At 58.1% G+C, this 52,574-nt stretch carries 51 protein-coding genes and 3 tRNA genes; 28 read left to right on the top strand and 26 right to left on the bottom strand.

All coding sequences use genetic code 11. The features are described 5' to 3' along the window. Nucleotides 1-628: 628 nt before the first annotated feature. The 6 genes from rsmG to rpmH are packed head-to-tail and all read right to left on the bottom strand — an operon-like array spanning nt 629 to nt 4,047. Nucleotides 629-1,255, bottom strand: coding sequence for a 16S rRNA (guanine(527)-N(7))-methyltransferase RsmG (gene rsmG / locus ACTHUY_RS04125; RefSeq protein ID WP_441654040.1), 627 nt, complete (start codon nt 1,253-1,255; stop codon nt 629-631). Between the two features lie 2 nt (nt 1,256-1,257). Beyond that, on the bottom strand, nt 1,258-1,809 hold the full coding sequence (locus ACTHUY_RS04120) for a Jag family protein (RefSeq protein ID WP_441654041.1): 552 nt from the start codon (nt 1,807-1,809) through the stop codon (nt 1,258-1,260). Between the two features lie 50 nt (nt 1,810-1,859). Continuing rightward, nucleotides 1,860-3,122 carry a membrane protein insertase YidC gene (gene yidC, locus ACTHUY_RS04115; RefSeq protein ID WP_441677751.1) on the bottom strand — a complete coding sequence of 421 codons (1,263 nt, stop codon included), beginning with the start codon at nt 3,120-3,122 and terminating at the stop codon, nt 1,860-1,862. A gap of 3 nt (nt 3,123-3,125) precedes the next feature. Then, complete coding sequence (gene yidD / locus ACTHUY_RS04110; RefSeq protein ID WP_441677824.1) at nt 3,126-3,509, bottom strand: membrane protein insertion efficiency factor YidD; 384 nt, start codon at nt 3,507-3,509, stop codon at nt 3,126-3,128. 26 nt (nt 3,510-3,535) lie between these two features. After that, nucleotides 3,536-3,874, bottom strand: coding sequence for a ribonuclease P protein component (gene rnpA, locus ACTHUY_RS04105; RefSeq protein WP_441677749.1), 339 nt, complete (start codon nt 3,872-3,874; stop codon nt 3,536-3,538). 35 nt (nt 3,875-3,909) lie between these two features. Next, a complete protein-coding gene (gene rpmH, locus ACTHUY_RS04100; RefSeq protein ID WP_126704341.1) occupies nt 3,910-4,047 on the bottom strand; it encodes a 50S ribosomal protein L34 in 138 nt (45 codons plus the stop codon). Between the two features lie 387 nt (nt 4,048-4,434). Between rpmH and dnaA the strand changes: the two genes are divergently transcribed. The 10 genes from dnaA (at nt 4,435) to ACTHUY_RS04050 (ending at nt 15,153) form a co-directional block, all read left to right on the top strand. After that, nucleotides 4,435-5,958: a chromosomal replication initiator protein DnaA gene (gene dnaA, locus ACTHUY_RS04095; RefSeq protein ID WP_441654044.1), complete on the top strand. Its 1,524-nt coding sequence runs from the start codon at nt 4,435-4,437 to the stop codon at nt 5,956-5,958. Between the two features lie 382 nt (nt 5,959-6,340). Continuing rightward, complete coding sequence (gene dnaN / locus ACTHUY_RS04090; protein ID WP_126704343.1) at nt 6,341-7,480, top strand: DNA polymerase III subunit beta; 1,140 nt, start codon at nt 6,341-6,343, stop codon at nt 7,478-7,480. A gap of 68 nt (nt 7,481-7,548) precedes the next feature. After that, complete coding sequence (gene recF, locus ACTHUY_RS04085; RefSeq protein WP_441677747.1) at nt 7,549-8,742, top strand: DNA replication/repair protein RecF; 1,194 nt, start codon at nt 7,549-7,551, stop codon at nt 8,740-8,742. Then, nucleotides 8,732-9,325: a DUF721 domain-containing protein gene (locus ACTHUY_RS04080; RefSeq protein WP_441654046.1), complete on the top strand. Its 594-nt coding sequence runs from the start codon at nt 8,732-8,734 to the stop codon at nt 9,323-9,325. The genes recF and ACTHUY_RS04080 overlap by 11 nt, the downstream gene beginning before the upstream one ends. A 161-nt stretch (nt 9,326-9,486) precedes the next feature. Continuing rightward, nucleotides 9,487-11,547: a DNA topoisomerase (ATP-hydrolyzing) subunit B gene (gene gyrB / locus ACTHUY_RS04075; protein WP_441677745.1), complete on the top strand. Its 2,061-nt coding sequence runs from the start codon at nt 9,487-9,489 to the stop codon at nt 11,545-11,547. Between the two features lie 15 nt (nt 11,548-11,562). Then, complete coding sequence (gene gyrA / locus ACTHUY_RS04070) at nt 11,563-14,202, top strand: DNA gyrase subunit A (RefSeq protein WP_441677743.1); 2,640 nt, start codon at nt 11,563-11,565, stop codon at nt 14,200-14,202. Beyond that, on the top strand, nt 14,199-14,666 hold the full coding sequence (locus ACTHUY_RS04065) for a DUF3566 domain-containing protein (protein ID WP_441677741.1): 468 nt from the start codon (nt 14,199-14,201) through the stop codon (nt 14,664-14,666). The genes gyrA and ACTHUY_RS04065 overlap by 4 nt, the downstream gene beginning before the upstream one ends. A gap of 194 nt (nt 14,667-14,860) precedes the next feature. Next, a tRNA-Ile gene (locus tag ACTHUY_RS04060) sits at nt 14,861-14,934 on the top strand. Nucleotides 14,935-14,954: 20 nt separating this feature from the next. Further along, the gene (locus ACTHUY_RS04055) at nt 14,955-15,080 is read left to right on the top strand and encodes a DLW-39 family protein (protein ID WP_441654050.1); all 126 of its coding nucleotides are present in this window, start codon (nt 14,955-14,957) and stop codon (nt 15,078-15,080) included. Continuing rightward, nucleotides 15,081-15,153, top strand: a tRNA-Ala gene (locus ACTHUY_RS04050). Nucleotides 15,154-15,802: 649 nt separating this feature from the next. On the opposite strand, the gene ACTHUY_RS04045 is transcribed toward ACTHUY_RS04050, so the two are convergent. Beyond that, complete coding sequence (locus ACTHUY_RS04045) at nt 15,803-16,744, bottom strand: aldo/keto reductase (RefSeq protein WP_441677739.1); 942 nt, start codon at nt 16,742-16,744, stop codon at nt 15,803-15,805. A gap of 141 nt (nt 16,745-16,885) precedes the next feature. On the opposite strand from ACTHUY_RS04045, the gene ACTHUY_RS04040 reads away from it, so the two are divergent. The 5 genes from ACTHUY_RS04040 to ACTHUY_RS04020 all read left to right on the top strand — a co-directional run bounded on the left by ACTHUY_RS04040 (nt 16,886) and on the right by ACTHUY_RS04020 (nt 20,755). Continuing rightward, nucleotides 16,886-17,374, top strand: coding sequence for a MarR family winged helix-turn-helix transcriptional regulator (locus tag ACTHUY_RS04040; RefSeq protein ID WP_441654051.1), 489 nt, complete (start codon nt 16,886-16,888; stop codon nt 17,372-17,374). A 327-nt stretch (nt 17,375-17,701) separates the two neighbouring features. Next, complete coding sequence (locus tag ACTHUY_RS04035; protein ID WP_441654052.1) at nt 17,702-18,514, top strand: ABC transporter ATP-binding protein; 813 nt, start codon at nt 17,702-17,704, stop codon at nt 18,512-18,514. Then, the gene (locus tag ACTHUY_RS04030; protein WP_441654053.1) at nt 18,511-19,167 is read left to right on the top strand and encodes an ABC transporter permease; all 657 of its coding nucleotides are present in this window, start codon (nt 18,511-18,513) and stop codon (nt 19,165-19,167) included. The genes ACTHUY_RS04035 and ACTHUY_RS04030 overlap by 4 nt, the downstream gene beginning before the upstream one ends. After that, nucleotides 19,164-19,853: an ABC transporter permease gene (locus ACTHUY_RS04025; protein WP_441654054.1), complete on the top strand. Its 690-nt coding sequence runs from the start codon at nt 19,164-19,166 to the stop codon at nt 19,851-19,853. The genes ACTHUY_RS04030 and ACTHUY_RS04025 overlap by 4 nt, the downstream gene beginning before the upstream one ends. Next, nucleotides 19,850-20,755, top strand: a complete 906-nt coding sequence (locus tag ACTHUY_RS04020) for a glycine betaine ABC transporter substrate-binding protein (protein ID WP_441677738.1) — start codon at nt 19,850-19,852, stop codon at nt 20,753-20,755. The genes ACTHUY_RS04025 and ACTHUY_RS04020 overlap by 4 nt, the downstream gene beginning before the upstream one ends. A gap of 201 nt (nt 20,756-20,956) precedes the next feature. Here ACTHUY_RS04020 and ACTHUY_RS04015 read toward each other — a convergent pair whose 3' ends face one another. Further along, complete coding sequence (locus tag ACTHUY_RS04015; RefSeq protein WP_126704353.1) at nt 20,957-21,730, bottom strand: hypothetical protein; 774 nt, start codon at nt 21,728-21,730, stop codon at nt 20,957-20,959. A gap of 169 nt (nt 21,731-21,899) precedes the next feature. Here ACTHUY_RS04015 and ACTHUY_RS04010 point away from each other — a divergent pair, with 169 nt between their 5' ends. After that, complete coding sequence (locus ACTHUY_RS04010) at nt 21,900-22,421, top strand: peptidylprolyl isomerase (RefSeq protein ID WP_126704354.1); 522 nt, start codon at nt 21,900-21,902, stop codon at nt 22,419-22,421. Beyond that, nucleotides 22,418-23,104 carry a rhomboid family intramembrane serine protease gene (locus ACTHUY_RS04005; RefSeq protein ID WP_441654057.1) on the top strand — a complete coding sequence of 229 codons (687 nt, stop codon included), beginning with the start codon at nt 22,418-22,420 and terminating at the stop codon, nt 23,102-23,104. The genes ACTHUY_RS04010 and ACTHUY_RS04005 overlap by 4 nt, the downstream gene beginning before the upstream one ends. A 309-nt stretch (nt 23,105-23,413) precedes the next feature. Here ACTHUY_RS04005 and ACTHUY_RS04000 read toward each other — a convergent pair whose 3' ends face one another. Further along, entirely contained in the window at nt 23,414-24,739 is a 1,326-nt protein-coding gene (locus ACTHUY_RS04000) for an MATE family efflux transporter (protein ID WP_441677735.1), read from the bottom strand. Nucleotides 24,740-25,055: 316 nt separating this feature from the next. On the opposite strand from ACTHUY_RS04000, the gene dnaB reads away from it, so the two are divergent. Beyond that, the gene (gene dnaB / locus ACTHUY_RS03995; RefSeq protein WP_441677734.1) at nt 25,056-26,402 is read left to right on the top strand and encodes a replicative DNA helicase; all 1,347 of its coding nucleotides are present in this window, start codon (nt 25,056-25,058) and stop codon (nt 26,400-26,402) included. A 131-nt stretch (nt 26,403-26,533) separates the two neighbouring features. On the opposite strand, the gene ACTHUY_RS03990 is transcribed toward dnaB, so the two are convergent. From ACTHUY_RS03990 to ACTHUY_RS03980, 3 genes are read right to left on the bottom strand one after another with little or no spacing between them, the layout of a single operon-like run. Continuing rightward, nucleotides 26,534-27,121: a YdcF family protein gene (locus ACTHUY_RS03990; protein WP_441677732.1), complete on the bottom strand. Its 588-nt coding sequence runs from the start codon at nt 27,119-27,121 to the stop codon at nt 26,534-26,536. After that, a complete protein-coding gene (gene thiD, locus ACTHUY_RS03985) occupies nt 27,105-27,902 on the bottom strand; it encodes a bifunctional hydroxymethylpyrimidine kinase/phosphomethylpyrimidine kinase (RefSeq protein ID WP_441654061.1) in 798 nt (265 codons plus the stop codon). Before thiD ends, ACTHUY_RS03990 begins: the two co-directional genes overlap by 17 nt. A gap of 14 nt (nt 27,903-27,916) precedes the next feature. Then, nucleotides 27,917-28,753, bottom strand: a complete 837-nt coding sequence (locus ACTHUY_RS03980) for an aldo/keto reductase (protein ID WP_441654062.1) — start codon at nt 28,751-28,753, stop codon at nt 27,917-27,919. A 172-nt stretch (nt 28,754-28,925) separates the two neighbouring features. Between ACTHUY_RS03980 and ACTHUY_RS03975 the strand changes: the two genes are divergently transcribed. Continuing rightward, a complete protein-coding gene (locus ACTHUY_RS03975) occupies nt 28,926-29,276 on the top strand; it encodes a VOC family protein (RefSeq protein ID WP_441677730.1) in 351 nt (116 codons plus the stop codon). After that, a complete protein-coding gene (locus tag ACTHUY_RS03970; protein ID WP_126704360.1) occupies nt 29,246-29,794 on the top strand; it encodes a methylated-DNA--[protein]-cysteine S-methyltransferase in 549 nt (182 codons plus the stop codon). Before ACTHUY_RS03975 ends, ACTHUY_RS03970 begins: the two co-directional genes overlap by 31 nt. A 141-nt stretch (nt 29,795-29,935) precedes the next feature. On the opposite strand, the gene ACTHUY_RS03965 is transcribed toward ACTHUY_RS03970, so the two are convergent. After that, nucleotides 29,936-30,775 (bottom strand): aldo/keto reductase, encoded by an 840-nt coding sequence (locus tag ACTHUY_RS03965; protein WP_441654064.1) that lies wholly within the window; start codon nt 30,773-30,775, stop codon nt 29,936-29,938. 129 nt (nt 30,776-30,904) lie between these two features. Between ACTHUY_RS03965 and ACTHUY_RS03960 the strand changes: the two genes are divergently transcribed. From ACTHUY_RS03960 to ACTHUY_RS03950, 3 genes are all read left to right on the top strand, one after another. Continuing rightward, nucleotides 30,905-32,254, top strand: coding sequence for an alpha/beta fold hydrolase (locus tag ACTHUY_RS03960; RefSeq protein WP_441677728.1), 1,350 nt, complete (start codon nt 30,905-30,907; stop codon nt 32,252-32,254). 156 nt (nt 32,255-32,410) lie between these two features. Next, nucleotides 32,411-33,286 (top strand): phosphotransferase, encoded by an 876-nt coding sequence (locus ACTHUY_RS03955; RefSeq protein WP_441677726.1) that lies wholly within the window; start codon nt 32,411-32,413, stop codon nt 33,284-33,286. 95 nt (nt 33,287-33,381) lie between these two features. Then, complete coding sequence (locus ACTHUY_RS03950) at nt 33,382-36,411, top strand: DEAD/DEAH box helicase (protein ID WP_441677724.1); 3,030 nt, start codon at nt 33,382-33,384, stop codon at nt 36,409-36,411. Between the two features lie 148 nt (nt 36,412-36,559). On the opposite strand, the gene ACTHUY_RS03945 is transcribed toward ACTHUY_RS03950, so the two are convergent. The 5 genes from ACTHUY_RS03945 to ilvA all read right to left on the bottom strand — a co-directional run bounded on the left by ACTHUY_RS03945 (nt 36,560) and on the right by ilvA (nt 40,798). After that, the gene (locus tag ACTHUY_RS03945) at nt 36,560-37,204 is read right to left on the bottom strand and encodes a 1-acyl-sn-glycerol-3-phosphate acyltransferase (RefSeq protein ID WP_441677722.1); all 645 of its coding nucleotides are present in this window, start codon (nt 37,202-37,204) and stop codon (nt 36,560-36,562) included. Continuing rightward, on the bottom strand, nt 37,194-37,502 hold the full coding sequence (locus tag ACTHUY_RS03940; protein WP_441677720.1) for an antibiotic biosynthesis monooxygenase family protein: 309 nt from the start codon (nt 37,500-37,502) through the stop codon (nt 37,194-37,196). The genes ACTHUY_RS03945 and ACTHUY_RS03940 overlap by 11 nt, the downstream gene beginning before the upstream one ends. A 122-nt stretch (nt 37,503-37,624) precedes the next feature. Further along, nucleotides 37,625-38,524, bottom strand: a complete 900-nt coding sequence (locus ACTHUY_RS03935; RefSeq protein ID WP_441677718.1) for a DsbA family protein — start codon at nt 38,522-38,524, stop codon at nt 37,625-37,627. Next, nucleotides 38,521-39,540: a pyridoxal-phosphate dependent enzyme gene (locus ACTHUY_RS03930; RefSeq protein WP_441654070.1), complete on the bottom strand. Its 1,020-nt coding sequence runs from the start codon at nt 39,538-39,540 to the stop codon at nt 38,521-38,523. Before ACTHUY_RS03930 ends, ACTHUY_RS03935 begins: the two co-directional genes overlap by 4 nt. A 10-nt stretch (nt 39,541-39,550) precedes the next feature. Further along, nucleotides 39,551-40,798, bottom strand: coding sequence for a threonine ammonia-lyase IlvA (ilvA, locus tag ACTHUY_RS03925; protein ID WP_441654071.1), 1,248 nt, complete (start codon nt 40,796-40,798; stop codon nt 39,551-39,553). An 85-nt stretch (nt 40,799-40,883) separates the two neighbouring features. Here ilvA and ACTHUY_RS03920 point away from each other — a divergent pair, with 85 nt between their 5' ends. Beyond that, the gene (locus ACTHUY_RS03920) at nt 40,884-41,522 is read left to right on the top strand and encodes an adenylate cyclase (RefSeq protein ID WP_441677716.1); all 639 of its coding nucleotides are present in this window, start codon (nt 40,884-40,886) and stop codon (nt 41,520-41,522) included. 463 nt (nt 41,523-41,985) lie between these two features. On the opposite strand, the gene ACTHUY_RS03915 is transcribed toward ACTHUY_RS03920, so the two are convergent. After that, complete coding sequence (locus ACTHUY_RS03915; protein WP_441674938.1) at nt 41,986-42,774, bottom strand: hypothetical protein; 789 nt, start codon at nt 42,772-42,774, stop codon at nt 41,986-41,988. Between the two features lie 3 nt (nt 42,775-42,777). Beyond that, the gene (locus ACTHUY_RS03910) at nt 42,778-43,047 is read right to left on the bottom strand and encodes a cell division protein CrgA (RefSeq protein WP_126704371.1); all 270 of its coding nucleotides are present in this window, start codon (nt 43,045-43,047) and stop codon (nt 42,778-42,780) included. A 65-nt stretch (nt 43,048-43,112) separates the two neighbouring features. Between ACTHUY_RS03910 and ACTHUY_RS03905 the strand changes: the two genes are divergently transcribed. Genes ACTHUY_RS03905 through ACTHUY_RS03895 form a run of 3 tightly spaced genes read left to right on the top strand, consistent with a single transcriptional unit; the run spans nt 43,113 to nt 44,640 of the window. Next, nucleotides 43,113-43,850 (top strand): class E sortase, encoded by a 738-nt coding sequence (locus ACTHUY_RS03905; RefSeq protein ID WP_126704372.1) that lies wholly within the window; start codon nt 43,113-43,115, stop codon nt 43,848-43,850. Next, nucleotides 43,850-44,005 (top strand): hypothetical protein, encoded by a 156-nt coding sequence (locus ACTHUY_RS03900; protein ID WP_164719929.1) that lies wholly within the window; start codon nt 43,850-43,852, stop codon nt 44,003-44,005. The genes ACTHUY_RS03905 and ACTHUY_RS03900 overlap by 1 nt, the downstream gene beginning before the upstream one ends. Then, nucleotides 44,005-44,640 carry an anthranilate synthase component II gene (locus ACTHUY_RS03895; protein ID WP_126704373.1) on the top strand — a complete coding sequence of 212 codons (636 nt, stop codon included), beginning with the start codon at nt 44,005-44,007 and terminating at the stop codon, nt 44,638-44,640. The genes ACTHUY_RS03900 and ACTHUY_RS03895 overlap by 1 nt, the downstream gene beginning before the upstream one ends. Before the next feature lie 94 nt (nt 44,641-44,734). On the opposite strand, the gene pknB is transcribed toward ACTHUY_RS03895, so the two are convergent. Genes pknB through ACTHUY_RS03865 form a run of 6 tightly spaced genes read right to left on the bottom strand, consistent with a single transcriptional unit; the run spans nt 44,735 to nt 52,141 of the window. Beyond that, nucleotides 44,735-46,630: a Stk1 family PASTA domain-containing Ser/Thr kinase gene (gene pknB / locus ACTHUY_RS03890; RefSeq protein WP_441677713.1), complete on the bottom strand. Its 1,896-nt coding sequence runs from the start codon at nt 46,628-46,630 to the stop codon at nt 44,735-44,737. A 20-nt stretch (nt 46,631-46,650) separates the two neighbouring features. Next, complete coding sequence (locus ACTHUY_RS03885) at nt 46,651-48,108, bottom strand: peptidoglycan D,D-transpeptidase FtsI family protein (RefSeq protein WP_441654076.1); 1,458 nt, start codon at nt 48,106-48,108, stop codon at nt 46,651-46,653. Then, nucleotides 48,105-49,574 (bottom strand): FtsW/RodA/SpoVE family cell cycle protein, encoded by a 1,470-nt coding sequence (locus ACTHUY_RS03880; protein WP_441677712.1) that lies wholly within the window; start codon nt 49,572-49,574, stop codon nt 48,105-48,107. Before ACTHUY_RS03880 ends, ACTHUY_RS03885 begins: the two co-directional genes overlap by 4 nt. Continuing rightward, entirely contained in the window at nt 49,574-50,947 is a 1,374-nt protein-coding gene (locus ACTHUY_RS03875; RefSeq protein WP_441654078.1) for a Stp1/IreP family PP2C-type Ser/Thr phosphatase, read from the bottom strand. The genes ACTHUY_RS03880 and ACTHUY_RS03875 overlap by 1 nt, the downstream gene beginning before the upstream one ends. 7 nt (nt 50,948-50,954) lie before the next feature. After that, complete coding sequence (locus ACTHUY_RS03870; protein ID WP_126704377.1) at nt 50,955-51,443, bottom strand: FHA domain-containing protein FhaB/FipA; 489 nt, start codon at nt 51,441-51,443, stop codon at nt 50,955-50,957. After that, complete coding sequence (locus tag ACTHUY_RS03865; RefSeq protein ID WP_126704378.1) at nt 51,440-52,141, bottom strand: FhaA domain-containing protein; 702 nt, start codon at nt 52,139-52,141, stop codon at nt 51,440-51,442. The genes ACTHUY_RS03870 and ACTHUY_RS03865 overlap by 4 nt, the downstream gene beginning before the upstream one ends. 308 nt (nt 52,142-52,449) lie before the next feature. Here ACTHUY_RS03865 and ACTHUY_RS03860 point away from each other — a divergent pair. Further along, nucleotides 52,450-52,533 (top strand) — tRNA-Leu (locus ACTHUY_RS03860). Nucleotides 52,534-52,574: the final 41 nt, after the last annotated feature.

The raw sequence follows: 52,574 nt of genomic DNA, 5'->3' as shown, positions 1-52,574 counted from the left end.
CTATCAACCGATAGTCTCGCTCGCGCAGCGCCAAGGCCTAAACCCCTATAGCGAAAATTCCCCTCGAATAATCTAAGTATCGCAACTATGCATCGAGTTGTGATCGCTCAGAAATTCATTAGTGACCCAAACGCTTAGCTGGCATAACAGGAGACGAACTGTTTCACGTGAAACAGCAAACCTTCGGTGCTTGGAATAGAACTGATAAGTCAGGTCATATCCTGCAACAATCACATCGCGTGATCGTCCCTCACCAGAGAGGGCGTGCCGCTAGAAGTCTCCGACGCGAGAATCTTCTTTAACTAAAACCCGCGTCGTCCCACCGGGATTCTGAGCGCCTTCCTCTCGCTAGCCCGGACATAAGGTCCTCATTCGGGCGCTTCAGCACAACGATCAGGAACCTGCGACTTACTGTCCCAAGACAACAGAGTATGGATTGTGGAAACAGGTTGAGAGGGCCAATTGAGCTAGCGCCACTTCATTCTGTGCATCGCTCCGTCGCCAGCTGCGGATATAAACCGTATCCTCCTGAATATATTTAGGTACTTGACCTGTCTTTAGACAAGTGAGGGTGCCCAAGCCGTAGAGGCCAGGCACCCTCACTAAAATAACATACTATTATATCATGCTATTTCTTACGTGCTACTACAACGCGCGTAGGTTCGTCGGTTCCCGCCACATCGACGATGTGGAGATCGACTGTTTCCACCTTGTTCTTGCGAAGTGCTGAGCGAGCATCATCAATTTCTAGTTCTGCCCGCTCACCCTTGAGAGCAACGAGAACGCCGCCACTCTTAAGTACAGGTAGAGCCATCGGGACCAGCTTCTTGAGAGCAGCGACAGCTCTCGCCGTGACTGCACTTGCCTGGAACTCGCCATGGAGATCCTGGATCCGCGCTCGGTGGATAGTGAGGTTACTAAGACCGAGGGTATCAACTACTTCGGTTAGCCACGCTACTCGTCGCTCCATAGACTCAACTAGATGGACGTGGGTATCGGGTCGAGTGGTTGCTAGGACGATTCCTGGAAGTCCGCCACCGGAACCTATATCAATTGTGACAGCACGTTCAGGGATGAAGTCGTTGATGGCGGTCGAGTTGAGAATGTGTCTCGACCAGAGCCGTGGCAGTTCGCGGGGACCGATGAGTCCCCGCTCTTCTCCGTGGTCCCAGAGCATTTGGGCATAGGTTTCTAGCTGATCCCAGCTATCGCCAAAGAGCTCTGGACCATTTGCTGGAGTATCGTCCTGGCGCACCGCTACTCGTCGTCCTCGTTCTCTTCGACATCGCCCTCGTTGTCATTCTCATCCGCATTCAGCGTGATGACAACGTGACGATCGGGACCGACACCTTCAGAATCGGATGCCAGGCCAGCGTCAGCAACAGCGTCGTGAACGACTTTGCGCTCAAATGGGTTCATCGGGTCGAGGCTGGTCGGCTCACCGGTCTCGAGAACCTTTTTGATGGCTTCCTTGGCGATACCGAGGACGCGCTCCTTATGGTGTGCACGGTATCCATCGATGTCGAGCATGAGACGTGAGCGCTCGCCGGTCGACGTCTGTACGGCGAGTCGTGTCAGCTCCTGGAGAGCATCGAGGACCTCACCATTCTTGCCGACAAGGCGGCGCAGGCGAGGGTCCGACTCTTCGTCGTTGACAATCGCAACGCTGGCACGGTCGACCTCGACCGTGATGTCAATGTCGCCATCGAGATCGGCAATGTCGAGGAGTTCTTCCAGGTAGTCGGCAGCGATATCCCCTTCGGCATCGAGGCGCTTAACGAGCTCTTCGCGCTCGGTTGATTCAGACATTGGAGTCCTTTTCTGGTTGTGTGAAGCAGGCTCTGCTTCACGAACTAAAACTATTTACCTTCGCGCTTTTCGCGGGCAATACGGCGTTGCTCGGCGCGGCGGGCGGCACGAGCTGCGGCACGTTCAGCAGGTGTCATACCACCCTTATCGACCTCGGTCTCATCGCCAGGATCGGATGTTTCGGCCGGTTCCGGAATCTCCTGCTCGGCGGCCACGACTGCCTCTGCCTGACGTTGCTTCTTCGACTTCTTCTTGGAGCGCTGTGCCGGCTTAGGTTCTTCCTCTACCTCGGTCTCGGGTGTAGGCAGGGGAGCCGGCGTAATTGTTTGCGCTTCTTCCTTGTCGAGCCCCTTGCGCTTGGCACGGTTCTTACCGACTGGTTGCTGACGCTGGCCACGAGGCTCGTCGATAACGGCGGTCGACGTTGATGTGGGCTCCTCAGCCGGTAGTCCCTTCTTGATACGGCGCTCACGGTCGCGCTTCTGCTTGGTCTTGTAAGCTTCGGATCCCGGGGCGGGGGCCTGGGTGATCATGTAGAGTTGCTGACCAAAGGACCAGATGTTGGAAACAACCCAGTAGACGAGAACACCGACTGGGAAGGCAACACCGGAAATAAGGAAGATGAACGGGAAGATCCACAGCATCATCTTCTGCGTGCGGTACATGGGGTTGTCGGAGTTCTTTGACTCCTCAGGCATGTTCTTCGTGATCATCATGCGCTGCGAGAAGAACATGGTGACCGACATGATGACGACAAGGACCATCGCAACAATGCGAACGGTTACTTCATCGCCACCACCGGCGGTGGCGTTGTTGAACGACGCTGCGAGTGGAGCCCCGAAAACCGTGGAGGCCTCAATTTCCTTGGCAAGCGCCTGGTCGAGCGGACCAATTGCACCGCGCTCACCAGCAGCGATCGGCACAAGGTTGTTGAGTACGCGGAAGAGCGCGAGGAAGATCGGGGTCTGAATAAGGAGCGGTAGACAGGCCGCAAATGGCGAGGTGCCAGCGTCCTTGTAGATGGCCTGCATCTCCGCCTGCATGCGCTGCTGGGAGTACGAGTCCTTCTTATTCTTGTACTTTTTCTGAAGTTTCTTCAGCTCGGGTTGGATGAGCTGCTGGGCCCTAGATGAATTGATCTGCTTCTTGAAGAGCGGCAAAATCAGGATCCTGACAACAATCGTCAGTCCGACGATCGACAAAACCCATGTGGGGCCGGCGCCGTCTGGCAGGCCAATGGCGGTCAATCCCATGTGGACCAGGTTCATAATCCACGCGATGACCCACATGATGGGGGAGAGGATGGTATCCAAGGCTCAGTCTTTCCTTGTCTCGGAGTCATGCTTCTTATCGAGCATGTCTGTATCGGTCTGTTTCTGCTGTGCCGCGGGTGGCACGATGTCCTCGCCTGAGTGATGATCTCTGGACGCGGCAGAACTATGTACGTCTTCTTCGTTCCACTTCGTTAAAAGCTCCTCGTGTCCGAGTGGTTCGCCCGGCCATGCTCCCTTCTCGGGAACATAGTCGACCCCACCTTTCGACCACGGGTTGCATCGAAGAATTCGCCAACTGGCTAACAGTGTACCCTTGCCAGCCCCGTGTCTCTCTACCGCCTGCACCGCATATTCGGAGCAGCTCGGATAGTAGCGACATCTCGGCGCAAATCTCGGCGAGATATTCCGCTGATACCAGCGGATCATGCTTGCCATTGCGCGTGAGATGGTGCTCATCCCCGTGCCCTTGCTGCCCTATCCCAGGCTTTGTCGAGATCTGCTCGCAACTCGTCGTATGTACGGCCCCGTGCTGACGGGAAAACTCGAATGACAACACTGCCACCAGCATTCAAATCCTCGATGCGTTCGCGCATGAGGTGCCGGAGCTGACGGGTCAGTCTATTTCTTACTACTGCGTTACCCACCGTTTTCGGCACGACAAAGCCGACCAGGGTCGAATCCTGGTCGGCTTGCTCAGCGTCGCCCGGCGACTGCAGATGAAGCATGAGGCTGGAGGCTTTGCCCCTTACCCCATGCTTAATCGTGGCTCGAAAGTCTCCGGAGCTGCGCATACGGTTTTGCGCCGGAAGCATGAGCCCTCAGCAGCTTAGGCAGAGAGCTTCGCGCGGCCCTTGCGACGGCGGCCGGAAAGGATTGCGCGGCCTGCGCGCGTCGACATGCGCTTGCGGAAGCCGTGTACCTTCGCACGCTTACGGTTATTGGGCTGGAAAGTCCGCTTCACCATGATGTTCTCCACTCGGTCTTTTGGCTTCGGAGCGCAGTACAGCGACTTCCGAAATGTCACGTAACCAGAAAAGCCTAGGAAAAAGCGCGTCAGAGGTCAATAAGAGGGCTCGCGAGGTGAGCAGGTTCACCGAGATTCAGCGTCCTGAAAATTCGTTAATGCGGGAATTCACATCCGGTGTATAACTTTCATCCACAGCTGTGTAATCACACTATTGTAGTTCCAGACTTTCATCAAAGGTCAAGCCGAATTCTGACCTCAAAACTTTTCCACACTTGTGGAAAACCCTGTGGAGAAGTGGGACTCTCAGCGGTGGATAATCCGAAATTCTGGCCTACTATGGACCAGGTAGCCGCACCGGCTGTCGTCATCCCAAGGAGTTCATGAATGTCTGATTCACGCCACGCGCTCGAGGCATGGAATGCGGCAATCGAACTCCTTCGCTCAGAGAACCGCCTCTCGGATTCTCAAACGGCATTCCTTCGCATGGCTCAGCCGCTGGCGACCGTCGACGAGATTTTTATGATTTCCGTTGGTTCTGAGTTCATTAAGTCCTGGCTGGAGCAGAACGCACTCGAGGACATGACCGAGAAGCTGACGGACATTCTTGGACGCAAGGTCCGGGTTCTCACCTCAATTGACTCAACTCTTGGTGAGACCGCTCCTCCTGCCGAGCCCGAACCGGTGGCCCTTAATGAGTCGCCGATTCAAATTGCACCCCAGGTTCCGGTGAGGCCAACCGAGCTCCCGCAGTCCGTTTTGTCAGATCATGACCGTGACAATTCCGCGACAACTCGCTCCTATTCGGAACCGACGGCAGATTACCGACGGGGCGCCGGCCCGATCACTCCCGATCATGTGCTCAAGGCTGCCGGTCTCAATCCGCGCTATAACTTCGATTCCTTCGTTATTGGTGAATCGAATCGGTTTGCTCACGCAACTTCTTTTGCCGTGGCGGAGGCTCCCGGTAAGTCTTACAACCCGCTTTTTATCTACGGCGACTCGGGTATTGGCAAGACCCACCTCATGCACGCGACCGGAAACTATGCGCTGCAGCTGTACCCGGACCTCAAGGTCAAGTACGTTTCCGCCGAGGAATTCACGAACGACTTCATCAACGCCCTGCGCGATGAGAGAAAGCATTCGTTCAAGGAGCGTTACCGCACGATCGATATTCTCCTCATTGACGACATCCAGTTCATCGGCACGTTCGAGCACACGGTGGAGGAGTTCTTCCACACATTCAATGCTCTGTCGAATGCCAATAAGCAGATCATTATTTCCTCGGATGTTCCGCCGAAGGATCTCAATAACTTTGAGCAACGGATGATTTCTCGCTTCGCCTCGGGCATCACGGCACAGATCTCGCCGCCCAACCTTGAGACTCGAATCGCGATTCTCGATAAGAAGGCCGCATACGACAACATTCAAGTTCCGCGCGAAGTCAACGAATACATCGCTGCCCGCATGACCACCAACGTGAGGGAGATGGAGGGGGCGCTTCGTCGCGTCACCGCTTTCTGCGATCTCAACAATGAGGCGATCAGCGTTAGCATGGCCGAGTTCGTTCTCAAGGATCTGATCTCCAACACGGATCAGCTCGAGATAACGGCGGGTCTGATTATGGCTCAAACTGCGGGCTTCTTCGACATCACCATTGAAAACCTGACGTCGGCGGATCGCACTCGTGCCATGGTCAACGCCCGGCAGATCGCCATGTACCTGTGCCGTGAACTCACCGACCTGTCGCTGCCGAAGATCGGCGATCTGTTCGGAGGACGCGATCACACCACGGTCATGCATGCGACCCGAAAGATCTCGGATCAGATGGCTGAGAAGAAGAATGTCTTCGACGATGTGTCAGCACTCACAACTCGCATTAAACAGGCGGCCTCAAAACCCGCTCGCTGATAGGGAAATATCCACTTTTCCACAACAATCTGTGGATAACATGGGATAACTAGCCAAATTTTGTGGATAACTTCGCGAAACTGTGGAAGAATTTTTCATCGAAATGGCTCAATCCACAGGAGGCCCCATTTATCCACAGCTGGGCCCACATCTCTATCCACAGGACAAAGTCGAAGAATATCGCGGAAAAGTGTCATTTCCACAGAATCCACAAGCCCTACTACTGCTACTGCCTATTAACTAAGAGATAAAACTACGAAGTAACAGTGGCTGAAAATGGCTCACGCGATTGCTTCCCGGATTATTGCTAGCGCGGACGCAAAGCCCGGTTAAGTCGCGTAAGGTAAGCGTAGTTACAAGCTTTCAGAGGAAGGACTCTAGGGTGGAACTGAGGGTCGAGCGCGACGTGCTTGCGGATGCTGTCACATGGGCAGCCAAGACAATTCCGAGCCGTCCGGCAATCCCCGTTCTCGCGGGCATCAAGCTCGTTGCAGACGGCGAGGGTGTTTTACGTGTCTCCGCATACGATCCCGAGACGACGGCACTTGTCGAAGCCGAGGCAAGCGTTGATACTCCGGGTGAATGTCTCGTCAACGGACGCATCCTGGCCGACATTTGTCGCGCGCTTCCCAACCGCCCGGTCGATCTGACACTGGACGGTACGAAGCTTGAGGTTGTTTGTGGTAACGCCCGCTTCTCTCTCCACTCCATGGCTCTCGACGAGTACCCGGCCCTGCCGGATACGCCCGACGTCATCGGAACAGTTGACGGAGCGGAATGGCTAGAAGCTGTCACCCAGGTATCGTCCGCAGCTTCGCACGATGAAACCCTCCCGTTGCTCGTCTCCGTCTGCGTCGAGATTGACGGCGAAAACATCACCCTGATGGCAACAGACCGGTACCGTCTCGCGGTTCGAGAGCTCACCTGGTCCCCCGCCAAGACTGACGTTTCCGATCGCATTCTCGTCAAGGCTTCCCGTCTGTCTGACATCGCGAAGTCCTACGGCTCCGCTGGCCAGATCTCACTCACTCTCGATGAGGTGGGCAACGCCAAGATGATCGGTTTTGAGTCCGTGGGCCGGGAGAACACCTCGCGCCTCATCGACGGTGACTACCCGCAGGTTCGTTCACTATTCCCGAAGGAAATCAACGGTTACGCTGTCGTTTCCCGCACCGAGCTGCTCGAGGCAATCAAGCGCTCCCGCATCGTCGTCGAGCGCAACGCAGCTGTGCGCCTTTCGTTCACCGAAGGCCAGGTCACGGTCGAGGCAGGCCAGGGTGGCGACTCTGCGCAGGCGAAGGAAGTTCTCCAGGCATCGCTGAATGGCGAAGATATCGCGATGGCGTTCAACCCGTCGTACCTGCAGGATGCTCTCGCCGTGACGACATCCGACTACGTTCGTATTTCGTTTACTCATGCCAGCAAGCCCGCCGTGGTTTCCGCCCAGGAAGAGCTCGGGGGTGACGACTCTCTGGACTTCCGCGTTCTGCTCATGCCGATTCGGGCATTCGGCGTGAACTAGGGTGACAGATAGGTCGACGGAGTCCGCCATGAGGCGGACTCCGGTTATGGAAAGGAAGAGTTGTTAGCGTGTGGATTTCCAATCTTGCGCTCAATGACTTCCGTTCCTACGAGAGTGCCGTTCTCGAATTCACTCCGGGGACCACGGTCTTTGTTGGTGAAAACGGGCACGGCAAGACAAATCTTGTTGAGGCAATCGCCTATCTTGCAACTTTCGGATCGCATCGAGTAGCTGCCGATAGTGCTCTGGTACGTCAGGGCGGGGCGGCCGCCGTCGTCCGTGCCAAGGTGCACGATGGTGATCACGAGACGATGCTCGAGATCGAGATACTCTCTGGACGAGCAAACCGAGCCCGGCTTAACCGCGGCAATGTGAAGCCCCGAGAGCTACTCGGCATTTTCAAAGCGGTTGTTTTTGCCCCGGAAGACCTGCAGCTCGTCACTGGAGATCCCGGTGTGCGGCGCCGGCTCCTCGATGATATTGCGGTGCAGCAGATGCCTCGGATGGCGGGGATACGCTCCGAATACGACAAGGTTCTGAAGCACCGCACCGCGCTCCTCAAGGCATCCAAGGTTGCTCGTCGACGCGGTCAGCCCATCGACGAGGTCAGTTTCGCGGTCTGGGATGAGAGGCTCGCCGAGCTCGGGGCGCAGATTATTGCCGACCGGGTGGACATTGTTCGGACCCTGCGGCCCCATGTTGGTGAGGCATATCAGCAGATTGCACCCAACCGCGGTGTTCCGCATGTGACCTATCAGGCGCGAGTTGACGAGGCATCGAAGAACATTCCCGCTGCTCAGGATCTGGAGCGGGACGGGTACGGGGCGATGACCGAGATTGAAAAGTCCCTCCTGCGCTCTGACGAGGTCAGGGATCGCTTGCTTGCAGAGATTGGTCAGGTGAAGGACCGGGAGATCGACAGGGGAGTTAACCTTGTCGGCCCCCATCGTGACGATCTTCAGCTGGGGCTCGGAACTCTACCAGCGAAGGGTTTTGCGTCCCACGGGGAAACCTGGTCGTATGCGCTATCCCTGCGTCTTGCCCAGTGGCAGCTGCTGCGTTCCGAAGAGTCGGACCCCGTCTTGATTCTCGACGATGTTTTTGCCGAGCTCGATTCGAAGCGGCGTACCGCTCTCGCGCAGATGGTGCGTGAGTCGGAACAGGTGTTTATTACGGCTGCCGTGGGTGATGATGTTCCCAAGGAACTATCCGGGGCAAGGTTCCGGGTGCATGACGGCAAGGTGGAAGCCGATGAAGTCTGAGGAAGCACGGGCGAAAAACCGGGCGGAGACGGGCGATGATGTGTGCCTTCATGCGCTTGAGTGGGCGCGGCAGATGCAGGAACGTCACGGCTACCGCCGAGTGGGCAAACCCAAGCCCTTTGCCGGAAAGGGTGCCCGACGAGACGAATCACTGATTCCCCGTAAACTTGCCGTTCAAACTCCAGGGCCGGGCTGGGGCGATGTTGGCTCCGGACCGCGACCATCCTGGCGGGATCCGCGTCCGATCGGGGAATCGCTCAACGCATTTGTGAAGGGGTCAGGTTGGTCCCGCCAGCTACAGGTGGCAAAACTCCGTACCGACTGGGCGAAGATTGTCGGTAAAACGGTATCGAAGCATGCCGCTCTCGACAGTTTTGAAGAAGGGGTCCTGACAATCATGACCTCGTCGACGGCCTGGGCCGTGAACTTACGATCCATGATTCCCCTGATTGAGAAGGCAATTGTCGATCACGTGGGTGAGGATGTTGTCGAATCGATCGTCATTAAGAATCAGCCCCAGGTGTCTTGGAAGCGGGGACTGTTCTCCGTCCAGGGCAGGGGCGTGAGAGATACTTACGATTAAGAGATTTGAAATAGGCGAAAACGTTAAATCGCGCTAGAATGGGATGAGTCCTAAAACTAGGTATACCTACCTGTTTTAGGGTCCAGGCCTACAGGAGCCGTTCTAGGCATGTTTCTGAACGGTGGGGGTCTGCGATCAGTCAATGAAGGAGAATCCTGCACGTGGATGACGAACGCCCAAACGAGGAGCATGCTCGACGCCCCGGAACGGTCGATGAAAATCAGGCCTACGACGCTGCGAATATTACAGTTCTCGAAGGTCTAGAGGCTGTCCGCAAGCGCCCGGGCATGTATATCGGCTCAACCGGCGAACGGGGTCTGCACCACCTCGTTTACGAAGTTGTCGACAACTCTGTCGACGAAGCGCTTGCAGGATACTGCGACCACATCAAGATCACGCTTCTTGAAGACGGTGGAGTCCAGGTTGAGGACAACGGTCGTGGCATTCCCGTTGCCATGCATCCCACAGAAGGCAAGCCAGCCGTTGAAGTTGTTATGACGGTGCTGCACGCCGGCGGTAAGTTCGGTAACGGCGGCTACGCCGTATCGGGTGGTCTGCACGGCGTGGGTGTCTCCGTTGTGAACGCCCTGTCGACGCGCATGGAAACAAAGGTGAAGCGCGACGGTAAGAACTGGTCGATCTCGTACCGGAATGGTGTTACCGATCAGCCGCTGACCGCGGGTGAACCGACCGACGAGACAGGTACAACGCAGATCTTTTGGGCCAATGGCGACATTTTCGAGACGCTTGATTTTGATTTTGAGACGCTACGTCGCCGGTTCCACCAGATGGCATTCCTAAACAAGGGACTGCGGATCACGCTGACCGACAATCGGCCCGAGGCGATCGCCGAAGGTGACGAGGTCACCGGTGACGATGAGGGTACGTCGAATGATCCGGTGCAGGGTCACCGGCAGATCTCGTACCGCTACGAGGGTGGTCTTCTTGACTACGTGAAGCACCTCAACCAGATGAAGAAGGTTGACCTCGTTCACCCCGACCCGATCTACCTCGAGTCAGAGGACAATGACAAGCAGATCTCGCTCGAGATCGCGATGCAGTGGACAAACGGGTACTCCGAGGCAATCCATACCTTTGCCAACACGATCAATACGACGGAGGGTGGTACCCACGAAGAGGGCTTCCGTTCCGCTTTGACCACGGTCATCAACAAGTACGCTCGCGAGAAGGGCCTCCTGAAGGAAAAGGATCCGAACCTCACGGGCGAGGACGTACGCGAGGGACTCACGGCAGTCATCTCCGTGAAGCTTGGTGAGCCCCAGTTCGAAGGCCAGACGAAGACGAAACTTGGTAATACCGAGGCACGAACCTTCGTCCAGCAGCAGACCTACCAGCACCTGACCGACTGGTTCGATTCGCATCCTTCCGAGGCAAGGGACATTGTCCGCAAGTCGACGCAGGCCTACCAGGCTCGTTTGGCAGCGAGGAAGGCCCGCGAGGCCACGAGGCGAAAGTCCGTTCTCGAATCTGCTTCGATGCCGGGCAAGCTTAAGGACTGCACGTCACGTAATCCCGTTGATTCCGAGATCTTTATTGTCGAGGGTGACTCGGCCGGTGGCTCGGCAGTGAACGGTCGTGACCCCGCACATCAGGCGATTATGCCGATTCGAGGAAAGATCCTCAACGTTGAGAAGGCACGACTGGATCGCGCACTCTCATCGGACACGATTCAGTCGCTGATTACCGCGTTTGGCACCGGCATCGGGGACGAATTCGACATCAGCAAGCTCCGTTACCACAAGATTGTTTTCATGGCGGATGCCGATGTCGATGGTCAGCACATCGCAACTCTGCTCCTGACGCTCGTGTACCGGTACATGCGTCCTCTCGTTGAGGAAGGCCACATTTACCTGGCAATGCCTCCTCTGTACCGGATCAAGTGGACGAATGCTCCACACGACTACGTGTTCTCCGACATGGAGCGCGACGAGCTTCTTGAGGCAGGCAAGGCAGCAGGTAAGCGGCTCCCGAAGGATAAGACCGTCGGCGCTATCCAGCGCTACAAGGGCCTGGGTGAAATGAATGACCAGGAGCTGTGGGAAACCACGATGGATCCAGAGACGAGAACACTCAAGCAGGTGGAGATTGGCGAGGCCGCTGCCACGGATGAGACTTTCTCGATTCTCATGGGCGAAGATGTCGAATCTCGCCGAAGCTTCATCCAGCGCAATGCGCACGATGTGCGTTTCCTCGATATTTAAGATGTAAGGCAAGTTGTGAGCGAAGATACCGGAATATACAACCACGGGGAAATAGTCGAGGTCGACCTCCAAAGGGAAATGGAAAAGTCCTACTTGGACTACTCCATGTCCGTCATTGTGGGTCGTGCACTGCCCGACGTGAGGGACGGCCTGAAGCCTGTCCACCGCCGCGTCGTTTACGCCATGTGGGACGGCGGATATCGTCCCACCTCGTCGTTCTCCAAATCAGCGAAGATCGTCGGCGACGTCATGGGCCACTATCACCCCCACGGTGACAGCGCGATCTATGACACGATGGTCCGCCTCGTCCAGCCCTGGTCGATGCGTTATCCGCTTGTTGCTGGGCAGGGTAACTTTGGTACGGCTGGCGACCTGGGGGCGGCAGCTCCCAGGTACACGGAGGCCAGAATGGCTCCTCTGGCCGTTGAAATGGTTCGCGATATCGACCAGAACACGGTTGATTTCGAGCCAAACTACGACGGTTCACTTATGGAGCCGATGGTCCTCACGGCACGCTTCCCGAACCTCCTGGTCAACGGGTCCGAGGGTATTGCGGTCGGCATGGCGACAAGAATCCCGCCGCACAACCTGCGCGAAGTTGCCTCCGGCGCCCAGTGGTTCCTCGAGAACCCCGACGTTACAAAGGAAGAGCTCCTCGAGGAGCTCATGAAGCGCATTAGCGGCCCTGACTTCCCGACCGGTGCCACGATTCTTGGCAAGAAGGGGATTGAAGAAACCTACCGGACCGGCCGCGGCTCCATTACCCAGCGCGCTGTCGTCGAAGTTGATGAAATTAACGGACGCCAGTGCCTCGTTGTCACCGACCTCCCCTACCAGGTCAACCCCGACCGGCTGCTGGAGAAAATGGTCGAGGGCATCAAGGACGGCAAGCTCCCCGGAATCGCCGATATTCGCGATGAAACATCGGGTCGCGCCGGCCAGCGCATCGTCATTGTTCTCAAGAGGGACGCGGTTGCGAAGGTCGTTCTCAACAACCTGTACAAGCACACGCAGCTCCAGAACAACTTCCCGGCAAACATGCTGGCACTTGTTGACGGTGTGCCGCGTACCCTGTCGCTCGATGGCTTCATCCGACACTGGGTCAACCACCAGATCATCGTCATTCAGCGACGCACGCAGTTCCGCCTCGACAAGGCCCGGGAACTGCTCCATATCCTCACCGGCTACCTCAAGGCGCTCGACAACCTTGACGAGGTTATTGCACTGATCAGGCGCTCACCCACGGCCGACGCTGCTCGCGAGGCCCTCATCGAGCTCCTCGACATTGATGCCGAGCAGGCTAACGCTATTCTGTCGCTCCAGCTGCGCCGTCTGGCTGCCATGGAGAGGCAGAAGATCCTCGACGACTACGCCAAGGCCGAGGCCGAGGTTATTGATTACGAGGACATTCTTGCCAGGCCCGAACGTCAGCGCTCAATCGTTTCCGAGGAACTCACGGAAATTACCGATAAGCACGGTGATGATAGGCGCACGAAGATTCTGCCGTTCGATGGTGAGATGTCGGTCGAGGACCTCATTCCCGAAGAGGATGTCGTCGTCACGATCACCCGCGGTGGCTTTGCCAAGCGAACGAAGGTCTCGGAATACCGAGCCCAGCATCGGGGAGGTAAGGGCATTAGGGGGGCATCCCTGCGCGGCGATGACGTTGTCGATCGGTTTGCGGTTGCCTCCACCCACGACTGGCACCTGTTCTTCACCAACCTCGGTAGGGTCTACCGGACCAAGGGATATGAGCTGCCCGAGGGTGGCCGCGATTCAAAGGGCCAGCACGTCGCTAACCTCCTTGCTTTCCAGCCCGGGGAAAACATTGTGTCGGCGATTAGCTTCCCGTCCTATCAGGATGCGGAATACCTCGTTCTGGCAACGGCTGATGGTCTCGTCAAGAAGACGCGCCTTACCGACTACGATTCACCGCGAACCGGCGGCCTAATCGCCATTAAGCTTCGCGAACACGTTGACGGTTCCACCGACCAGGTGGTGGCTGCTCGCCTCGTCAACGAGGGCGATGACATTCTCCTCGTGTCGAAGAAGGGTCAGTCCCTACGGTTCACGGCAACCGACGAGACGCTCCGCCCCATGGGGCGCGCAACCTCGGGTGTGACAGGCATGAAGTTCCGCGATGATGACTCGCTACTGTCGATGGATATTGTCCGCGACGATTCCGAAGTCTTTGTCGTGACCGAAGGCGGTTTCGCCAAGCGGACCAGCGTCTCCCAGTACCGCAGGCAAGGCCGTGGCGGCCTCGGCATCAAGGTTGCGAACCTTGTTGAGGAACGTGGCGACCTGGTTGGCGCCCTCATCACGGAGCCCACCGATGAGGTCCTCGTCATCATGAGTTCGGGCAAGATTGTTCGTTCCGCCGTCTCCGAGGTCTCCCTCACTGGCCGTAATACGCAGGGTGTCATGTTTGCTCGCCCCGATTCGACAGATCGCATCGTTGCCATTGCCGGCAATGTGGAGGCTGAAGAAGAGCTCGTCGAAGCTGAAACACCGCCCACCGGTGAAACACCTGAGGGCGAAAATGGTGAAGTACTGCCAGGAGATGAAAATCCGGTGACTTCTACCGAAGCTGAGGACGCGGGCGATGTAGTGTCTACTCTAGATCAGTCGACCGATGAGGATATTGAGTCATGAGTGAGCAGACGAGCCAGCAGCAATCGTCGCAGGTCGCCGGACAACACCAGTCCCCGGCCCCCGAGCAGCGTACGCCGCAGGCAACGACGAAGCCGAGCGGCCGGGGGATCCGACGCGCACACATGACGATCTCAAGGATCGATCCCTGGTCGGCACTGAAGATCTCGTTCCTTCTTGCGGTCGGCATGGGGGTCATGATTGTCATTTCGTCGGTGGTCCTGTGGAACGTTCTTGATTCAATGAACGTCTTTGCCTCAATCAGGGACCTGCTGGAAACTCTCGGTTCCGAGCCGCTCCTCGAGCTCATGCAGTACCTGGAGTTCGGCCGAGTCGTATCCTTCTCGATTATCGTCGCGGTTATCGATGTTGTGTTGTTCACCCTGCTGGGTGGGATCATCGCGCTCCTCTACAACCTCACTTCCATGCTCGTCGGTGGCGTTCACATCACCATTACCGACGAGTAAACGCCGGGGAACTAGCGGATTTCGCAAAACCGTAAACATTACGTTAAGATAACGTTAGTGCCGTGGCCACCAGTTGAATTCATCCTGGTGGCCACGAGACAGTTCAGGGATGTATTCATCCTCACTGTCGGACAGTTTTGTATCGTGGCATGCCGTGAGATAACCTGATTTGGCACGTTACCGCGAGGTAACAGGGGCCTATAGCTCAGTCGGTTAGAGCGCTTCCCTGATAAGGAAGAGGTCGCTGGTTCGAGTCCAGCTAGGCCCACACCCTACTGATTGGTTAACATGAAGAAGTTCGTCGTCATCGCAGTGGCAGCCGGTATCGGCTACGTCACGTGGCTAAAGATTGCGGCGGACCGTGCTAATCAGGCAGTATGGGAACAGGTTGCTGATCCAACACCGGCAATCTAAGGGGCTATGGCGCAATTGGTAGCGCATCTGCTTTGCAAGCAGAGGGTTCGGGGTTCGAGTCCCCGTGGCTCCACAAGGAACGCGGCACGACAGTGCCGCGTTTTACTTTTCCCACAAGAACATCCGCCTTCTCCGAATGTTGACCTGGCTCATTTAGTCAGACACTTTGACACACCACTGGACCTGGGTCGGACCAAGCAGAGTCTGGGTATAACATCCTTCGGCACTTGTCATTCTTCGAGGGTGTCTATACGCAATGGATTCAGCTGAAAACTGGGGCACCAAGTCGGCATTTGCGCGCGGCTCCAGATCAATAAATCTGAGTCTTAGGTGTCGTTACCGCAGAAATAGCGCCCGTCAGCTCGTTGCGTGCGGCGATAAAGGTTTCGGTGTCATTACCAGAATGTCCCACATTCGTAACAAGACGTGAGTTCCACCGTGACTTTCAGGATGAGGGAGACCGGCAATAATCGGTTGATGGAGAACCGTAGAATCGGGACACTAAGCAAACTGTGCAGGTCACCTTAGTCAGACATTTTTGATTGCCAACCCGATACTACAGATTGCGGTCAGATCGGCACTGCTCAAGGAGGCACCTTCTGTCGCCGGGCATTCGATGTCCGTGGGTGAGGGAGTTTAGATAGTAATGAAAAGGAGGCCGACCCCGATCATTGGGGGCGGCCTCATGGAACCTCTTTATAGGACTGGTGTACTAGATCTCGTTAGGCGAAGACCTTCGAGACGGAATCAAGCTTCTCGAGCTCTGCCTCGGTGAGCTTTAGGTCCTTGGCTGCAACGATTGCGGGCAGCTGCTCGGGGGTGGACGCGGAGACAATCGGAGCAGTCACACCGCGTGCCAGAAGCCAGGCTAGAGCAACGGACGTGGGCTCTGCCGAGTGTGCGTCTGCAACCTCAACGAGTGCATCAATGACCTTGAGAGCATCGTCGGTCAGGAGATCCGTTGCGAAGATTGCACGGGCCTTACCCTCGAAATCCTCCCGGGTGCGGTACTTGCCGGTGAGAACACCGGAAGCGAGGGAGAAGTATGAGAAAACTGCCGCATCGCATTCGCGAGCGATCGGGGCGAAGTCCTCTTCGAAGTTCTTGCCGTTAATGAGGTTGTAAGCGGGCTGGATAGCAACCGGAAGGGTCAGGCCCTCGCGGGTAGCGACCTCGAACCATTCCTTCATGCGCTCGCCGGTGTAGTTCGAGAGGGCGATGTGGCGAACACGGCCGGACTGGACGAGCTCGTGTGCGTGCTTGACCTGGTCCTCAATGGAGACGGTCTCGTCGTCATAGTGCGCATAGTAGATATCGATGTAATCGGTTTGGAGGCGAGCAAGGGAGTCGTCGAGCGCTGCTTCAACGTTTTCGCGGCCGAGGCCCCTGCGTGTGGAAAGGACGCCAACCTTCGTGGCGATGATGACCTTGTCGCGGTTGCCACGTTCCTTCATCCATTCACCAAGAATTGTCTCCGAGGTGCCTCCGGGGCTGGTCTCCGACCACTCCGAGTGCGAGTCGGCGGTGTCGATGAAGTTACCGCCGGCCTCAACAAATGTGTCAAGAACCGCGAAGCTCTGTTCGCGATCGGACGTCCACCCGAAAGTGTTGCCGCCAAGGTTGATTGGGAAGATATCGATATTGGTGCGGGGAATGGTGGTCACAGAGTCCTCCTGGCCATGTTTGTATGGACAAAACTTGAATGGCAAGGCTTAATGTTTTCCTCTAGAACCAACCATAGAAGAAATTATTTGCCGTGTCAAGTATATGCTTGTTATGGAAACTGTTTTGCGTAGAATGGGGGCATGGCAGACAGCAATCAGGCCCAGTGGCTTGCCGAAAATGAAGACGAGGCATGGCGTTCCCTGTGGGCGCTCATGACCTGGCTGCCCGTGCGCCTCGATGCTCAGCTCGAGAAAGATGCGGGACTGAGCCTCGCTGAATACCACGCACTTTCGCAGATCTCTGAAGCTCCTGATCGACAAATTCGCCTCAGCGAACTGGCGAAGAATACGAACATGACGCTTTCGCACCTGTCGCGGGTGATCTCCCGGATGGAGAAGGCAGGATGGGTGGAGCGCAAGCCCGATCCGACAGATCGGCGAGCAACAATTGGTTCGCTGACCGAAGAGGGCTGGAATAAGGTCACCGATTCGGCTCCTGCGCACGTTGCCACGGTGCGATCGGTGATTTTTGACCTGCTTGACGACGAGCAGATTGCCGCACTCCGGGAGACCTCATTGATCATCGCTAATGCTGTCGCACCGGCACGCAAGCCCCCTCAAAACGATTGAGCATCCGCGCGGGATCATGCTGGAGCTTTACTTGCTGCTCCAAGAGAATACGCGTGCGAAATGGGCGGATGTCCCGACCCGTCCAATTTGATGATGTTATGACAGCGTTTACTATCATGCGGAAATTCTGGCTCCCGAGGTGAGGAATAACAACGCGCGGTATGGGACGAGTTTCTCCCCGAGGTGCATGCAAACCTTCGACCCGCAGGGGCACGCCGCTAAGTCAAGATTTTGTAACATATCTTCCTTTAGTGAGGTAAAGTACACTGATATCTTTCTAAATCGATAAAATGGCTGGCACTGGCGTCGACCAAGTGAGGACAGCACATGATCCGGTTCCAAGAAGTAGGAAAAACATACCCGGATGGCACAACAGCGGTTGAGAACTTCTCTTACGAGGTTCGAGAGGGCCGGATTGTTGCGCTTGTTGGCGCCTCTGGCTCGGGTAAGACGACGCTCCTTCGGATGGTCAACCGCATGGTGGAGCCAACCAGCGGATCCGTCTGGGTTGATGGTCGTAACGTTTCTGACGTTGATAGAGTGCAACTGCGACGCTCGATTGGTTACGTGTTGCAGGCGGGCGGGCTTCTACCGCACCGCACCATCATCGACAACGTCGCAACCGTTCCCCTTCTGAACGGTGAACCGAAGAAGAAGGCCCGAAGGGCCGCTGAGGAACTGCTTGAACGAGTTGGACTCGAAGTTGGGATGGGGAAGAGATATCCGGCCCAGCTCTCCGGTGGCCAGCAGCAACGAGTTGGCGTAGCAAGGGCGTTGGCTGCAGATCCCAAGGTACTACTCATGGATGAGCCGTTTGGGGCGGTTGACCCGATCGTGCGAAAGGAACTCCAGGTCGAACTGCGCCGCCTCCAAACCGAGCTGGGGAAGACCGTTATCCTCGTGACCCACGACGTCGATGAAGCCTTCAACGTGGGTCACGATGTTGTTCTTCTGGCCAAGGGCGGGGAGATCGTCCAGTCCGGGACGCCCGAAGAGATCCTGTCATCGCCGAAGGATCAGTATGTTCGCCAATTCATTGGCGCAGATCGTGCGGAACGACAGTTCACGATCGAAGAGATTAACGGGCAGCGCCTTATTTTCGATGGCGATGGTCGTCCGGCCGGGATTCTGCAACAGTGACCTGGCTGTCCCACTCCTGGCGAAACGTCCTCGAGCTCCTGCTCGTGCACCTCAGCATTGCCGTTCCGGCAATCATCATTGCCACGCTTATTGCTATACCGATAGGCAGATTCGCATACAGGTTCCCGCGCGTTGGCGGGCCGGTCCTGTCCGCCTCCACCCTCCTGTATGCCATCCCGGCACTTCCCATGCTCATCATCATCCCGGTGATCTTCTCTACCAGCTTGCGGTCCGCCACAACCATCATCATCGCCCTTATTGCCTACGGTGTGGCGCTCCTCGTGCGTAGCGCGGCCGATGGTTTTGCAGCAGTCGATCGCAGTGTCCGTGAAAGCGCCATGGCGATCGGGTACTCAAAACGGCAGATGCTGTGGAAGGTGGACTTGCCGCTGGCAACGCCCGTCATCATCTCAGGCATTCGGGTTGTCACAGTCAGCACCGTCGGACTGACAACCATCGGTGCGCTTGTTGGTATATCGAATCTGGGTAGCCTCTTCACCGATGGATTCCAGCGGGGTATTCCCGCCGAGGTCATCACAGGTATCGTTCTTACCGTTGCCGTTGCTCTTCTTCTCGACGGCATCGTTCAGCTGATCGGACGGCTACTCACCCCGTGGGTCCATGCAGCGGCACCAAAGGGGGTGGGCGCGTGAACATCATTGACGACACTTTTGCCTGGCTCTCCGACCCCAGCCGCTGGTCGGGGGACGGAAGTATTCCCCAACGTCTCCTCGAGCACGTCGGTGTCACCCTTCTTGTCATTCTGATCGCAGGCCTCCTGGCCATCCCCGCCGGCATCGCTATCGGCCACACCCGCCGTGGTAAAGCTTTCGTCATTAGCTTTGCTGGTGCGATGAGGGCAATTCCCTCGCTCGGTCTTCTTACTCTCGTTGGTATCTGGGTGGGTATTGGCCTCGAGGCACCGATCGTTACCCTCGTTGTTCTCGCGATCCCCTCTCTGCTAGCCGGTGCCTACTCGGGGATTGAATCGGTCGATGCTTTGACCGTTGACGCTGCTCGCGCGGTTGGCATGAGCGAAGGCCAGATCATTCGCAAGGTTGAGCTCCCAATCGCGGCCCCGGTCATCGTTGGTGGAATAAGGGCAGCAACCCTTCAGGTCGTTGCGACAGCCACCCTTGCGGCCTACGTGTCGGATTACGGGCTTGGCAGATTTGTGTTCTCCGGTCTCAAGGGCGGCGATTATTCGCCGATGCTTGGCGGTGCACTCCTTGTCACGGCCCTTGCCATCATTCTCGAAATTGTTCTTGCGTTCGTCCACCGGACGTCTCGCCACCTCTCATATCCGGCCGCACGGGCGGCCACGAAGGGAACACCATGAAACGCACAATCGCACTACTCGCCGTAGCGGGCTTGGGCTTGGCGGCCTGTTCGAACGACGATCCGCTCAGCGAAGACAACGGAGGGAATGGGGGAAGCGGTGAAGCGATCGTTATCGGCTCCCAGGACTACTACTCCAACGAGATTATCGCTGAAATCTACGCCCAGGCCCTCGAAGCCGAAGGATACGAGGTGGAACGTGACTACCGCATCGGCCAGCGCGAAGCCTACGTTCCCGAGATCGAAGATGGAAGCATTGACCTGTTCCCCGAATACACGGGACCGCTGTTGCGGTACTGGGAGGGTGAGACCGAGGTCCGGGAGGCTGATGCTGTCTACGACGAGCTCGTTGACACTGCTCCCGAGGGAGTCCGCGTCCTGGAGTACTCACCGGCAACCGACCAGGATGCCTATGTCGTCACGGCTGAATTCGCAGAAGAATGGGGACTGGAAAGTCTCGACGATCTCAAGAACGTCGACACGCAGATCACAGTCGGAGCGAACTCGGAGCTCGAAACCCGCCCGAACGGACCGCAGGGTCTCCTCGAGGTATACGACGTTGAAGTTGGGTTCACTCCCATCGAAGACGGTGGTGGACAGCTAACCGTCAATGCCCTCAAGGACAACGATATTCAGATGGCGATTATCTACACCGCCGACCCGCGCATTGCGGATCCTGAACTGGTCGTTCTTGAAGACCCGCAGAGCCTCTTCCTCGCATCGCATGTTGTTCCGCTTGCCTCGGAGAACATCGATGAACAGGCTGAGGAAATCATTAACAGCATCAGTGCCGCCATGGAGCCCGAGGACCTTGTTGCCCTCAATATCCGATCGGCGGAAGAACAGCTTCCTGCCGAGACTATCGCCTCCGACTGGCTCACCGAAGAGGGTCTTGTTGAGTAAAGTCCTTCCGTAAGCGCAATCCCAGCCGGGGCTAACGCCGATGTCCTCTGAATAAGGACCGGGCGAAAACCCGGCGCAAGTAAAACTACTTTTGACACAAAAACTGAGGGTCCAGAAGCAAATGCTCCTGGACCCTCAGCCAATCTCAGCGGGGATTACCCCGCGTGGACACTACCCAATGCGGATAGCACCCAGAATGGACTACTTGGTGTCCGGCTTACCGAGGTCGGAATCCTTGTCAGACTGGGCGAGGCCAGCCTGCTCGGCAGCCTCAGCCTCGTTGAGCGACGGCTTGTCCACCTTCTCGTCAACCACCGGGTCGGCAACCTGTGCCTGTGCGTCAGCAAGCGGATCAACCGTTGCCTTCTCGCCCGATGCTACGGCCTGAGCGGCAGCGTCCTCAGCGGCGATGTCCTCCCAGTACGCCTCTGCCCACGGGTCCTCAATCGGCTGGTTGCGCTTCCAAATGAAGTAGCCAATACCGGCAGTGGCAGCGCCAACGACGAGCCAGCCGAACTTACGGCTCTTCTTCTTCGGAGCCGGGGGCGGAGTCTGCAGGGCCTTCGAGGTCGCCCCGGACACGGCTACGGCCTTGTCCTTGAGGCTGGAATCCTTGCCGGCCTCTTCGCGGGCAGCATCAGCGGCGGCCTGGACGCGGGGCCGAACATCGTGCTCCCAGCGGTCCACTGCAGTCTCCGTGAGCTCCTGGGCCTTACGGGATGCGGACTCAATGTGGGGAGCGGCCCACTTTGCGCCCTGGTCTGCGTACTGCTTCGCCTGCTTACCGGCCTTGTGTGCATAAACGTTGGCCTCGGTGGTTGCCTTTTCGGCGAGATGCTTTGCACTCTCACCGAAAGTGCCTGCACGGGAGCCAATCAGGTTTGCCCATTCGCCAGCCTGGCGGCCGAGCACATCTCCGAGCTCGCTGGTCTGGGACTTGGCCAGGTCAGGTGCGGTCTTCTTCTTGCCGAACATTCGACACCTCCATATGGATAAAACGATCGTTACGAAGTCTATCTTCCCATCCTGGACGTTCGCTTGGGTTGAGAATCATCTTTTGCGAAATACGCCGATGGCGCAAGGAATGGAGGCTCGGACGGGAAGCTGTTGGGCGAAGGCAAAGGTTAGTGCGAAGATAGGGAGCATGGAAGCAACACTGCATACGAACCATGGCGATATTGTCGTCGAACTGTACCCCAACCACGCACCGGCAACGGTCGCTAACTTTACCGAGCTTGCCACGGGTGAGCGCGAGTGGCAGAACCCGGCCACGGGTGAGCGCACCTCGGAGCCCCTCTACAACGGAGTGGTCTTCCACCGCATCATCCCCGGCTTCATGATCCAGGGCGGCGACCCGCTTGGCACCGGAACCGGCGGCCCCGGCTACAACTTTGATGACGAGATCCACCCGGAGCTTTCGTTCACCGAGCCCTACATTCTTGCCATGGCAAACGCCGGCAAGGTTGGCGGCCGCGGCACGAACGGCTCCCAGTTCTTCATCACCGTTGCCCCGACCACCTGGCTCCAGGGCAAGCACACCATCTTTGGCCGCGTGGCTGATGATGCCTCGAAGAAGGTTGTTGACGAGATCGCAGCCGTGGCGACGAACCCCATGGATCGTCCCCTCGAAGATGTCGTTATTAACTCCATTTCCGTCTCGGCATGAGTGAGTATCCGGATCCGGTGCCGGCAGGTCCACCGCCGGATCCGGATCGTCGCCGACGTCTTAAGAGACCGACCCCGTACGTCACGATCGGGATTATTGTCCTGTGTATCGGTGTCTACGGTGGCGGTCGGCTCTGGTCTGAGCTTGAATCAACCCTGATCTTTGCCCCGTGGTTGGGTGAGGATCAGCCATACAGGTTCCTCGGCTCCGCATTCTTACATGCGGACTTCTGGCACCTCATTTTCAACATGTATGCGCTGTGGCTCGTGGGCCAAGCGATCGAACCCGTCTTTGGCTGGTGGCGATTCACCTGCCTGTACGTTCTTTCCGCGATAGCGGGGAACGTCGCAGTGCTCGCCTTTGCGGACCCGACTGGGGCAAGCTGGGCAACGTTCGTTGTCGGAGCCTCCGGCGCTGTCTTTGGCCTCTTCGGAGCCCTATTCGCGCTCTCAAAGGGTCTGTCGCGAGATACGACTCCCCTTCTCGTCCTCCTGGGCATTAACCTCATTCTCGGATTTGTGGTGGACGGAATCTCCTGGCAGTCCCATGTCGGTGGTTTGCTCGCCGGCCTGCTCATCGGTTACCTCTACACGAAGTCCCGGAGGACCTGGGCAAACGTCCTGGCAACGGTCCTCGTTGCACTCGTTCTGGCTGGCATAACCTTCTACATCTACGCAACATGAATCTGCCCGGATAACGACTTAAGTCCTGAAAGCCGCCCTTCGGGGCGGTTCTTCTTTATCTCACTGTGAACAATTTTTCACACGTGGAAAAAGTTATCCACAGGTTTGTACACATCTGGGGATTATTTCCACGGCACGCATCGTCCCGATCGTTGAAATCTCGGATAACTACATTGATGTAGTTATCCACCTGTGGGTAACTTCTGTGGATAACTTCCTGCTTCTCCACAGCAGTGGATCAAATTGTGGGAAAGTTTCTGATGTGATAATTGGATTTCGTCCTGGGGACAGGTTTTGTTTACGAGAACTTCACCGAGACTCGCCGAGCACTATCCACCGGTCTCCGCGCGTGCGAAGGAACAGCGTCAGGCTCCGCATCCCCATGAACAGTCCCGCGTATCCGCCCCACAGCAGCATGAGGCCAATTCTGCCAAGATCCGCACCGGGCCCGGCCAGTAGAAGTGGCACGGGTGTGTACAGGGCAAGGGCGAGGATCATCATCCAGGCCAGGTACCGAGTATCCCCGGCGCCGATCAGGACGCCATCAAGCATGTAGGCAATCGCTGCGATAGGGAGGCCGATGGCGCAGACAATCAATCCCCAACCAGCCCAGCTGACGACCAGATCGGATCCCGTGAAGACTCTGGGGATAAGGAAAGAGGTGGCCGCAAGGCCAATACCAAGAACTGCACCAGCTCCCACACCCCACCACAGGCACCGGTTAAGAACGTCCCGGACTCGCTGTGACTCTGAAGCTCCGAGAGCTTGGCCCACGAGTGCCTGAGCGGCAATGGCCAGGGCATCGAGCCCGAAGGCCGCGAAGTTCCAGATCGAATTGATGATCTGATGTGCGGCAAGCGCCGTGGTTCCGAGAGCCGTTGCCGCCGTGATGGTGAGGAGAATACTGATGCGAAGCGACAGCGTGCGAATGATCAGCGGAATAGAGTCCTTGAGGGACTTGAGCACACCGGCCCCCGAAGGAAGAAGCGAGACTGAGTGTCGCCGAGCTGAATGAATAACAACCCAGGCGAGTGCAATTCCCATGCCGGTCTGCGCGATTGCGGTTCCGTAGCCGGCTCCCGCGGTCCCAAGGCCAGCGGGATAGATCAGGGCATAGGAAAGGGGAATATTGGCGAGAGCGCCAAGTGTGGCAACCACGAGGGGAGTGCGAGTGTCCAGCATCCCGCGAACAGTTCCCGTCGCCGCAAGGACCGTCAGTATCCCCGGAAGACCCCAGGCACTAGCAGCAAGATAGCTTTGTGCTTCGTGAAGCACCGCCTCCTCGGGCCCGAACCATCCAAGAATGGTGGTTCCGCCGAAGACAAGGGTCAGGTGGAGCAAAACACCAAGCCCAATCGCAAGCCAAATTCCATCCATGCCAAGCCGCAGGGCGCGTTCCGGCTTCCCGGCACCGAAGTACCGTGCCGTCGATGCTGTTGTCGCATAAGACAGGAAGATGCAGATGCCGACAAGGGTCGTCAGGATCGTTGAGGCCAGCGACAGCCCGGCAAGCGAATCCACACCCAGCCTTCCCACAAGCGCTGTATCTACGAGGATCAGAGTCGGTTCGGCGAGAAGAGTGGCAAGAGTTGGCAGGGCCAGGGAGATGATCTGGCGATTGAGGCTTGTGGTCACCTCCACACCCTAATCCCGCCTCAAGTAGAACTTGAGGAAAGCTCGAGGAATGGAGTGTTGTGGATAAACTCGTAATTCTAAGTTATCCACAGCTGTGGATAAGGTTGGGGATAGATTCCCGCCAGATCCTCGTGGAATTACAAGGATGTAATTTAACGCAGTCTGAACTTTGTGGACAACCCGGATGTTTATCCACAAGTTATCCACCGTATTTCGGGCGTGTTTCCACGGAAAACAAGAAGTTGTCCACAGGTTATCCACAAGCAGTTGAATCTCCATCCACCGGTATAGTCCACCTAGAGGGTAAAGGAGAGGTATGACAGAATCCGGAGGCGGTTTCGAGCGCACACCGCCGCAGAATATTGAGGCTGAGATGTCGGTTCTTGGCGGCATGATGCTGTCAAAGGATGCGGTCGCGGACGTAACGGAGATCCTGCAACCGGACGATTTCTATCGTCCCTCGCATGCGCTGATCTTTGAGATCATCATGCAATTCTTTGGGGACGGAGAGCCCGCCGATGCTGTGACTGTCGGTGCTGAGCTTAAGCGTCGTGGCGAGCTCGAGCGGGTTGGTGGCTTGCCCTACCTGCACTCGCTTGTCGCAAGCGTTCCCACGGCCGCCAACGCCTCCTATTACGCATCAATCGTGCGGGAGCAGTCGCAGTTGCGTGCTCTTGTCGAAGCGGGAACGAGAATTGTTCAGCTCGGCTACTCAACCGATGGTGCCGAGGTGGACCAGCTCATCAACATGGCCCAGTCCGAGGTCTATGCGATGACTGACTCGGACGATAACCGCGACTACGCGATCATGAGCGACATTATCGAGGACCTCGTTCAAACGCTGGAGCACAACGAGTCCCGCGGCGGCGAGATCGAAGGTATCTCGTCGGGCTTCCCGTCTGTGGATGCCATGCTGAACGGCTTCCGGCCGGGTCAGATGATTATTGTGGCGGCCCGTCCTGGTGCCGGTAAGTCAACGTTTGCGATGGACGTGTGCCGTGCAGCCGCGGTTCACCACAACCAGCCGGTCGTCTACTTCTCGCTGGAAATGAACAGGACCGAACTGTCTATGCGCGTGCTGGCGGCCGAGTCCAGCGTCTTCCTTGACCGCATGATCAAGGGCAATATGACCCCCGATGACTGGCAGCGCGTCGTTAAGGGCCTCGACAGAATCTCTAAGGCCCCGCTGATTGTTGATGACTCTCCGAACCTCACGATGGCGGAGATCCGGGCAAAATGTCGCCGACTCAAGCAGCAGAGCGATATCAAGCTCATCGTTATCGACTACCTTCAGCTTCTCACCTCGGGCGCGAAGAGTGTCGAATCCCGCCAGCAGGAAGTCTCCGACTTCTCACGTTCCATCAAGCTTCTTGCGAAGGAGCTCGGAGTGCCGATCATCGCGGTTGCTCAGCTGAACCGTGACTCTGAGAAGCGAGAAACAAAGAAGCCGATGGTCTCTGACCTTCGTGAGTCTGGATCGCTCGAGCAGGACGCTGACGTTGTTATCCTGCTCCATCGCGAAGACATGTATAAGTCCCGAGAAGAATCACCGTCGGGTCTAGGTGAAGTCATCGTCGGCAAGCACAGGGCGGGTCCCGTTGGCTCAATCATGCTGACCTTCCAAGGCCACTACGCACGCTTCATGGAGTCCCAGCTTGAGTAATCTGACCGTGCGACCCCGATGACCGTGCGATTTTGAGCTGTCCAATGCTGAAGTAAAGACTGAGATGTGCCCCCGACAATTTCGGGGGCACATCTTTGGCTTGCTCGAGGCTGCTCTGCCTGAGCTGGGTCTCAATAATTGGTGAGTTTCCGGCCAACGGTTCTTGCTCCCCACAGTATGAGTGCTCCCGCTTCTCTGAGGAGAGAAAGGGACGCGACCGGTTCCGGCGCGGGGATACCGCGGACTGCTAAACCCAGCCCTTTTGCAAGAAGCTTTGTTCTTGGGAGGTGACTGCGCGATGTCACGATCGTCAGCGGGACATGTTTGCCCGGTCGAAGTGTCCGCTGATCCAGGGTGCGGGGATCGGGGACATCGGTAGCGGGGAGTCCGGCCCAGGCCTCCGGAAAGCCGTCGTGGGTGAGAATTGCCCGCAGGTGGAGAAGATTCTCCTCCGTGGTCCGCGACCAGGCCTCTTCAACAAGGACGGCACGGGGAATTCCGTGTGATTCCAGGTAGTTGGCCATGACCGGCGCCTCCGGCTGGATGCCTTTTCCGCCGATCCCACCAAGGCAGATGGCGAGCGGGCGGAGCCCGGAACGGTGAGCCACCAACCACTCGTTCGCTGCCGTGTCTAGGCGACGACGAAGGGCGGGGCTGGGGGCCCCGCCCTCTACCGTGCTGCCGAGAACAGCAATAACTGGATCAGTGCTGGTAGGCACCTTGCCACACCGTGTCGAACGGAGGATGGGCGACAATTCGGTTCTCAATGCCGGCGGTGACTACATCCTTGGCTACCTGGACTGCCTGGCGAATCTCCGTGCCCTTTGCGAGCTCTGCGGTGATCGCAGCCGCCAGCGTACATCCGGCACCGTTGACACGGTAGGAGCCGACCTTCGGTGCCCGGTAAATCGTTGCCTCTTCGCCATCCCAGAGGACGTCGACAGCATCATCACCGGGGAAGTCAATACCGCCCTTAACGACAACGGAGCGGGGGCCATGATCGGAGATACGCTTCGCGGCCTCAACGAGATCGTCAACGCTGTCGAAGGATTCCATGCCTGACAGGGTGAGGGCCTCGAAGTGGTTCGGGGTCGTCACCGTTGCCTGCGACAGAATCTCGGTACGGAGTGCCTGATCGGTGTCGAATGCCTGGCCGGCTTCCTGCCCCTTGCAGATGAGGACGGGGTCGACCACGATGTTCTTCCACGGCTGCTTACGCAGTGCTTCAGCTACTGTCTCGATCGTGGGGATTGTGCCGAGCATACCAATCTTCACCGTGTCGAGATCGAACGAGGCCGTGGCCGCAGCGATCTGTTCGGCAATTCGCTCGGGAGGCATCGGGGTGAACTTGTGGCCCCAGTCATCGTCCGGGTGCATGGTCACGACACAGGTCAGTGCGCCGAGCCCGAAGACCCCCAGTTCGTGGAACGTGCGAATGTCGACCTGGAAGCCGGCAACGCCGCTCGCCTCAGATCCGGCGATCGTATATGCAAAATTCATGAATTCCCTTTCTGTCACAGACGATCCATGGTTGCGGGATTCGAGCCCTGACGACCGTCCTCTCCGCGGTTGAGCGCCGTGATCCTCTCATGATCCGCCTCGGTGAGCGGTACGTCAAAGATGTCCATATTGGAAGCAACGCGAGACGGCGTGACCGACTTCGGGATAACAACGTCACCGCGGTTCAGATGCCAGGCAAGTACCACCTGTGCGGGTGTTACGCCAATGCGCTCCGCGATCTCCTCGATCACCGGATCGGTCAGTACTGCGGCACGACCGAGCGGGGACCATGCCTGGTTAATGATCCCGGCCTCCGTGTTCCTCGCGCGGGAGTCCTCGTTCGTGAAATAGGGGTGAACCTCGATCTGGTTGATTGCTGGCACCACCTCGGAGCCCTCAAGCAGAACGTCGATGTGCTCGGGAAGGAAGTTCGAAACACCAATGGCCTTGGCGCGACCATCCGCATAGAACTCTTCCAGGACCTTCCAGGTCGACAGGAAGTCGCCATCGTAAAGGGTGGGTAGCGGCCAGTGGATGAGGAACAGGTCAACATAGTCGGTCCGTAGATCCTCAAGCGACTGGGCGAAGGATGCTCGAGCGTCCTTCGCAAGGTGATTCGTATTGTTGAGCTTCGTTGTGAGGAAGATGTCGCCCCGGTCAATGCTCGAGGCCTCAATAGCTTCGCCTACCTCGGCTTCGTTGCCGTACATCTGAGCCGTGTCGATATGTCGGTAGCCAGCATCCAGCGCCATCGTGACAGCCGCCGCCGCATCGGCGGGAGCAATCTTGTAAGTTCCGTAGCCAAGAACGGGGATCGTCGCTCCGGTATTCATTGTCAGGGTCTTAGTCATGCCACCATTGTCCCCCGATTCCAACTGCTACGTAAACTCCCGGTCACCGATTCTCAAACGATCTCATCGACAGTGACCCAGGTGCTTGTCCACAGGCAGTGGGGAGCAAGAGGCAGAAGCCGTATTTATGGACGGACTATCCTGTGACCTGCACTGTTGATACCTTGGAGGTATGCAACTCATACCGATTCTGGTTGTCGAAGATGACAACGCAGCACTCGATTTTTATACGAAGGTTTTCCAGGCGGACATCAAGAAGGTACACCGGAACACGACGCAGATCAGTGTCCAAGGGTATGCCATCGCGATCCGCAAGGCCGACGATCGGGACGCCTGCTCCGATGAGCATGGCATCATCCTGCTCATCGAAACCGCCGCGCCCGATGTTCTCGCTGAGGCGGCCATTAAGCACGGCGCAGAAAAGATTACCGACGTCGATGATTATGAAACCGGTATCCGTGCCGGACGGATCCGTGACCCGTTTGGATTCCAATGGATTCTCAGCACACCGGCACCCCTCTAGGGGCAACCTTCAGCCTCGGCTTCGCCGAGCTGTCGGTCTTCGTCGATGACGCGGGCACCGTTATCGCGTCCGGCTTTGACAGTCTCGATGCCATTGCGGCTGGCCGCCCCTACCGCAGGGGTGATCTGCCGAGCAATGTGACGGAAGCACTGGAGGCATGGACTAACGGCGACTTTGGTCGCCTCATGGACGTTCCTGTGTGGATCACGGGAACACCAAAGCTTGTCCAGCTGAGGGAACAGCTCCGCAAGGTCCCCGCGGGCTCGGTTGTGACCTATGGGGAACTGGCTGACCGTGCGGGTCTGCGTTATTTACCGAGGCTAGCGGGCCGAGCGTGTTCGGAGAATCCCTGCCTGCTGTTCGTCCCCTGCCACAGAGTTGTCGCTGCGTCCCACGTGGGCCCGCCCGTTGTGCCGGGAAGCTACGCGGCCACGGAAGGTATGAAGGCACAACTCCTGACTCACGAGGGTGTGAGCGTCCGGGAAGCAAAGCCAAGGGACGAATCGTCGGGATTCTGAATTCTCTCCACGAGTCCTGCGTTCCGGGCAATCCTTTAGAGATTGCCCGGAGCCATAATCCACAACCGTCCGGTAAAGCGTCGACACGTCTCTACTTCTAAATGGCCTGACGTGTGGCTCGAGTGGATGATCGCTTTGCGGTTACCGGATCTGGGATAGCTCAACTTCACGGGGATCCAGGACGACCATGTTGCCAGCTTCAAGGGAGTCGATGAGTGTGATGTCGTCGGCGCTCAGGTGAACATCGGCGGAGGATAGATTCTCTGCCATCCGGTCCGGGTTGGTGGACTTGGGAATGATGATCCTGCCCTTGGCTAGATGCCAGGCGAGAATGACCTGCGCCGGGGTTGCCTCAATGCGATCGGCAATTTCCTTGACCTCGGGCGCGTTTAAGTCATCGCCGCGCCCGAGCGGGGAGTATGCCTGAACGGCAAGGCCAGCGTCCTTCGATGTAGCCTCAACATCTGCCTGCTGGAACGTTGGGTGAAGTTCAAACTGGTTGACCATCGGCTTGATGCTTGCTTCGCCGATAATCCGATCGAGATACTCGGGAAGGAAGTTGGCGACACCGATGGCGCGCACAGCACCTTCCTCGTAGAGCTTCTCGAACGCCTTCCAGGTCTCTACATACAGATCACGCTTCGGGCTCGGCCAGTGGATCAGGTAAAGGTCAATAACATCCAACCCCAGGCGCTTACGGGAGTCGTCAAAGGCCTTCAGCGCGGACTCGTATCCCTGCTCGCCGTTGCGGAGCTTCGTGGTTACAAAAATGTCATCCCGGTCCACCCCTGTGGCTTTCAGTGCGGCACCGACACCCTCCTCATTGTCGTAGGCCGCAGCCCCGTCAATGTGCCGGTAACCAAGCTCGAGGGCGGTCTCGACAGTCTGCTGAACTTCGTCGGCAGGGACCTGCCACACGCCAAGACCGACCTGGGGGATTCGAACCCCATTGTGGAAAGTGATTGGCGAAACGGATGCCATGATGATGCTCCTGCTCTTGACAGTAAGAAAGGACGGGTCGTGAGTCGAACCCATCTCCTTTCCACTCTGGCACGCCTTAGAACGGTGTTCCACCCATTCCGCCACCCGCATACCATGCATAATCAAAGCATGACGATTGAGACAGAAAGATACAGAATCGGTGGAGATACCTTTTCCGATCACCGGATCGAGGTGCCGCTCGACCGCAGCGGCAAGCTAGCAGGGAACATCTCTGTCTTTGCTCGTGAAGTGGTACGTGATGGACAGGAGAAGGCCCCGCGCCTCGTATTCTTCCAGGGTGGACCGGGCTCACCGGCCCCACGCCCGGCACCCGTTGGTGGCTGGGTGGACTGGCTACTCAATCACTACCGCGTCATTCTTTTTGACCAACGAGGCACGGGCGCATCAAGCCCCATCGATTCTGCCATCGTTACCGCCCAGGGAGATTCTGCCGCGCAGGCCGACTACCTTGCCTGCTTCAGGGCCGACGCGATCATTGATGATGCTGAGCAGCTCAGGCAGGAACTGCAGGGGGATAAACCCTGGCATGTGCTTGGGCAGTCTTTTGGTGGTTTCATCAACACTGCCTATCTCTCACGGGCGCCCTACGGACTCGCTTCGGTCATGATCACGGCAGGCCTGCCCTCGGTCAGCAAGCATGCTGATGAAACCTACCGGTTGACGTGGGCTTCGACGAAGGCACGGAACGAAGAGATGTTCCGATCCTTCCCCGGACTTCACGACCGCGTATGGGATGTTGCCGTTCACCTCGAGAACAGCGATGAGCGGCTCGTCACCGGGGAACGGCTGACGCCGGCACGGCTCCGCATGCTTGGGCTCGTCCTCGGTTACTCCTACGGCCCGCAAACACTCCGGTTCCTCTTCGAAGACCCGTTCACAGTGATCAAGGGTGAGAAGAAACTAAACTCCCGCTTCCTCCTGCAGGTGTCTGACCGGCTCTCGTTTGCCCAGAACCCCATCTACGGGGTCCTCCACGAGTCGATCTACTCGGGAACAGCCGGCGGTCCAACTTCCTGGTCCGCACACCGCATGAGAAACGAGTTCCGAGACCATGCCCTCCCGGGAACCGAACAGTCACCGCACGAGACCGAGAAGGCGGCGCAGCAGGCCGGAGCACAGTTCCTCTTCTCCGGCGAGCACGTCTTCCCCTGGCAAATGAGCGACGACCCCAGCCTGGCTCCCATGGCGGAAGCAGCAAATCTCGTTGCCGAGCGTTCTTTCCCCAGGCTCTACAACACGGAGGTGCTTAACGAGAATACGGTTCCGGCCTCCGGTTGGGTGTTCTGGGACGACATGTTCGTCCCAGCATCCCTCTCCCTGGAAACCGCGGCACAGATCCGTGGCTTCAAGCCATTCCTCACGAACGATTACCACCATGATGGACTGAGGGCCGATGGTCCAAAGCTACTGGAACGAATGCATTCCTGGAACATGCAGCAACGGTCCGGGCACGCATAGGTTGCGGAGGAAAGGCTAGGAGGCTCCCGTCCGATCTGTCATGTTCAAGAGATATCCACAGTGACCGCTACAAACGGAACAGGAGCCGCCTCAGCGCGAGCGGACCCCGGGTTCCTAGAGTTGGGTCAGGCAGACGCAGTCGAAGAAGGATAGTTTATGCGGACAAACTTTACCCAGGCGGTAGTTGACGAACTGGCAGCCGCGGTTCCTGATGAGCTAGCCGGATCCGGACAACCCGTCCTTATCGGCACGGGGTGGGATGGCGCGGTGTACAAATGGGGGGACCGTTGCCTACGCCTGTCGACCTCGGCGGCGGCAGCCGAACTCCTGGCGAAGGAGTATCGGTGGACGGAACGGGCTACGAGCCTGCTCATTGAGAGCGGGTTCAGCGTCCCAACACCAAGGTTCTATGGAGAATCAACGGATTTCTTCCCCTACCGTTGGCTCCTCGTCGATTACGTGGCAGGAGCTCCCCTCTCCGACATCCCATCCGAAGACCGCGGGAGGGCAGCCCGGGACCTCGCGACCGTCTTTGCAGCACTCCACGAGAAGGCACCCCCGGGCGCTCCCGTCAGCCCCCACAGAAACGTCGCACTGGAAAAGAAGGCAGATGCCTTCAACAAATATGTTCGGGGAACTGACATGGAAGCTCTGCTCCGGCCCCTCTTCGAGCGGGGCGTTGCGGCCCTGCCGTGGGATAGGGAACCAGTCTGGTGCCATGGCGACCTACATGCGCGAAACATTCTGACGGCCGGCGGCTCGATTTCGGGAATCATCGACTTTGGTGACCTCGGTGCCGGCGACCCCGCAGTGGACTACGCGGCATTCATCTTGGCCTTCACAAAGCAACAGCGTGAGGATGCTCGAATAATCCTCCGCATGCTTGGCCAGCCCGATGATGCCTTCCTCTGGGAACGGGCGCGGGGATGGGCGGCATACATGGTTGCCGCACTCGCCAGCTCAGAGCACGAGGAAGATCGGCGGCTTGCCGAGGAAGCACGGCGGCTTCTTGCCAGTGAATTACCGGACTGATTCTGTGCTCTGATCGACGCGCAGCGGTGTGGGGCGACATGAAGCGTGAGGAATCTCGGATGACCGGTGTCAGGTTCAGGTCGTAAGCTGGTGCAATGGGCGAAAATCTTTCTCAGCAGGCTAAGGACCTGACCGACGAGGATCTCATCGCACTCTTCGGAGACGCCATGGTTGAGCGCGGACGGGGCTACCACCGGGAAGACAGACTCGCATCGGTCACCGTCGAGGACAGCATCGTTGCCCGAGTCAAGGGCAAAGGTCGCACCTATCTCGTCATGATTGACAGCATCGAACCATTTGACGGGCGATGCACGTGTCCCGTCGGTAGCTACTGTAAACACATGGTTGCTACCCTCATGGGACTCGGGGCCGGCGGGGATCTAGGGTGGCGGAGCTTGCTCACCGCTATGACATCCACCCGTAAGTCCGGTGGAGCTGGCCTGGCGCTGAAGGTCGATACGCGTAGCGAAGGCGGGCCCCTCACGCCGTTCCGGCGGAGTAAAGGTCACTGGGTGCTCCTACCGTGGCCGGACCTCACAAACAACCACTGGCAGTCCACGACGGACGGGCTCGACCAAAGCCACGTCAGTCTTCTCCGGCACCTCCACCGCACGGCACGCCGCAGTCGGCCTTGGAACTCGCCCACCGACATTCTGGTCTCCGACCTGGGAGCCGAAGGAATGTCCTTCCTCCGTCAACTCGCCAGTAACGGCATCGAGATTCTCGACCCCGACATGGAAACGCTGGCGCTCGCGGACGACTACTGGCCCGTGCGCATGGAAATCGAGGGTGCGGGTGATATTACGGCAAGGCCCGTGGTGGCCCGGCCCAGTGACGGGGTCCGTGCATACACGGTTCCCGGAGTTGTGCCCGTTCTTGCACTGTCAAAGGGGAAGCTTGCCAATATCGCGCCTTCCATCCCGACGCAGATCCAGTCCCTTATTGCCTCCCGTGGCACCATTCCCGTTAACGAGAAGGACCGGCTGGAGTTTGAAGCAACCTTCCTGCCCGCGGTTGGTGAGGTTGACATCGTGTCACCCGACGGGTCGTTCACGAAGACCGAGTTCACGGAGCCCCGCCTCCACCTCGATGTGACGAGGCCATCCGGGCTTTCCCTCCTGTTGAAATGGAAGCAGGCCCGCCGAGCAGTAGGCTCCAATGAACTGCTTGTCACCGATTTGATCGATGCATCTGGTCTTGCAGACGACGTGGCGATCGCGGAGCGCCTCTGGGCGGAGGCGGATCTCCCGCCGACATGGCGGATTCCAGCATCGTCGCAACTCGCCCCCGAATACTTGGAGACCTTCCGGGAGTTCTTCGTGCCCGCTCTCAAGGACGTCGGCATCGAGGTGTCGTTCTCCAAGGGAGGCGATATTGAGCTCGTGCGTGCCATCCCCGAGCTGCGGATCAATGCCGCAAGTGAACGTGACTGGCTGGATCTGGCAATGACGGTCGAGGTTGACGGTCACGATGTTCCGTTGCCGGTCCTGTACCCGGCATTGGTTGGCGGCCAGCCCTACCTGGAGTTCGGTAGCGTTCTTATCAAGCTCGGGGAGGAGTTTGACGAGCTACGGAAGCTCCTGCGAGAAGCGGCGATGCTCGGTCGAATCAAGGGTAAAACGATCAGTGTTCCCGCAGCCCAGCTCCACGCTCTCAGCATCCCTGACGATCAGCTTGATGGGCTCCTGGAGGACCGACTTGGCAGGCTCCGGGAGCTCGGGCAGCCCGTTGATGTTCCAGCTTCTCTGACGGCAACCCTGCGCCCTTACCAGGAGGTGGGGTACTCCTGGCTAGTCCGCCTAGCATTAGCGCAGTACGGGGGGATTCTTGCCGATGACATGGGCCTTGGTAAGACCGTCCAGGTCCTTGCCGCGATCACCAAACTCAAGGAACTGGGACGACTGGGTGGCCCCGTTCTGATCGTTGCCCCCACGTCGGTGGTTTCCACCTGGGCACATGAGGCAACCCGCTTTGCTCCGGGACTCACCGTCAATACGGTGACGGCAACAGCAAAGAAGCGCGAGGAGTCAGTGGAGGAACTAGCTGCCGCAGATATTGTCGTCACGTCCTACACTCTTCTTCGCCTCGAAGGGGATGCCTATGAGGGTGTCACCTGGGAAGGTGTTGTCCTTGACGAAGCGCAGGCAGTGAAGAACCCGCGGACGATTGGATATCGCGCACTGATCAAGCTACGTAGGGAATGGACCTTCGCGGTAACCGGCACACCGATCGAGAACACGATTGGCGACCTCGGCGCACTGTTTGGGCTATCAACTCCCGGGCTTCTACCGGCAGCCGATAAGTTCTCTGAAAAATTCAAGCGACCCATCGAACGCAACGGGGATCCCGTTGCCCGGGCTCTTCTCATGAAGCTAACGAAACCGTTCCTCATGAGGCGCAAGAAGTCCGATGTTGCTCGGGACCTGCCCGAGAAAATGTCGACAGTTCTCTCGATCGAGATGGATGACAACCATCGGGCACGCTACGTGAAACAGCTGGAACGAGAACGACAGGAAGTCCTCGGGCTTATTCAGGATCCGGACGGCAACAAGATCTCAATCCTGGCTTCGCTGACGAGGCTTCGTCGCCTCGCAATCGACCCCGGACTGTTGGATGATGGGGGGCCGCCCGCCACCAAGACCCAGGTTCTTCTCGAACACCTCGATACTCTTATTCCCGCCGGACACCAGGTTCTCGTGTTCTCCCAGTTCACAAGCTATCTGGCCAGAATCGGTGAGCAGCTTGATAAGGCGAAAATATCCTACGCTTATCTTGATGGAAGTACGAGAAACCGCGACCGGGAAATCCAGTCATTCAAGTCGGGAGAAAAGCCCGTCTTCCTCATCTCGCTTAAGGCGGGCGGTGTCGGCCTGACCCTGATCGAAGCCGACTATGTGTTTGTCATGGACCCCTGGTGGAACCCCGCTGCGGAAGAGCAGGCTATTGACCGCGCCCACCGAATCGGTCAAGACAAGCACGTCCACGTCTACCGCATGGCATCCACCGGCAGTATCGAAGAGAAGGTCCTTGCCCTCCAAGAACGAAAGCGTGGCTTCGCTGAGCTTATCGATAGCGGTAGCGGAGCCCCGATCACCGCAGATGACATTAGGGCGCTTCTCGAGTAATAGCTTGGTGACGGTGTGCGGTGCAAGCCGTCGGTCACGGGTCTCTACTGATGCCTTCTCAAAAAATGACTGTGGGCTTCGGTAAGCCCACAGTCGCAAGTTGTGCCGTGCACCAACCTGCCTAATGGGAGACCGGTGCGACCGAATCCTAGGAGACCGGTCCGTCGTCGACGGGACGGAGAAGGTACGCGGCGGCCTCCGCGTCGTCTTCTGCGCGCAACCGCGGCGTTGATGTCCGATCCGGCTTGAACCCCAGCATGTCCGCATAGAATGCCCGGATCACTTCCATGTCCTTCGTGATGTCCCACGTTGGTTCGAATGTGGGCCCGGTGCCAAAGGTTTTAGAAACCGAGTCCACGAAACCGAACGTGATGGGAAGCTTGTTCTCGTAGGCAATCCGGTAGAAGCCGGACTTCCAGAAGTCCTGTTTTGAGCGGGTACCCTTGGGCGTGATGCAGAGCGTGAACGTGTCGGCCTGCTGAGCAACCTGCGAGATCCCGTGGGTAAGGCCCGTGCTTTTACGACGATTGACGGGAATGCCGCCGAGCCAACGAACGATTGACTTGAGGACCGGGACCTTCATGACCTCGTCCTTAACGAGGAAGTTGAACTCCCGTTCGGCCCGCCACATGATGAGAACCATGAGAAGGGCGTCGAAGTTCGACGTGTGCGGGGCACCGATGATAATCGACTTGTTTGGCCAGGGTTCGATGCTGGGCTTCCACTTCGGCGTGACAGCAATGAGCGCGTTAGCGATACCGCGACGAAGAGTCTTACCTGCCTTACCGGACACTGGTCACCGCAACAGAGTAGTTCCAGATCTCCGAACCGGTACCGACAGGCTTCTTACCGCCCGACCGGTCGTGGCCCTCGCGGAAGTTCTGGGATGATGTCCACGCCTGGAAAGACTCCTCATCCTTCCACCGGGTAATGACGAGCCACGTGTTACGGCCGTCCTCGGGGCGCAGAAGCTCAAAGCCTTCGGAGCCGGGAACGTCGTCCATGGCCCGTGCACGGGGCGAGAAGCGCTCCGCAAGAGCGTCACCGGAACCTTCCGGAACCTCGATGGCGTTGATCTTGATTACTGTCATGGTCTTCCCTCCACTATCAGTGATCATGATAGTCCGGTTTTGGGCCAGCTCCAGTTACGAGCCCGGGTGAGCTCACGAGAGTGCCCGCGAAACGTTAGCTGACGACGTGTTTGCTCGCTGCGCTAGGGGAGCTTGCTTTCAACAACCTGGATAAAGGCTTCCTCGTCGAGGGCACCGGGGACAAAAACGTCCTCGATTATGAACGACGGGGTTCCCGTGACACCGAGCTCAAGATTGTGCTGGCGTGAATCCAGAACAGCCTCGAGGGTCTCCACGTCCTGCAGGTCCGCGCTGAACTGTTCGATGTCTTCAACACCAACCCGTTCCGCTACGGATTCGAAGTAGGCCAGGTCGTAAGCCGGACTTGTTCCGTTGTACGTGTCCTCGTAGAGAACATCACCGTACTCCCAGAACAGTCCTTGATTTCCGGCCGCTCGTGCCGCTGCCGAGGCGTAGATCGAGGCGTCCCCAAGGACCGGATGGTCGCGGTACTCGAACCGGACCTGGCCGGATTCGATGTATGGATCGAGAGCTTCGAAAACCTCAACATGCCACAGGGCGCAATAGCCGCACCTGTAGTCGGCATACTGGACAACGACAATGTCGGCGTCCACGTCACCGAGAGCATACGGATCCTCGGAATCCCTCTGGTGCTCCGCAAGAAGAGCGTCAGAATCCTCCACGGTGCCGGACGTAGCATCCTCCGTGGGTAGCGGTGCGACAGTCGCAGTTGGTGTTTCTGCAGGATGGGTTGCGGCGTCAGAATCGCTTGCCGTTTTGCTCGCGTCACTATCTGCTCCGTCGTCCGATCCCAATGTGGAATCGGGTTCAATTGTCTCGGCCTGGATGGTCTCGTGGGACTGGCCTGCCGAGGAGTCATCATCGCCGGAGATTGTCAGGATCAGCGCAATAGCCAGGCCAATGATGACGAGCAGGAGGATGATGATGGTGATCAGCAGCCCCCGATTCTTCGAATCGGGTTGCTGGCCCGGCGTCTGGAACTGGGGGCTGCTGGTGCTCATGACAGCCAGTTCTGCATCTGCTTGATTGCCTCATCGGGGGAAGCAATGCAGGTAGCGAACGTATCAAGGTCGACGTTGCCGCCCGAGATCACGGTTGCGACACGGGAGCCACGGGCGATCTTGCCTTCGTCGACAAGGGTCTTGACTCCGGCAAGGCCGAGAACACCGGTGGGTTCAGAAACGAGCTTCAGGCGATCAGCGACGAGCTTCATGGAGGTGAAGATCTGATCATCGGTTGCGGTGATGATCTCGTCGACGTTCTTCTTCATGAGGTCGAAAGTCAGTTCGGTGATGCTACGGACTCGCGCACCGTCAGCGATCGTTACCGGGGATGGGATGGTGACAATCTCACCCTTCTCGAGAGACTGCTGTGCATCGTTAGCCTCGGCGGGCTCAACACCGAAGATCTGTGCCTCGGGGCTGAAGACCTTTGAGACCAGGGCAGAACCGGAGATCAGGCCGCCACCGCCGACGGGCAGAACGAGCGCGTCGACGTGGCCGACCTCCCGTAGCAGTTCCTGCATTGCGGTTCCCTGACCGGCAATGATCTCAGCATCGTCGAACGATGGGATCAGGGGCCAGTCGCGCTCTTCTGCGAGTGCGTTGGCCATCGCAACGCGATCGTCCTTCTCGGCGTCATACATGATGACCTCGACACCGTACGACTTCGTCATGTCGATCTTGACCTTGGGTGCGTCGGTCGGCATGAAGACGGTCGCGGGGATGTCGAGCTGGTATGCGGTAAGGGCTACTGCCTGGCCGTGGTTACCGCTGGAGTACGTGATAACTCCGCGTTCCTTCGTGATCTCGCTGCGTTCCATGCGAGAGAGGATTGCGTTGAAAGCACCACGGGTCTTGAACGAGCCACCGCGCTGCTGGTTCTCGCACTTGATAAGGACCTCAACACCGAGGTACTTGTTTAGCAGGCGGGATCCAACGACACGGGTTTCGTGCGTGTACTGCTTGATCCGTGCGGCGGCTGCACCGACGTCTTCGAAGGTGGGTAGGGTGGTCATTTCTTCTCCTTCAGAGCAGGAAACTGAAGGCCGGTGTATCCGGTTCCAGTTTCTCGATAACCAGCGGTGACGCGTTCATTCTCTCAAGAAGAGAGGAAATCCGCGACGGCGCATCGATTTCGATGCCAACGAGCGCTGGCCCCGTTTCTCGGTTGTTCTTTTTGGTGTATTCGAAAAGGACAATGTCCTCCCCTTCGGAGAGAACTTCATCCAAGAAGTGCCGGAGAGCGCCGGGACGCTGAGGGAACGTGACAAGGAAGTAATGCCGTAACCCCTCGTGAACGGCGGAACGTTCGATGATCTCGTCATAGCGCGAAATATCGTTGTTGCCACCGGAAATAATGCAGACAACAGGACCGTCATCGGCGGTCACGTGGCCGAGGGCGACAACCGTGGAGGCGAGTGCCCCCGCGGGTTCCGCAATGATGCCGTCCGTCTGATAAAGCTCAATCATTTCAGTCGAAACCGCGCCTTCGGGCACAGGAATGATCTCGTCAACCAGATCGCGAATAATCGGGAAGGTTGTTTCACCAACGAGTGCAACGGCCGTGCCGTCAACGAACCCGTCGACATTCGGTAGCCGGACCGGGCCGCCCTCGTCGATGGCTGCTTGCATGGAAGCGGCGCCAGATGGCTCAACACCGATGATCTTCGTGTCCGGGTAGTTCTCCCGCACCCAGATCGCGGTCCCGGCAGAGAGCCCGCCACCACCGATTGGAACAATCACGGTCTTTGGGGTGGTTGAAGCCTGTTCAAAAACTTCCTTGATAACGGTGCCCTGGCCGGCAATCGTCCGCGGATCATCGAACGGGTGCACGTAGATCGCCCCGGATTCATCGGCGTAGGCCTGTGCGGCCTGCGAGGCAGCATCAAACGTTTGGCCTTCAATGATCATCTCGATCCAGGAGCCACCGATGTCTTGGATCCGGCGACGCTTCTGGCGCGGTGTCGTAGCGGGCAGGAAAACCTTGCCGTGGATACGGAGCTGTCGGCACGCGAAAGCAACACCTTGGGCGTGATTACCTGCGGATGCACAGACAACCCCGAGTTCCCGCTCGATGTCAGTTAGTGTGGAAATAAAATTGTATGCGCCCCGTACCTTGTACGAGCGACCAACCTGGAGGTCCTCTCTTTTGAGGAGCACATCCCCGCGCATAAGCCCGGACAGCCTGAGGGACAGTTCGAGCGGAGTCCGCCGAACCATCGGCCCGAGGCGTCCGGCCGCTGCGTTGACGTCTTCTCCAGTTGGTTGTGGCATATATCCATGGTGCCACGCGAAACTCGGACAAGTGCGGCACTTCGTCCTAATTTCACACGTCGGAACCTACAGAAAAGGTCACATTATGGATCTCGACCCGATTGAACAGATCTTCGAGTTTGAGAGGAAATTCTTTGTCTCCGCACTTCCTGACGTCGTTGAGCACGCGCATCACAACCTGATCATCCAGGGATACGTGTTTGCGGAAGACGGTTACGGTATCCGAGTCAGAGTGACCGCGCCTGACATGACGGTGGACTTCTCCGACTTCAATCCTGACACCGACCGGTTCGGTGCCTACGAACGCAAAGTCCTCGGGGGCGTGGTGGGGAAACTGTCAGGAGCCTGGATTACCGTGAAATCCCCGCCCGTCTCCGGCCAGCGGTACGAGCTCGACCAGCAGCTCGATAGCGCTGTTGCGGTCTCGACTCTCCAAAGATCTCAGCGGATCGTCATCAAGAACCGCCACTCGATTTGGCTGGGGGAGGACGGCTGGGAGATCGACGAGTTTGGCGGGCAAAACCACGGCCTGATCCTCGCCGAATGCGAACGAACCGGTCCGGTTGTTGACCTTGAAATACCCGACTTCTGTGAAACCGAAGTGTCATCGGATCTGCGGTTCACCAACGATAACCTGTCCAAGCACCCGTGGATCGGCTGGGACTCGTCCTACCTTGCTGAGCTAGCCACCAAGGGACCTTTCTTCGAAGACTTTGAGTCGTAAACCGTTCAAAGACTTCTTCCGCTATCCCGTTCGGAAACGTCAACTCCCAACGCGGACTGAGGCTCCTCCGTGCAGCGGAAGCGTGTCTTGATGCCGGACAGTGTTGTTCTTCGCCAACTTGCTAGATCGGTCTCAGCTAACTTGTTAGAAAAGAGTTCACACGACCTTTACCGTGTCCTATCTCACAGCGCAGTTTTTCCTGCGAGCCTAGAGGTACCGAGATGGAAGGTGAGCGGCTTGAGCAGGAGAGCACGCAAGTTCCCAACGTTCAAACGATCCCCGCATGATGGGCGGAAGCAGGTTACTTCCGCCCCACGAATGCGGACTAGGCTATGCAGAATAGACCGACGGTATAGACGGGCGGTGTCGCTGAGGCCAGAGCAGCCCTCAGCGTTTCCGACACGACAAATCGCCTAAGCGAGTGGTTATCCGCCTGGGCGGATAACCACGGGTACGTCGCATGTTAGCCGTGGTGGAGGACCTTCATGGTGGGCCGTGCCAGGATGGCAAGGGTTGCGACGGTGAAGGCCGATAGGGCGGATGCAACGCGCTTACGGTCGACGTTGTAGTTGTCGACGAGCCAGTCGGCAGCGACCTCGAGCGACCAGGCATCGACGTCAAAAACGTCAATGTTGCCGATCTGGTCGAGGACATTCTGGTCGATCGTTGTGCCCTTTTCGTGGTTCACGATAATCGCGATTTCCTGGTGCACGCCGCGGAGCGGTGTCAGCTTCGTGTCGGGCTTCTCGTCGAACATGCGGTAGATACCGGGGGTATCGATCTGTTGACCCTTGAGGGAGGCAAGAGGATACGTGACCTGGACGGGAAGACCGAGTTCTGCGGCGACTTCCCGCAGGAGCGGCTCCTGTTCGTTCGCGTAGTCGATGATGGTCGACAGTCCGTCTAGCGCCCCACATCCGCTAGAACGGTCGTCGGGGCCGGCGTGGATGTGACCCTCGGATCCGTACCAGGTGAGCCGGTTACTCAGTTCGTCAGCACCCCACAGAGGATCGGTGATTCCGCGGGCCGCAGCGAGGGCGACAAGCAGGCTGAGTGATCCGCCGGGAGCGCAGGGAACGACCTGTGCGTACGGGGTGGTTGGCCGACGACCATCAATGCAACGAGCCGGAAGATTCGTCTCGGTACGCATGTAGAGGGAACCATCGGAGTTCGCGAGCTGGAGAGGCTCGAGACCGGGATGACCGGGTTCTGGTGCGATGGTGCCTTTCGCGAGCTTAGCGAATACCCCCACCCGCTACTTCCAGCCCATTGTCATGAGGAAGCCAACGAGCATGACTCCGAAGCCGAGGAACAGGTTGTAGTTACCGTTGTCGAAACCGATCGGGTAGTTACCGCCGGTCACGTACGCGGTGACAACAATGATGAGGCCGAGAAGCATGAGGCCCACCATGAGGGGCGCCCACCACCGGGGTGAGCCCTTGAGCTCCCGGTTCTTCTCGATCTCCACATTTTCCTGAGCCCGCTTCTTCTGGACAGCGGCTTTGCGACGCCTTGATTCGGGCATGTTCGCTCCTATCCTTGTGATGGCATAATCTTAACCGGACTGGCGTTGCGATGAGGAGGGCGACCATGGGCCGACATACCAAGGCTAAACCGTCTGCTCCAACGAGGGTACTAGGTGTTGTTGGAGAACTCCTCATCACAGCGGGTGTCATCATCATCCTGTTCGTCGTTTGGCAGATCTGGTGGACCGACGTTATCGCCGGACGGGAGCAGTCCCGTGTTGTCAGCGAGTTCCGTGAGGAGATTCCAGAACCCGCGGAAGAACCTGCTGATGAACCGACCGAGTACCGGAGTGATCCCCCGGTGATTGATACTGCTACAGTAAAGGCCTCGATTGGCACGAACGACCTGTGGGGAGTTATGCACATTCCCGCTTTCGGTGATGACTACGAGGTTGGTATTGCCGAAGGCACAGACCTCTCGACCGTTATCGATAAGGGAAGCCTGGGCCACTACACGGATACGGCGATGCCGGGGGAGCTCGGCAACTTTGCCCTGGCAGGGCACCGGCAGTCCTACGGCGCTGCCCTTCGCAACCAGCCGGACCTCGAGGCGGGAGACCCCCTCATCGTGGAAACTGCCGAATACTTCTACGTGTACCGCGTGACCGAACACGAGATTGTTGCCCCCACCGCCATCGAAGTTCTCGCCCCGGTCCCCGGAAACCCAGGAGTCGCCGCCGACGGGTACTACCTCACGCTGACGACCTGCCACCCTCCCTTTATCTCGAACGAGCGCTGGATAACCTACGCAGAGCTCGACTACTGGATGCCCCGTAGCGAGGGCACACCGAAGGAGCTTTGATGTACTCTGCACTGTTCCGCCGGCTCCCCGGTCCGACGTGGCTCAAGGTGATTCAAGTGCTCATCATTGTCGCCGCGATTATTGTTCTTCTCTTCGGCTGGGTTTTCCCATGGGCAGCCGAACACCTCCCAATTTCCGAAAACACGGTGGGCTGATGGCAAAAATTCTTATCGTCGACAACTACGACTCGTTCGTTTACACGATTGCCGACTACCTTCAACAGCTTGGAGCGGAGGTCGACATTGTGAGAAACGATGCGGTTGACCCTGAAGATGCGGCGGAATACGACGGGGTGCTTATCTCACCGGGCCCCGGAACTCCCGTTAATGCTGGAGTGTCGATCGATATGATCCGTTACTGCGCAGACAATCAGAAGCCGATGCTCGGCGTCTGTCTTGGCCACCAGGCCCTTGCCGAGGTCTTTGGTGGCACCGTGTCCCATTCGCCGGAGCTCATGCATGGCAAAACCTCCCAGATCAGCCATGCCGGCGGCGGAGTGTTCGATAGCCTGCCGAGCCCCCTCGAGGTAACCAGATACCACTCCCTCGCCATCGAAGACGGAACGAATCCTCATGAGCTTGAAGTAACCGCCTCGGTCCTCAGTGCCAGCGGTGAAGTGATCATGGCGGTCCAGCACAGGAACCTGCCACTGTGGGGAGTCCAGTTCCATCCCGAATCGATTCTCACGCAGGGCGGGCACCGCATGCTTGCCAACTGGTTGGCACTCGCGGGAGACAGCGAAGCCGTCGGCAAATCTGAAGGGCTCAGGCCCCTAGTCGACCGCGGATAGTTACCCGGGGCAATACTGGGAGACGTCCAAAACCGGGAGACGTCAAGATCAAGGGAGCAGCTCGTGAACTGCTCCCTTGATTCATCCCGCGGGTCTACTCTCCCTCGGTAGGCGAAGGCTCCTCCGTAGGAGGTGGCTCTTCGGTGGTCGGGTCGGGCGTTGGATCTTCCGTGGGGGTTGGATCTTCTGTCGTCGGATCCTCGGTCGGTGTGGGATCTTCTGTTGTCGGATCCTCCGTGGCCGGGGGCTCTTCCGCAACCGTGATCGTGATCTGGGTGCCGGTATCGACGATTGAACCTTCGCGGTAGTCCTGAGCGATAACAGTATCGGGCTCGGCTTCGGTAGTTTCCTCGTACTCGATCCGGTAACTCAGGTTGAGATTATCCAGCTCTGCCGTGGCGATATCGATATTCATGTTGAGGAGATTCGGGATAGAGACGCGTCCCGAGGAAACCTGAACGTTGACCTGTGTCCCACGCGGTACCTGCTGATCGGCGGCAGGGTCCGAGGAAACAACTTCACCCTCGTCATATTCGGGGAAGTTATCAACGGAATCTGAGGTGCCCCACACGAGGCCCTCGGCCTCGATGAGGTTTCGAGCGGAATCGACATTAAGGCCTGTGACATCGGGGACGGTAACCTCACCAACGCCGGACGAGAACGACACGGTGACGGTGCTGCCCTCTTCGACAGAGGTGCCAATCTCCGGGTTGGAAGAAACAAAGAGGCCCTCTTCGACATCATCAGACTCGACGGGCTCGCCGATTACGAGCTCAAGATTGTGATCCTCCAAGGTTGTCCGCGCCTCGGTTTGGTCCAGACCTTCGAGGTTGGGAACGTCCACCATTGTGATTGTTGGTGTGGGTTCTTCCGGTGGATCATCGTTGCCGAATACCTGCCAGGCGACAAAGCCAAGAACCGCGAGAAGAATGACAATGATGGCCCACAGCCAGCCGTTGCTCGACTTCTTCTCCTGCGCCGGGAACTGGCCCGTCTGGTACGGAGGATAGTTGCCGGTATGTGCGGAAACCGCGGATGGTACCGACTGGCCGGTCGGGAATACGGTGGTGGCGATTGGTGTGGCCATTGGTGCGGGGGCCACGTAGGCGGTGGTGGCCGGTGCGGTGACCGCCTGTCCACGGACAGCACTCAGCAGGTCGGAGCGGAATGCCGCGGCTGTTTGGTAGCGATCATCGCGGTTCTTCGCGAGGGCTTTGAGAACGACGCGGTCAATAGAATCCGGAATATCAGCCGTCACGGTTGATGGTGGGGTGGGAACCTCGGAGACGTGCTGGTAGGCAACGGCAACGGCCGAGTCACCGGTGAACGGCGGCTTGCCAACCAACATCTCGTACAGGAGGCAACCAGCAGAATAAAGGTCGGAACGAATGTCGACCAACTCGCCGCGTGCCTGCTCGGGCGACAGGTACTGGGCGGTTCCAACAACCGTGTTTGTCTGGGTGACGGTTGAGTGATGATCGGACAGTGCGCGGGCAATGCCGAAGTCCATGACCTTGACCGACCCGTCCGGGGTCAACATGATGTTGCCCGGCTTAATGTCGCGGTGGATGATGCCCTCGCGGTGCGAGTATTCCAGTGCCGATAGGACACCGGCGGCCACGTGCGCGGCTTCGTCGATCGGGATCGGGTCGCCGTCGGCGAGTAGATCACGGACCGTCTGTCCGTTGACGTACTCCATGACAATGAATGGCAGGGTGACCTTGCCGGTCCCGGTCTCGACCTCTTCCTCACCCGTGTCGTAGACGGCAACGATCGACGGATGGTTCAGAGCAGCGGATGACTGGGCCTCACGCCGGAAGCGGGCGAGGAACGTGTCGTCCGTTGCCATGTCGGAACGCAAGATCTTGATGGCGACCGTGCGTGACAGCCTCGTATCGTAGGCGATGTACACCTGTGCCATCCCGCCACGCCCGATAAGCCGGCCAACCTCGTAGCGGTCGGCTAACATCCGGGGGAGTTGGTCCACCATGTTCTACCTTTCCTTTTGACCTAGTCGTTCAGTGCGGTCAGCAAGACCGACTGGGCCATGGGGGCTGCGAGCGAGCCACCGTCTGTTCCAAAACCTTGGTTTCCACCATTTTCCACTAAAACGGCAATTGCCACCTCAGGATTGTCGGCCGGCGCGAAACCAATGAACCAGGCGTGCGGGGCAATTGTGCTCGATATCTCGGCGGTGCCGGTCTTTCCAGCCACGTCCACACCCTGGATCTGAGCCCGGAAACCCGTCCCATTATCGACAACATCAACCATCATCGTTGTCAGTTGCTCGGCCGTGTCCTCGCTCATGGGTCGCGAGAACTCCGACGGGCTGGTTGTGCTGATCTCATCCAGATCGGCAGAGAGCGTACGGTCGACCAGATAGGGAGCCATGAGCGACCCGTCATTCGCGATCGACGAGGCGACCATCGCCATCTGCATCGGCGACACCTTCAGCTCGTACTGGCCGAAACCAACCTGAGCGAGCTCAGCCTGGGTCTGGCTGTCCGGGAACTGCGAAGGAGTGACAGGCATGGGGATCGACAGGGACTGACCGAAACCGAACCTCTCGGCCTGCTCCCTCATCGCGTCCTCGCCAAGCTCGACGGCCGCGATAGCGAAAGGTGTATTGCACGATTGGCGGATCGACTGAAGCAAGGTTGCCTCACCGGAACCGTCACCGCATGCTGCCTCACCCGGGTTGTGAATAACGTGGGTGGTACCGGGAGGTGAATACTCTGTCGGTGCCTCAATCTCATCATCCATGTCGGCGCCGCTTTCCAGCATCGCCGTGGCCGTCACAATCTTGTATACCGATCCGGGCGCGTACAGGTTGCCGCCCGTGGCGCGGTTAAGCAAAGGCTGATCTGGATTCGCGATCAGTGCATCATAGTTCGCCTGAGCGTCGGCAGAGTTGTGGGTTGCAAGCAGATTCGGATCGTAGGAAGGAATCGACACCATGGCAAGAATCCGGCCCGTGTCCGGCTCCAAAACCACAATGGAACCCTTCTGCCCGGCAAGAGCATCGACGGCTGCCTGCTGGATTTCTGGATCGAGAGTGAGCTCCACCCCGCCGCCGCGCTGCTCGTCCCCGGTAATGAGATCCCGGAGCCGCTGAATGGCAAGCGACGTGTCGGAGCCCCCGAGCACACTGTTCTCGTATCTCTCCACGCCCGTCATCGAGTTGAACGCGACAGAGAAATACCCCGTTGAGTGGGCATACAGTTCGCCCTGCTCGTAGGTGCGGAGGAACGAATACAGGTTGTCGACCGGCTCGGACGTCACGATCGTCTCGTCGGCCACGATGATGGGGCCGCGCTCGCGGCCGTACTCTTCGTAGATCGTTCGGACGTTGCGACTGTCGGCGCTCAGTTCGGGTGCCTTCACGAACTGGATCATGGTCACGGAGATCAAGAGAGCCAGGAACATGATGGCTGCGAGAGTGGCAAGCCGCCTGATGGGAAGGTTCACGAAAGGTTCACCGCCTGAGTGTCTGTGCGGTCAGCATCGGACTCGTCACGTGGAGTCTTCTCCTCTGAGTCAGCTGATTCTTCGTCGCCACTATCCCAGTACTCGTCATCAATGTCCCAGGCCGGCGGCAGGGGCTCGCTGGACCGCACCTGGGGCCGTCGTGCAGCATCCGAGATTCGCAGGAGCAGGCCGATGACGATCCAGTTGCACAGTAGCGATGAGCCACCAAGCGCGATGAGGGGGAGCGTGAGGCCGGTGAGTGGGATAAGGCGAGTCACGCCACCAACGACAACGAAAACCTGGAGGGCAATGGTGAAGGAAAGGCCCGCTGCGAGGAGCTTGCCGAAGCCGTCACGAACATAGGCAGCACTACGCAGGCCCCTAATGACGAGGATGAGATAGAGAGCGAGGATGGCAAAAACTCCGGCCATGCCCAGCTCCTCGCCGATTGAGGCAATGATGAAGTCGGAGTTCGCCTGGGGAACAATGCCGGGATAACCCTGACCGAGCCCCGTTCCAAACAGGCCGCCGTGCGCCATGCCGAAATTGCCCTGGACGACCTGGTAGGAGCCGAACGCAGCATCGTAAACCTCTGGGTCCATGGCGTTCAGCCACACGTTGAAGCGGGCCGTGACGTGCGGGAACAGTTGAAACACGACAAAGCCGCCGCCGAGTGCCAGGAGCCCGCCGATAACGATCCACGACAGCCGGTCGGTTGCCACGTAAAGCATGGAAACAAACAGGCCGAAGAACAGGATTGAGGTTCCGAGATCCTTCTGGAAGATCAGGACGGCAAGGCAGATAGCCCAGGCCAGCAAGATCGGAGCAAAGTGCCGGAGCTGCGGGAACTGGATCTTCAGAAACTTGGGGCCCGCCAAAGCCAGATTGTCGCGGTTGACGACGAGATAACCGGCGAAGAATATCGCGAGGAAGATCTTTGCGAGTTCCGCAGGCTGGAAGGAATAGCCAGCGATGCTGATCCAAATCCTTGCGCCATAGATCTCCCTGCCAAGGCCCGGGATAAGCGGCAGGACAAGGAGAACGGCGGAGACGATAAGAGACGTGTACGTGAACTTTCGCAACACCCGGTGGTCGCGTAAAGCAATGACAACGAGGGCAGCTAGCACCATGCCAAGGGGCGTGAAAATAGCCTGCGAGGTGACCTGGCTACCTCCGGTGGCAATGTCGATCCGTTCAATCATGGCCAAACCCAAGCCGTTGAGTGCCATGGCGGACGGGAAAATAACCGGGTCTGCGTAGGGAGCGGCCCATCGGATAAGAAGATGAACGAGCAGCGCTGTTCCGCCGAAGATCGCGGACACGACCATGATGTTCCCCGGCATTTCTCCATTCGCTCCGAGATGCACGAGTGAATACGCTCCCAGGCCGATCACGGCCGAGAGGATCGTGAGGAAGAACTCGGGGAGCCTACCGGGGTGGGCGGCGAGATGAGTGACTGTCGCCATCAGGGCGTTTCCTCAGGCTGAGTGTCACTCTCGGTCGGCTGACCACCGCTGTCGGAACGGGGCGGCGGAGTCTGCGACGGATCATCCGCTGGATCCTCGTTGGAACCGTCGACCGGACTTGGGGTCTCGGTGGGATCCTCCGTGGCGTCGTCGGCTTCCTTCTGTTCCTCGTTTTCAACGATCTGGTCCCGGAGGAATTCATCCTCAAGATCAGAGACGTAGTTCTCGGCGTCCTCCCGGGACGAATGCGTGACGGGCTCCTCGAGCCTGCGCTGCGCCGTTTGCGTCAGATCCTCGATTTGTAGGTCGGTGCGTTCATCAAGGTGCGAAAGTTCAATGGGCCCGAGGGCCTGAGGGACGCCCCGGTAGATACCGACGTTCCCGTCAGCCGAATAAACGTAGTACTGGGACTGCGTCCAGAACCAGGCGCCAAAGATGCCGCCAGCAAGAAGAACGAAAACACCGATAAGAACAGCAAGCCGTGCGGGCCATTTCTTTTTCTTCGGTGCTTCGTCGTCCTCAACGCAGTTCGGGTCGGCAACGTCCCCGGTGCGAACTGGACGCTTGCTCTTCCCGCTCTCAAACTCTGCGGAGGCGGAACCGACAACGACGGGAATCTGGGAGGGCGCGTTGGCGCCGGAGATCTCGCGATCGTCGAGGATGTCGGCGAGAACAACAGTGACATTGTCGGGAGCCCCGCCCGCGAGGGCAAGCTCAATGAGCCGGGATGCGCACTTCTCGAGGTTTGCGTAGTGGAGGAGCGTGTGGGCGATCGTTTCGTTGGAGACAACACCGAACAGACCGTCGGAGCAAAGGAGCCACCGGTCGCCAACGACCGCTTCACGCACGGACTCGTCGAGCTCGACCTCGCCCTCCGTGTCGCCAAGCGCCCTCATGATCACGTTCTTCTTCGGGTGGTTCTCGGCCTCTTCCGGCGTGATCTGACCGTGGTCGACCAGGTACTGGACGAGAGTGTGGTCCTTCGTCACCTGAATGAGGGAATCACCGCGAAGCAGGTAGGCCCGTGAGTCACCGATGTGGACCATAGCGAGCTTGTTCCCTGACCGCATGAGAGCGATACAGGTGGTTCCCATGCCCTTCAACGCCGGGTCGTCGGCTGCCATGGCAACCAGCTCGTCGTGAGCTTCCGTGACCGTTTCCCGCAGCATCGGTAGCAGGTCGTCGGCGCGGTGAATGTCGTCGAGTTCGGATAGTTTGCTGACCGTGACGCTCGAGGCAGTGTCGCCACCGGCCGCGCCACCCATGCCGTCAGCAAGCACCAGGAGATGCGGTCCAGCGTAACCAGCATCCTGGTTGTTCTTGCGGACCGCACCAACATCCGACCGAGCGGCAAAGCGAAGTTGAACTGACATTGAGCGCCTAGCGTTGCAGGGTGAAGGTGGTTTGGCCGATCGTGACCGAGTCGCCTGCCTTCAGCGGGATGGGATGGTCGATACGCTGACCGTGGACAAATGTTCCGTTCGTGGATTGCAGGTCCTCAACGAACCAGGAACCCTCGGAATTAAAGAACCTGGCGTGCCTGGCCGAAGAATACGAGTCGTTCAGTACGAGAGCGGAATCGGGGGAACGCCCAACAATGATTGATGCGGTGCCAAGCGGAACGGTCGTACCGGCCAGAGGGCCGTCGGTCACAACGATCTTTGTGGGAACGCCCTTCTTAGGCTTTGGCGGGGCCTTAGCCTTGGGCTGGTGGTAGTTAACGGGGGCAACCGGTTGCGGCTTCTGCCCACGCTTCTTGACGCGCACACCGTAAATGTCCCGGCGCAAAGTCAATGTCACCGCCATGACAAAGATCCACAGCAGGACAAGGAACCCGATGTGGAGAAGTGTCAGGACAAGCTCGCTCATGCGTAGCTCTCCGGGCTATTCCAGAACATGATTCTCGTTCGGCCAATCGTGATCGTATTACCGTCAACAAGTGTGGCGGCAGAGATCCGGTGGCCCTCAACGAAGCTGCCGTTCGTGGAACCAAGATCGGTAGCGATAACGCCGCGTGGCGTTACCCGCAGTTCGAGATGATGGCGTGATACGCCGGTGTCGTCAACGACAATGTCAGATTCGGAGCCGCGGCCAATGATCGTAACCGGGCCCGTCAGAAGGTAACGCTGTCCCTGAACATCGATGATGGGATTTGCTGCGGAGGGAACGGATGTAGTCACGGGTGCAACAGCTCCTCGAACGGTTTGGGAAGTGACGCGAACGGTGCCTGTGCCCTGTTCTTCGGCCTCCTCGAATGCAATGGCTATCGGACCAAGGAACGTGTAGTCCTGGGAGGTGGCGTATTTGATGGCGTGATCGCTGAGTTCATCCTCGATAGCGACCCGACCCCACTGGTCGATCTTCGCGTAGTCATCGGACGCCAGAGTGATCCGGAACTGGTTCGGAGAGATTGTGCGAGACCGAGAGTAGACCGCGGCCCCCTCGTCCATCGCACGGTTGATTGCCGACGCTATTTCGACCGGCTTGACCTCCGACTTGAAGGCGCGGCTGAACACGGAATTAACAGCATTCTCGATGCCGCGCTCGAACTTGCCAAAAGCTCCCACGCGTTTTCCCCTTTCCAATGACGGCCGGCCAGGTGGTCCGGAACTACATCAAGACTAGTAGGTTTTTGCCCCCAAGCGAGGGTCAGGGGGAGTTTCCTGGGGAGTCTTCCCTCCAACATTCCCCAGTGTTGATATTGATTGCACAGCTCTCTCCCCTGCACATCCCTACGCGTAAGCCGGAAAGAGACCTTTAACGCGGATAGCGCGCCTAACCTCTCCACTAGTGCGGACGTCGGCCGTTTCACACCGGGTTCACTTTGAGCAATAGCAACAAGCAAGATAAACTAGGCGAGCTGGTTACCAGCACTGCGCAAGTGGCGGAATAGGCAGACGCGCACGGTTCAGGTCCGTGTGCCCGTGAGGGCGTGGGGGTTCAACTCCCCCCTTGCGCACTCAATGAGCGATGTTGTAACCCGGGCCTGAAGAAACAGGT

Source organism: Flaviflexus sp. (genome assembly GCF_052087705.1).
In the GTDB taxonomy this organism is placed as follows: Bacteria; Actinomycetota; Actinomycetes; order Actinomycetales; family Actinomycetaceae; genus Flaviflexus; species Flaviflexus ciconiae.
Note: the sequence above shows the minus strand (reverse complement) of the source record. Positions and strands in the feature narration are given on the sequence as shown.

Coding starts and splice junctions, on each gene's coding strand:
- ACTHUY_RS03980 (WP_441654062.1), bottom strand. CDS start 28,753: ATGACTAAGACCCTGACAATGAATACCGGAGCGACGATCCCCGTTCTT.
- rpmH (WP_126704341.1), bottom strand. CDS start 4,047: ATGGTGAAGCGGACTTTCCAGCCCAATAACCGTAAGCGTGCGAAGGTA.
- ACTHUY_RS04055 (WP_441654050.1), top strand. CDS start 14,955: ATGAAGAAGTTCGTCGTCATCGCAGTGGCAGCCGGTATCGGCTACGTC.
- ACTHUY_RS04005 (WP_441654057.1), top strand. CDS start 22,418: ATGAGTGAGTATCCGGATCCGGTGCCGGCAGGTCCACCGCCGGATCCG.
- ACTHUY_RS04015 (WP_126704353.1), bottom strand. CDS start 21,730: ATGTTCGGCAAGAAGAAGACCGCACCTGACCTGGCCAAGTCCCAGACC.
- ACTHUY_RS04020 (WP_441677738.1), top strand. CDS start 19,850: ATGAAACGCACAATCGCACTACTCGCCGTAGCGGGCTTGGGCTTGGCG.
- dnaB (WP_441677734.1), top strand. CDS start 25,056: ATGACAGAATCCGGAGGCGGTTTCGAGCGCACACCGCCGCAGAATATT.
- ACTHUY_RS04040 (WP_441654051.1), top strand. CDS start 16,886: ATGGCAGACAGCAATCAGGCCCAGTGGCTTGCCGAAAATGAAGACGAG.
- ACTHUY_RS03900 (WP_164719929.1), top strand. CDS start 43,850: ATGTACTCTGCACTGTTCCGCCGGCTCCCCGGTCCGACGTGGCTCAAG.
- ilvA (WP_441654071.1), bottom strand. CDS start 40,798: ATGCCACAACCAACTGGAGAAGACGTCAACGCAGCGGCCGGACGCCTC.
- ACTHUY_RS03910 (WP_126704371.1), bottom strand. CDS start 43,047: ATGCCCGAATCAAGGCGTCGCAAAGCCGCTGTCCAGAAGAAGCGGGCT.
- rnpA (WP_441677749.1), bottom strand. CDS start 3,874: ATGCGCAGCTCCGGAGACTTTCGAGCCACGATTAAGCATGGGGTAAGG.
- ACTHUY_RS03935 (WP_441677718.1), bottom strand. CDS start 38,524: ATGAGCACCAGCAGCCCCCAGTTCCAGACGCCGGGCCAGCAACCCGAT.
- ACTHUY_RS03930 (WP_441654070.1), bottom strand. CDS start 39,540: ATGACCACCCTACCCACCTTCGAAGACGTCGGTGCAGCCGCCGCACGG.
- ACTHUY_RS04120 (WP_441654041.1), bottom strand. CDS start 1,809: ATGTCTGAATCAACCGAGCGCGAAGAGCTCGTTAAGCGCCTCGATGCC.
- ACTHUY_RS03950 (WP_441677724.1), top strand. CDS start 33,382: ATGGGCGAAAATCTTTCTCAGCAGGCTAAGGACCTGACCGACGAGGAT.
- ACTHUY_RS04080 (WP_441654046.1), top strand. CDS start 8,732: ATGAAGTCTGAGGAAGCACGGGCGAAAAACCGGGCGGAGACGGGCGAT.
- dnaA (WP_441654044.1), top strand. CDS start 4,435: ATGTCTGATTCACGCCACGCGCTCGAGGCATGGAATGCGGCAATCGAA.
- ACTHUY_RS03895 (WP_126704373.1), top strand. CDS start 44,005: ATGGCAAAAATTCTTATCGTCGACAACTACGACTCGTTCGTTTACACG.
- ACTHUY_RS04065 (WP_441677741.1), top strand. CDS start 14,199: ATGAGTGAGCAGACGAGCCAGCAGCAATCGTCGCAGGTCGCCGGACAA.
- pknB (WP_441677713.1), bottom strand. CDS start 46,630: ATGGTGGACCAACTCCCCCGGATGTTAGCCGACCGCTACGAGGTTGGC.
- ACTHUY_RS03920 (WP_441677716.1), top strand. CDS start 40,884: ATGGATCTCGACCCGATTGAACAGATCTTCGAGTTTGAGAGGAAATTC.
- ACTHUY_RS03965 (WP_441654064.1), bottom strand. CDS start 30,775: ATGGCATCCGTTTCGCCAATCACTTTCCACAATGGGGTTCGAATCCCC.
- ACTHUY_RS04010 (WP_126704354.1), top strand. CDS start 21,900: ATGGAAGCAACACTGCATACGAACCATGGCGATATTGTCGTCGAACTG.
- ACTHUY_RS03975 (WP_441677730.1), top strand. CDS start 28,926: ATGCAACTCATACCGATTCTGGTTGTCGAAGATGACAACGCAGCACTC.
- ACTHUY_RS03875 (WP_441654078.1), bottom strand. CDS start 50,947: ATGTCAGTTCAACTTCGCTTTGCCGCTCGGTCGGATGTTGGTGCGGTC.
- yidD (WP_441677824.1), bottom strand. CDS start 3,509: ATGATCCGCTGGTATCAGCGGAATATCTCGCCGAGATTTGCGCCGAGA.
- ACTHUY_RS03880 (WP_441677712.1), bottom strand. CDS start 49,574: ATGGCGACAGTCACTCATCTCGCCGCCCACCCCGGTAGGCTCCCCGAG.
- ACTHUY_RS03955 (WP_441677726.1), top strand. CDS start 32,411: ATGCGGACAAACTTTACCCAGGCGGTAGTTGACGAACTGGCAGCCGCG.
- ACTHUY_RS03870 (WP_126704377.1), bottom strand. CDS start 51,443: ATGAGCGAGCTTGTCCTGACACTTCTCCACATCGGGTTCCTTGTCCTG.
- ACTHUY_RS03905 (WP_126704372.1), top strand. CDS start 43,113: ATGGGCCGACATACCAAGGCTAAACCGTCTGCTCCAACGAGGGTACTA.
- thiD (WP_441654061.1), bottom strand. CDS start 27,902: ATGAATTTTGCATATACGATCGCCGGATCTGAGGCGAGCGGCGTTGCC.
- ACTHUY_RS03970 (WP_126704360.1), top strand. CDS start 29,246: ATGGATTCTCAGCACACCGGCACCCCTCTAGGGGCAACCTTCAGCCTC.
- ACTHUY_RS03960 (WP_441677728.1), top strand. CDS start 30,905: ATGACGATTGAGACAGAAAGATACAGAATCGGTGGAGATACCTTTTCC.
- ACTHUY_RS04035 (WP_441654052.1), top strand. CDS start 17,702: ATGATCCGGTTCCAAGAAGTAGGAAAAACATACCCGGATGGCACAACA.
- ACTHUY_RS03940 (WP_441677720.1), bottom strand. CDS start 37,502: ATGACAGTAATCAAGATCAACGCCATCGAGGTTCCGGAAGGTTCCGGT.